Annotated in this window: 57 protein-coding genes and 1 pseudogene (1 of these 58 running past the window's edge); 30 read left to right on the forward strand and 28 right to left on the reverse strand. The window is 71.0% G+C overall.

Annotated elements, in window-relative coordinates:
- Positions 1 to 2,098, reverse strand: partial view of an ATP-dependent Clp protease ATP-binding subunit ClpA gene (gene clpA / locus BUE30_RS04030; RefSeq protein ID WP_073326592.1) — the 5' portion only. The gene continues 242 nt to the left of window position 1, outside the view; only the first 2,098 of its 2,340 coding nucleotides appear in the window; it begins with the start codon at positions 2,096 to 2,098; the stop codon falls past the left edge of the window.
- A gap of 159 nt (positions 2,099 to 2,257) precedes the next feature.
- The gene (gene gloB / locus BUE30_RS04035; RefSeq protein ID WP_073326593.1) at positions 2,258 to 3,028 is read right to left on the reverse strand and encodes a hydroxyacylglutathione hydrolase; all 771 of its coding nucleotides are present in this window, start codon (positions 3,026 to 3,028) and stop codon (positions 2,258 to 2,260) included.
- Positions 3,029 to 3,160: 132 nt separating this feature from the next.
- On the opposite strand from gloB, the gene BUE30_RS04040 reads away from it, so the two are divergent.
- From BUE30_RS04040 to BUE30_RS04070, 7 genes are all read left to right on the forward strand, one after another.
- A complete protein-coding gene (locus BUE30_RS04040; RefSeq protein WP_139300503.1) occupies positions 3,161 to 4,045 on the forward strand; it encodes a class I SAM-dependent methyltransferase in 885 nt (294 codons plus the stop codon).
- A gap of 133 nt (positions 4,046 to 4,178) precedes the next feature.
- The gene (locus BUE30_RS04045; RefSeq protein ID WP_073326594.1) at positions 4,179 to 4,739 is read left to right on the forward strand and encodes a F0F1 ATP synthase subunit delta; all 561 of its coding nucleotides are present in this window, start codon (positions 4,179 to 4,181) and stop codon (positions 4,737 to 4,739) included.
- 1 nt (position 4,740) lies between these two features.
- Positions 4,741 to 6,279, forward strand: a complete 1,539-nt coding sequence (atpA, locus tag BUE30_RS04050) for a F0F1 ATP synthase subunit alpha (RefSeq protein ID WP_073326595.1) — start codon at positions 4,741 to 4,743, stop codon at positions 6,277 to 6,279.
- A gap of 26 nt (positions 6,280 to 6,305) precedes the next feature.
- Positions 6,306 to 7,181 (forward strand): F0F1 ATP synthase subunit gamma, encoded by an 876-nt coding sequence (locus BUE30_RS04055; protein WP_073326596.1) that lies wholly within the window; start codon positions 6,306 to 6,308, stop codon positions 7,179 to 7,181.
- A gap of 18 nt (positions 7,182 to 7,199) precedes the next feature.
- Positions 7,200 to 8,618, forward strand: a complete 1,419-nt coding sequence (gene atpD / locus BUE30_RS04060) for a F0F1 ATP synthase subunit beta (RefSeq protein WP_073326597.1) — start codon at positions 7,200 to 7,202, stop codon at positions 8,616 to 8,618.
- Between the two features lie 5 nt (positions 8,619 to 8,623).
- On the forward strand, positions 8,624 to 9,058 hold the full coding sequence (locus tag BUE30_RS04065) for a F0F1 ATP synthase subunit epsilon (protein WP_073326598.1): 435 nt from the start codon (positions 8,624 to 8,626) through the stop codon (positions 9,056 to 9,058).
- Between the two features lie 136 nt (positions 9,059 to 9,194).
- Complete coding sequence (locus BUE30_RS04070; protein ID WP_073326599.1) at positions 9,195 to 9,545, forward strand: H-type lectin domain-containing protein; 351 nt, start codon at positions 9,195 to 9,197, stop codon at positions 9,543 to 9,545.
- Positions 9,546 to 9,605: 60 nt separating this feature from the next.
- Here the strand turns inward: BUE30_RS04070 and BUE30_RS04075 are convergent, their stop codons facing one another.
- The 4 genes from BUE30_RS04075 to BUE30_RS04090 form a co-directional block, all read right to left on the reverse strand.
- The gene (locus tag BUE30_RS04075; protein ID WP_073326600.1) at positions 9,606 to 10,841 is read right to left on the reverse strand and encodes a DUF3619 family protein; all 1,236 of its coding nucleotides are present in this window, start codon (positions 10,839 to 10,841) and stop codon (positions 9,606 to 9,608) included.
- Complete coding sequence (locus BUE30_RS04080) at positions 10,834 to 11,235, reverse strand: phage holin family protein (protein ID WP_073326601.1); 402 nt, start codon at positions 11,233 to 11,235, stop codon at positions 10,834 to 10,836. Before BUE30_RS04080 ends, BUE30_RS04075 begins: the two co-directional genes overlap by 8 nt.
- 3 nt (positions 11,236 to 11,238) lie before the next feature.
- On the reverse strand, positions 11,239 to 11,811 hold the full coding sequence (locus tag BUE30_RS04085; RefSeq protein ID WP_073326602.1) for a F0F1 ATP synthase subunit B family protein: 573 nt from the start codon (positions 11,809 to 11,811) through the stop codon (positions 11,239 to 11,241).
- A 149-nt stretch (positions 11,812 to 11,960) separates the two neighbouring features.
- Positions 11,961 to 12,983 (reverse strand): ribose-phosphate pyrophosphokinase, encoded by a 1,023-nt coding sequence (locus BUE30_RS04090; RefSeq protein WP_073326603.1) that lies wholly within the window; start codon positions 12,981 to 12,983, stop codon positions 11,961 to 11,963.
- Between the two features lie 119 nt (positions 12,984 to 13,102).
- On the opposite strand from BUE30_RS04090, the gene BUE30_RS04095 reads away from it, so the two are divergent.
- A complete protein-coding gene (locus BUE30_RS04095; RefSeq protein ID WP_073326604.1) occupies positions 13,103 to 13,702 on the forward strand; it encodes a 2-hydroxychromene-2-carboxylate isomerase in 600 nt (199 codons plus the stop codon).
- A gap of 375 nt (positions 13,703 to 14,077) precedes the next feature.
- On the opposite strand, the gene BUE30_RS04100 is transcribed toward BUE30_RS04095, so the two are convergent.
- Genes BUE30_RS04100 through BUE30_RS04115 form a run of 4 tightly spaced genes read right to left on the reverse strand, consistent with a single transcriptional unit; the run spans position 14,078 to position 17,433 of the window.
- Positions 14,078 to 15,121, reverse strand: a complete 1,044-nt coding sequence (locus BUE30_RS04100) for a threonine aldolase family protein (protein ID WP_073326605.1) — start codon at positions 15,119 to 15,121, stop codon at positions 14,078 to 14,080.
- Complete coding sequence (locus BUE30_RS04105) at positions 15,121 to 15,585, reverse strand: YcgN family cysteine cluster protein (RefSeq protein ID WP_073326606.1); 465 nt, start codon at positions 15,583 to 15,585, stop codon at positions 15,121 to 15,123. The genes BUE30_RS04100 and BUE30_RS04105 overlap by 1 nt, the downstream gene beginning before the upstream one ends.
- Positions 15,578 to 16,510: a bifunctional riboflavin kinase/FAD synthetase gene (locus tag BUE30_RS04110; protein WP_073326607.1), complete on the reverse strand. Its 933-nt coding sequence runs from the start codon at positions 16,508 to 16,510 to the stop codon at positions 15,578 to 15,580. Before BUE30_RS04110 ends, BUE30_RS04105 begins: the two co-directional genes overlap by 8 nt.
- A gap of 44 nt (positions 16,511 to 16,554) precedes the next feature.
- Positions 16,555 to 17,433, reverse strand: coding sequence for a TIGR01459 family HAD-type hydrolase (locus BUE30_RS04115; RefSeq protein WP_073326608.1), 879 nt, complete (start codon positions 17,431 to 17,433; stop codon positions 16,555 to 16,557).
- A gap of 170 nt (positions 17,434 to 17,603) precedes the next feature.
- Here BUE30_RS04115 and BUE30_RS04120 point away from each other — a divergent pair, with 170 nt between their 5' ends.
- Complete coding sequence (locus BUE30_RS04120; RefSeq protein WP_073326609.1) at positions 17,604 to 18,089, forward strand: fasciclin domain-containing protein; 486 nt, start codon at positions 17,604 to 17,606, stop codon at positions 18,087 to 18,089.
- Positions 18,090 to 18,139: 50 nt separating this feature from the next.
- Here BUE30_RS04120 and BUE30_RS04125 read toward each other — a convergent pair whose 3' ends face one another.
- Positions 18,140 to 19,060: a manganese-dependent inorganic pyrophosphatase gene (locus tag BUE30_RS04125; protein ID WP_073326610.1), complete on the reverse strand. Its 921-nt coding sequence runs from the start codon at positions 19,058 to 19,060 to the stop codon at positions 18,140 to 18,142.
- 330 nt (positions 19,061 to 19,390) lie between these two features.
- On the opposite strand from BUE30_RS04125, the gene BUE30_RS17720 reads away from it, so the two are divergent.
- A complete protein-coding gene (locus tag BUE30_RS17720) occupies positions 19,391 to 19,558 on the forward strand; it encodes a hypothetical protein (protein WP_170865608.1) in 168 nt (55 codons plus the stop codon).
- Between the two features lie 3 nt (positions 19,559 to 19,561).
- Here the strand turns inward: BUE30_RS17720 and BUE30_RS04130 are convergent, their stop codons facing one another.
- Together BUE30_RS04130 and BUE30_RS04135 are read right to left on the reverse strand one after the other, a co-directional pair.
- Entirely contained in the window at positions 19,562 to 20,557 is a 996-nt protein-coding gene (locus BUE30_RS04130) for a TraB/GumN family protein (RefSeq protein ID WP_073326611.1), read from the reverse strand.
- A 159-nt stretch (positions 20,558 to 20,716) separates the two neighbouring features.
- Entirely contained in the window at positions 20,717 to 20,980 is a 264-nt protein-coding gene (locus BUE30_RS04135) for a hypothetical protein (RefSeq protein WP_073326612.1), read from the reverse strand.
- A gap of 598 nt (positions 20,981 to 21,578) precedes the next feature.
- On the opposite strand from BUE30_RS04135, the gene BUE30_RS04140 reads away from it, so the two are divergent.
- From BUE30_RS04140 to BUE30_RS04155, 4 genes are all read left to right on the forward strand, one after another.
- Entirely contained in the window at positions 21,579 to 21,872 is a 294-nt protein-coding gene (locus BUE30_RS04140; protein ID WP_073326613.1) for a co-chaperone GroES, read from the forward strand.
- 47 nt (positions 21,873 to 21,919) lie between these two features.
- The gene (gene groL, locus BUE30_RS04145; protein ID WP_073326614.1) at positions 21,920 to 23,557 is read left to right on the forward strand and encodes a chaperonin GroEL; all 1,638 of its coding nucleotides are present in this window, start codon (positions 21,920 to 21,922) and stop codon (positions 23,555 to 23,557) included.
- 254 nt (positions 23,558 to 23,811) lie between these two features.
- A complete protein-coding gene (locus tag BUE30_RS04150; protein ID WP_073326615.1) occupies positions 23,812 to 24,657 on the forward strand; it encodes an EamA family transporter in 846 nt (281 codons plus the stop codon).
- 28 nt (positions 24,658 to 24,685) lie between these two features.
- Positions 24,686 to 25,717: a zinc-binding metallopeptidase family protein gene (locus BUE30_RS04155; protein ID WP_073326616.1), complete on the forward strand. Its 1,032-nt coding sequence runs from the start codon at positions 24,686 to 24,688 to the stop codon at positions 25,715 to 25,717.
- Positions 25,718 to 25,798: 81 nt separating this feature from the next.
- Here BUE30_RS04155 and BUE30_RS04160 read toward each other — a convergent pair whose 3' ends face one another.
- Together BUE30_RS04160 and BUE30_RS04165 are read right to left on the reverse strand one after the other, a co-directional pair.
- Positions 25,799 to 26,023, reverse strand: coding sequence for a DUF1150 family protein (locus BUE30_RS04160; protein WP_073326617.1), 225 nt, complete (start codon positions 26,021 to 26,023; stop codon positions 25,799 to 25,801).
- Positions 26,024 to 26,025: 2 nt separating this feature from the next.
- Positions 26,026 to 26,439 carry an Hsp20 family protein gene (locus BUE30_RS04165; RefSeq protein WP_073326618.1) on the reverse strand — a complete coding sequence of 138 codons (414 nt, stop codon included), beginning with the start codon at positions 26,437 to 26,439 and terminating at the stop codon, positions 26,026 to 26,028.
- A gap of 181 nt (positions 26,440 to 26,620) precedes the next feature.
- Here BUE30_RS04165 and BUE30_RS04170 point away from each other — a divergent pair, with 181 nt between their 5' ends.
- The 3 genes from BUE30_RS04170 (at position 26,621) to BUE30_RS04180 (ending at position 28,562) form a co-directional block, all read left to right on the forward strand.
- Entirely contained in the window at positions 26,621 to 26,842 is a 222-nt protein-coding gene (locus tag BUE30_RS04170; protein ID WP_073327626.1) for a YdcH family protein, read from the forward strand.
- 153 nt (positions 26,843 to 26,995) lie between these two features.
- Positions 26,996 to 27,496, forward strand: coding sequence for a 5-(carboxyamino)imidazole ribonucleotide mutase (purE, locus tag BUE30_RS04175; RefSeq protein WP_073326619.1), 501 nt, complete (start codon positions 26,996 to 26,998; stop codon positions 27,494 to 27,496).
- Complete coding sequence (locus tag BUE30_RS04180) at positions 27,486 to 28,562, forward strand: 5-(carboxyamino)imidazole ribonucleotide synthase (RefSeq protein ID WP_073326620.1); 1,077 nt, start codon at positions 27,486 to 27,488, stop codon at positions 28,560 to 28,562. Before purE ends, BUE30_RS04180 begins: the two co-directional genes overlap by 11 nt.
- A 176-nt stretch (positions 28,563 to 28,738) precedes the next feature.
- Here BUE30_RS04180 and BUE30_RS04185 read toward each other — a convergent pair whose 3' ends face one another.
- On the reverse strand, positions 28,739 to 29,509 hold the full coding sequence (locus BUE30_RS04185) for an esterase/lipase family protein (protein ID WP_073326621.1): 771 nt from the start codon (positions 29,507 to 29,509) through the stop codon (positions 28,739 to 28,741).
- 165 nt (positions 29,510 to 29,674) lie between these two features.
- Between BUE30_RS04185 and BUE30_RS04190 the strand changes: the two genes are divergently transcribed.
- From BUE30_RS04190 to BUE30_RS04210, 5 genes are all read left to right on the forward strand, one after another.
- Entirely contained in the window at positions 29,675 to 30,118 is a 444-nt protein-coding gene (locus BUE30_RS04190; protein ID WP_073326622.1) for an NUDIX domain-containing protein, read from the forward strand.
- A gap of 73 nt (positions 30,119 to 30,191) precedes the next feature.
- Positions 30,192 to 30,734 carry a sigma-70 family RNA polymerase sigma factor gene (locus tag BUE30_RS04195; protein ID WP_073326623.1) on the forward strand — a complete coding sequence of 181 codons (543 nt, stop codon included), beginning with the start codon at positions 30,192 to 30,194 and terminating at the stop codon, positions 30,732 to 30,734.
- Positions 30,731 to 31,435, forward strand: a complete 705-nt coding sequence (locus BUE30_RS04200) for an anti-sigma factor (RefSeq protein WP_083601119.1) — start codon at positions 30,731 to 30,733, stop codon at positions 31,433 to 31,435. The genes BUE30_RS04195 and BUE30_RS04200 overlap by 4 nt, the downstream gene beginning before the upstream one ends.
- 231 nt (positions 31,436 to 31,666) lie before the next feature.
- Entirely contained in the window at positions 31,667 to 32,188 is a 522-nt protein-coding gene (locus BUE30_RS04205) for a fasciclin domain-containing protein (RefSeq protein ID WP_073326624.1), read from the forward strand.
- A 317-nt stretch (positions 32,189 to 32,505) separates the two neighbouring features.
- Positions 32,506 to 33,021: a fasciclin domain-containing protein gene (locus BUE30_RS04210; RefSeq protein WP_073326625.1), complete on the forward strand. Its 516-nt coding sequence runs from the start codon at positions 32,506 to 32,508 to the stop codon at positions 33,019 to 33,021.
- Positions 33,022 to 33,199: 178 nt separating this feature from the next.
- Here BUE30_RS04210 and BUE30_RS04215 read toward each other — a convergent pair.
- Both BUE30_RS04215 and trxB read right to left on the reverse strand, forming a co-directional pair.
- Positions 33,200 to 33,610, reverse strand: a pseudogene (locus BUE30_RS04215) (RES family NAD+ phosphorylase); the annotation flags it as partial.
- A gap of 80 nt (positions 33,611 to 33,690) precedes the next feature.
- The gene (gene trxB, locus BUE30_RS04220; protein WP_073326626.1) at positions 33,691 to 34,722 is read right to left on the reverse strand and encodes a thioredoxin-disulfide reductase; all 1,032 of its coding nucleotides are present in this window, start codon (positions 34,720 to 34,722) and stop codon (positions 33,691 to 33,693) included.
- A gap of 246 nt (positions 34,723 to 34,968) precedes the next feature.
- On the opposite strand from trxB, the gene BUE30_RS04225 reads away from it, so the two are divergent.
- A complete protein-coding gene (locus BUE30_RS04225; RefSeq protein WP_073326627.1) occupies positions 34,969 to 35,469 on the forward strand; it encodes an Lrp/AsnC family transcriptional regulator in 501 nt (166 codons plus the stop codon).
- A 122-nt stretch (positions 35,470 to 35,591) separates the two neighbouring features.
- Here BUE30_RS04225 and BUE30_RS04230 read toward each other — a convergent pair whose 3' ends face one another.
- From BUE30_RS04230 to lgt, 5 genes are all read right to left on the reverse strand, one after another.
- Positions 35,592 to 36,278, reverse strand: a complete 687-nt coding sequence (locus BUE30_RS04230; protein ID WP_244526269.1) for a Hint domain-containing protein — start codon at positions 36,276 to 36,278, stop codon at positions 35,592 to 35,594.
- A gap of 364 nt (positions 36,279 to 36,642) precedes the next feature.
- Positions 36,643 to 36,795 (reverse strand): hypothetical protein, encoded by a 153-nt coding sequence (locus tag BUE30_RS17725; protein WP_170865609.1) that lies wholly within the window; start codon positions 36,793 to 36,795, stop codon positions 36,643 to 36,645.
- 139 nt (positions 36,796 to 36,934) lie between these two features.
- Positions 36,935 to 37,690 carry a peptidoglycan editing factor PgeF gene (pgeF, locus tag BUE30_RS04235; protein WP_073326628.1) on the reverse strand — a complete coding sequence of 252 codons (756 nt, stop codon included), beginning with the start codon at positions 37,688 to 37,690 and terminating at the stop codon, positions 36,935 to 36,937.
- Positions 37,687 to 38,763: a class I SAM-dependent methyltransferase gene (locus BUE30_RS04240; protein WP_073326629.1), complete on the reverse strand. Its 1,077-nt coding sequence runs from the start codon at positions 38,761 to 38,763 to the stop codon at positions 37,687 to 37,689. The genes pgeF and BUE30_RS04240 overlap by 4 nt, the downstream gene beginning before the upstream one ends.
- Positions 38,760 to 39,641: a prolipoprotein diacylglyceryl transferase gene (lgt, locus tag BUE30_RS04245; protein ID WP_073326630.1), complete on the reverse strand. Its 882-nt coding sequence runs from the start codon at positions 39,639 to 39,641 to the stop codon at positions 38,760 to 38,762. Before lgt ends, BUE30_RS04240 begins: the two co-directional genes overlap by 4 nt.
- Positions 39,642 to 39,774: 133 nt before the next feature.
- On the opposite strand from lgt, the gene BUE30_RS04250 reads away from it, so the two are divergent.
- Positions 39,775 to 40,023 (forward strand): accessory factor UbiK family protein, encoded by a 249-nt coding sequence (locus BUE30_RS04250; RefSeq protein ID WP_073326631.1) that lies wholly within the window; start codon positions 39,775 to 39,777, stop codon positions 40,021 to 40,023.
- Between the two features lie 240 nt (positions 40,024 to 40,263).
- Positions 40,264 to 40,995 carry a winged helix-turn-helix transcriptional regulator gene (locus tag BUE30_RS04255; RefSeq protein WP_073326632.1) on the forward strand — a complete coding sequence of 244 codons (732 nt, stop codon included), beginning with the start codon at positions 40,264 to 40,266 and terminating at the stop codon, positions 40,993 to 40,995.
- Here the strand turns inward: BUE30_RS04255 and BUE30_RS04260 are convergent.
- Positions 40,950 to 41,984, reverse strand: coding sequence for a M42 family metallopeptidase (locus tag BUE30_RS04260; protein WP_073326633.1), 1,035 nt, complete (start codon positions 41,982 to 41,984; stop codon positions 40,950 to 40,952). The two genes, BUE30_RS04255 and BUE30_RS04260, sit on opposite strands and share 46 nt — an antisense overlap.
- A 221-nt stretch (positions 41,985 to 42,205) precedes the next feature.
- On the opposite strand from BUE30_RS04260, the gene BUE30_RS04265 reads away from it, so the two are divergent.
- The 4 genes from BUE30_RS04265 to BUE30_RS04280 all read left to right on the forward strand — a co-directional run bounded on the left by BUE30_RS04265 (position 42,206) and on the right by BUE30_RS04280 (position 45,052).
- Positions 42,206 to 42,706, forward strand: coding sequence for a type III secretion system chaperone family protein (locus BUE30_RS04265; protein WP_073326634.1), 501 nt, complete (start codon positions 42,206 to 42,208; stop codon positions 42,704 to 42,706).
- A gap of 267 nt (positions 42,707 to 42,973) precedes the next feature.
- Positions 42,974 to 43,774, forward strand: coding sequence for a pyrroline-5-carboxylate reductase (gene proC / locus BUE30_RS04270; RefSeq protein WP_073326635.1), 801 nt, complete (start codon positions 42,974 to 42,976; stop codon positions 43,772 to 43,774).
- On the forward strand, positions 43,767 to 44,105 hold the full coding sequence (locus BUE30_RS04275) for a tRNA-binding protein (RefSeq protein WP_073326636.1): 339 nt from the start codon (positions 43,767 to 43,769) through the stop codon (positions 44,103 to 44,105). The genes proC and BUE30_RS04275 overlap by 8 nt, the downstream gene beginning before the upstream one ends.
- Positions 44,105 to 45,052 (forward strand): 2-hydroxyacid dehydrogenase, encoded by a 948-nt coding sequence (locus BUE30_RS04280; RefSeq protein ID WP_073326637.1) that lies wholly within the window; start codon positions 44,105 to 44,107, stop codon positions 45,050 to 45,052. The genes BUE30_RS04275 and BUE30_RS04280 overlap by 1 nt, the downstream gene beginning before the upstream one ends.
- A 217-nt stretch (positions 45,053 to 45,269) precedes the next feature.
- On the opposite strand, the gene BUE30_RS04285 is transcribed toward BUE30_RS04280, so the two are convergent.
- From BUE30_RS04285 to BUE30_RS04295, 3 genes are all read right to left on the reverse strand, one after another.
- Positions 45,270 to 45,848: a thymidine kinase gene (locus BUE30_RS04285; protein ID WP_073326638.1), complete on the reverse strand. Its 579-nt coding sequence runs from the start codon at positions 45,846 to 45,848 to the stop codon at positions 45,270 to 45,272.
- 409 nt (positions 45,849 to 46,257) lie between these two features.
- Positions 46,258 to 49,632, reverse strand: coding sequence for a carbamoyl-phosphate synthase large subunit (gene carB / locus BUE30_RS04290; RefSeq protein WP_073326639.1), 3,375 nt, complete (start codon positions 49,630 to 49,632; stop codon positions 46,258 to 46,260).
- Positions 49,633 to 49,691: 59 nt separating this feature from the next.
- Positions 49,692 to 50,918, reverse strand: a complete 1,227-nt coding sequence (locus BUE30_RS04295; protein WP_073326640.1) for an SAM-dependent methyltransferase — start codon at positions 50,916 to 50,918, stop codon at positions 49,692 to 49,694.
- 164 nt (positions 50,919 to 51,082) lie between these two features.
- On the opposite strand from BUE30_RS04295, the gene aspS reads away from it, so the two are divergent.
- Positions 51,083 to 52,861 (forward strand): aspartate--tRNA ligase, encoded by a 1,779-nt coding sequence (gene aspS / locus BUE30_RS04300; protein ID WP_073326641.1) that lies wholly within the window; start codon positions 51,083 to 51,085, stop codon positions 52,859 to 52,861.
- A 195-nt stretch (positions 52,862 to 53,056) separates the two neighbouring features.
- Here the strand turns inward: aspS and BUE30_RS04305 are convergent, their stop codons facing one another.
- On the reverse strand, positions 53,057 to 53,731 hold the full coding sequence (locus tag BUE30_RS04305) for a response regulator (RefSeq protein ID WP_073326642.1): 675 nt from the start codon (positions 53,729 to 53,731) through the stop codon (positions 53,057 to 53,059).
- Positions 53,732 to 53,851: the final 120 nt, after the last annotated feature.

The raw sequence follows: 53,851 nt of genomic DNA on the forward strand, positions 1-53,851 counted from the left end.
GCGTGAGCTCGATCGTGACGTTCCGGTCCATCAGCTGCGCCTCGAGCTGGAGGACGAACTTCTCGACCACCGACATGATGACCTCCTGCCCCAGCGGCGCGAAGGAGATCGTGGCATCCAGCCGGTTGCGGAACTCGGGCGTGAAGGTCCGCTCGATCGCGGCGGTATCCTCACCCTCGCGCCGGTCGCGGCCGAAGCCCATCGGGGCCCGCTGCATGTCCGACGCCCCCGCATTCGAGGTCATGATCAGGATCACGTTCCGGAAATCGACCTGCCGGCCGTTGTGGTCGGTCAGCTTGCCGTGATCCATCACCTGCAGGAGGATGTTGAACACGTCCGGATGCGCCTTCTCGATCTCGTCGAGGAGCAGCACGCAGTAGGGATGCTGGTCGACGCCGTCGGTCAGCAGCCCGCCCTGGTCGAACCCGACATAGCCCGGAGGCGCGCCGATCAGGCGGCTGACCGCGTGCTTCTCCATGTATTCCGACATGTCGAAGCGCAGCAGTTCGACCCCCAGCGTCGCCGCCAGCTGCTTGGCCACCTCGGTCTTGCCGACGCCGGTCGGACCCGCGAACAGGTAGTTGCCGATCGGCTTCTCCGGCTCGCGCAGGCCAGCCCGGCTGAGCTTGATGGCCGAGGACAGCGCGTCGATGGCGGCGTCCTGCCCGAAGACCACGCGCTTGAGCGAGCCCTGCAGGTCCTTCAGCACCTCGGCGTCATCCTTGCTGACGTTCTTGGGCGGGATCCGGGCGATCTTGGCCACCACGGCCTCGATCTCCTTGGGGCCCACGGTCTTGCGCCGCTTGCTCTCGGCCACGAGGTGCTGCGCCGCGCCGGCCTCGTCGATCACGTCGATCGCCTTGTCGGGCAGCTTGCGGTCGTTGATGTAACGGGCCGACAGCTCAACCGCGGTCTTGATCGCCTCGGCGGTGTAGCGGATCGCGTGGTGATCCTCGAAATAGGGCTTGAGGCCCTGGAGGATCTTGATCGCGTCCTCGACCGTCGGCTCGTTCACGTCGATCTTCTGGAAGCGCCGCGACAGCGCGCGGTCCTTCTCGAAGTGCTGGCGGAACTCCTTGTAGGTGGTCGAGCCCATGCAGCGCAGCTTGCCGCCCTGCAGCGCGGGCTTGAGCAGGTTCGACGCGTCCATCGCGCCGCCCGAAGTCGCCCCGGCGCCGATCACCGTGTGGATCTCGTCGATGAAGAGGACGGCGTCCGGATGCTCCTCGAGCTCGGTCACGACGGCCTTCAGCCGCTCCTCGAAGTCGCCGCGATAGCGGGTGCCGGCCAGCAGCGCGCCCATGTCGAGGCTGAAGATCGTGGCGCCCGACAGAACGTCCGGCACCTGACCCTCGACGATCTTGAAGGCGAGGCCCTCGGCGATGGCGGTCTTGCCCACGCCGGGATCGCCCACGAGCAGCGGGTTGTTCTTGCGCCGGCGGCAGAGGACCTGCACGCAGCGCTCGACCTCGTGGTCGCGTCCGATCAGCGGGTCCACCTCGCCCTTGCGGGCCTTGGCGTTGAGGTCGACGCAGTACTTGCCGAGCGCGCTCTCCTTCTCGTCCGCGGCCTGCGCCTTCTCGGTCCTGGCGCCGGTCGTGCCCTCCTCGGCGCCGTCGGTGGTGCCGGTGATCGGGCGGCTCTCGCCGAAGGCGGGATCCTTGGCGACGCCGTGGGCGATGAAGTTGACCGCGTCGTAGCGGGTCATGTCCTGCTCCTGCAGGAAATAGGCGGCGTTCGATTCGCGCTCGGCGAAGATCGCGACGATCACGTTCGCGCCCGTCACCTCGGTCCGGCCCGAGGACTGGACGTGGATCGCGGCGCGCTGGATCACCCGCTGGAACGCGGCGGTCGGCACGGCCTCGGACCCCTCGACATCGGTGACGAGGGTGGAGAGGTCGTCCTCGATGAAATCCTCGAGGCTCTTCTTCAGCTCCTCGATGTCGACGGCGCAGGCGCGCATCACGCGCGCCGCGTCGGGTTCGTCGGTGAGGGCCAAGAGGAGATGCTCCAGCGTCGCGAGCTCGTGACGCCGCGAATTTGCGAGCGCGAGGGCGGCGTGGATGGATTGCTCGAGCGTGGAGGAGAATGACGGCACGTTTCGGTGCTCCTCTGGATTGGGAGGTCCGCCGGGCCCGAGGACCCGACCGGACCGTGACCTCGTAGGACTGAAGATCGGGTTATTTCCCGGTCCTTCAAGCCAAAATTCGTCACATCCCCTTCACAAATCCGGCCTGTCTCCGAACCGCCCCGCCATTCAGCGGAAGCTGTCCCTGCGGCTGCGGATTTCGGCGAAGACCTCGACGTCGGAGGCGCCTTCCATGCCCATTGCGGCGCGAAGCTCGGGCCGGTCGACACGGAGGAAGGGGTTGGTGGCGATCTCTTCGGCAAGGGATGTCGGCACGGTGGCCCGTCCCTCGGCGCGGGCGGACTTCACCGCCTCGGCCCTCGACTTAAGGTCGGCGTTGCCGGGTTCAATCCCCAGCGCGAAGCGGGTGTTCGTCTCGGTGTATTCGTGGCCCGAGCAGACGATCGTCTCGCGCGGCAGGTCCCGCAGCGGCTTCAGGCTCGCCCACATCATCGCGGCGTCGCCCTCGAACAGGCGGCCGCAGCCGCAGGCCATCAGGCTGTCGGCGCTAAAGAGATACTGCTGTCCCGGCAGCCAGAAGGCGACATGGCCGGTCGTGTGGCCCGGCACGTCCAGGACGTGGACGTCCTCGCCGCAGGTATCCTCCACATCGGAGGCGCTGACGGCGAGGTCGAGCGTCGGCAGCCGGTGCCTGTCCTTCGCCGCGCCGATGACGCGCGGCTTGTAGCGGCGGCGCAGGTCCTCGACCCCGGCGACATGGTCGTCGTGGTGGTGGGTGAGGAAGATGTCCGTCAGCTCCCAGCCCCGGCTCTCGAGCTCGGCCATGATCGGACCGGCCTCGGGCGCGTCGATCAGGGCCGTCTCGCGCGAGAGGTCGTCGTGCAGCAGGTAGGCGTAATTGTCCGTCAGGCAGGGGACGGGGATGACGTGAAAGGACATCGCGGCGGGCTCCTTCTTGGCGCGGGGTCGTGGGGCGGGGTCGCGCGGCCGATCGGCCGATGCCGATGCTTTGCGCCGGCGCATCGGGCCGCTAAGGTATCGCCGGAGCGGAGGTTGACCAGCGGGGCCTGCATGCATCTCGACGCGGTGGACCTGCGGGCCTTCTACTACCGCTCGGCCCTCGGCCGGCAGGCGCAGCGGGTGATCCGCGACGCGCTGGTGCGTCGCTGGCCCGATGTACGGGGGCGGACCGTCGCGGGATTCGGCTTTGCCGTGCCGCTGCTGCGACCCTTCCTGCCGGAGGCGCGCCGGGTCGTGGGACTGATGCCCGGCCCGCAGGGGGTGATGCACTGGCCCGCCGGCCTGCCCAATGTCAGCGTCCTGTGCGAGGAGACGCTCTGGCCGCTGGCCACGGGCAGCGTCGACCGCCTCGTGCTGCTGCACGGTCTCGAGACGTCGGACCATCCCGATGCCCTGCTGGCCGAGGCGGGGCGGGTGCTGGCGCCGGGCGGGCGGGCGGTCTTCATCGTGCCGAACCGGGCCGGGCTCTGGTCGCGGTCGGACGCGACGCCGTTCGGCTACGGCCGGCCCTACTCGACCAGCCAGCTCGAGGCGCAGCTGCGGCGCAACCACTTCCGGGCCGAGCGCACGACCTCCACGCTCTACCAGCCGCCGAGGGACACGCGGTTGTGGCGGCGGATGGCCGGCGTGATGGAAAGCGCGGGCCGCCATATCCCGGTCTTCGCCGCGGGCGGCGTGCTGATCGCCGAGGCGTCCTACAGCCCGCACCGTCCCTCGCGCACAGGCCTGACCGAGGCGGTCCGACGGCCGCTGCGGGTGCTGGAGGGAATCGCGCAGCCGGTGCCCGAGCCGGCCCGCCGGACGGCCCGGGCGGGGCAGGGGGACGCGGCCGGACCGGGGCCATGCAGGGCAGGGCGATCCGCCCCGCGCGGCAGGGTGTCCGGGGCGTCTCCGGAAGGTTGCGGGTCCGTTACCGCTCTGCTAGAGGGACGCTGATTTTACAGCCCCGTGCCATGTGGACGGGCCGCGACAGCGGCTCCGCCCCGCGGCGCGGGTCTATCTGCAAGACGGGACCCCGCCGCCCCGCCGGGCGGTGCCAGGATCCCCGAGACACGCGAAAGGGTGGACCTTGTCCGAACCAGCTTCGATCGCGACGGGTATCGCGGGACGATATGCCAGCGCCGTCTTCGACCTCGCGCGCGAGGAAAACCAGATGGACGCGCTCGAGCGGGACGTGGACACGCTGCAGCAGGCCCTGGCGGAAAGCGGGGACCTGCGCGACCTGATCCATTCGCCGATCTACTCGCGCGAGCAGCAGCAGGCCGCGATCGGCGCCGTCGCCGACAAGGCCGGCCTTTCGGCCACGATGGGCAACGTTCTGCGCCTGATGGCCTCGAAGCGCCGGCTCTTCGTGCTGCCGCAGATGCTGACCGCCCTGCGCGCCCGCATCGCGGACGAGAAGGGCGAGATCACGGCCGACGTGACCACCGCCCGCCCGCTCTCGTCCGAGCAGTCCGAGCGGCTGGGCCGCACCCTGGCCGAGAAGCTCGGCCACGAGGTGAAGATCAATTCCGCCGTCGATGAGAGCCTCATCGGCGGACTCGTCGTGAAAGTGGGCAGCCGGATGATCGACACGTCGATCCGCACCAAGCTCGCCCAGCTCCAGAACACCATGAAAGAGGCCCGGTAAGATGGCGATCCAAGCGGCGGAAATTTCCGCGATCCTGAAGGACCAGATCAAGAATTTCGGCCAGGATGCCGAGGTCGCCGAAGTCGGCCGGGTGCTGTCCGTCGGTGACGGGATCGCGCGCGTCTACGGCCTCGACTCGATCCAGGCCGGCGAGATGGTCGAATTCCCGGGCGGCATCCAGGGCATGGCCCTGAACCTCGAGCGCGACAATGTCGGCGTCGTGATCTTCGGCTCCGACCGCGACATCAAGGAAGGCGACACCGTCAAGCGCACGAATTCCATCGTGTCGGTGCCCGCGGGCGATGCCCTGCTGGGCCGCGTGGTGGACGGCCTCGGCAATCCGCTGGACGGCAAGGGCCCGATCGAGGCGGCCGAACAGCGCGTCGCCGACGTGAAGGCGCCGGGCATCATCCCCCGCAAGTCGGTGCACGAGCCGATGGCCACGGGCCTGAAGTCCGTCGACGCCATGATCCCGATCGGCCGCGGCCAGCGCGAGCTGATCATCGGCGACCGCCAGACCGGCAAGTCGGCCATCGCCGTCGACGCCGTGCTGAACCAGAAGTCCTACAACGACGCCGCCGGAGACGACGAGAGCAAGAAGCTCTACTGCGTCTACGTCGCCATCGGCCAGAAGCGGTCGACCGTCGCCCAGCTGGTCAAGCGCCTCGAGGAGAACGGCGCGATGGAATATTCCATCGTCGTCGCCGCGACCGCCTCGGACCCCGCGCCGATGCAGTTCCTCGCGCCCTATGCCGCAACCGCCATGGCCGAGTTCTTCCGCGACAACGGCCGTCACGCCCTCATCATCTACGACGACCTGTCGAAGCAGGCCGTCGCCTACCGCCAGATGTCGCTGCTGCTGCGCCGTCCGCCGGGCCGCGAAGCCTATCCGGGCGACGTGTTCTACCTGCACTCCCGCCTGCTGGAGCGCTCGGCCAAGCTCAACGAGGAGCATGGCTCCGGCTCGCTCACCGCGCTGCCGATCATCGAGACGCAGGGCGGCGACGTGTCGGCCTTCATCCCGACCAACGTGATCTCGATCACCGACGGCCAGATCTTCCTCGAGACCGAACTGTTCTACCAGGGCATCCGTCCGGCGGTGAACACCGGCCTTTCCGTGTCCCGCGTCGGCTCCGCCGCGCAGACCAACGCGATGAAGTCGGTCGCCGGCCCGGTGAAGCTGGAGCTCGCGCAGTACCGCGAGATGGCCGCCTTCGCGCAGTTCGGCTCGGACCTCGACGCCGCGACCCAGCGCCAGCTGAACCGCGGCGCGCGCCTGACCGAGCTGATGAAGCAGCCGCAATACGCGCCGCTCACCAATGCCGAGATCGTCTGCGTCATCTACGCCGGCACCCACGGCTATCTCGACAAGCTGCCCGTGAACCGGGTGGGCGAGTTCGAGGCGGGCCTGCTCAAGCACCTGCGGAGCAACCGCCGCGACGTCCTCGACTTCATCACCAACGAGGATCCCAAGGTGAAAGGCGACGCCGAGGAGAAGATCAAGGGCGCGCTGGACGAGTTCGCCCGGGACTTCGGCTGATCCGGATCAAGGAGGGAAGCGGCTAGATGCCCAATCTCAAGGACCTCAGGAACCGGATCGCGTCGGTCAAGTCGACCCGCAAGATCACCAAGGCGATGCAGATGGTCGCCGCGGCGAAGCTGCGCCGCGCCGAAGAGGCGGCGCAGAACGCCCGGCCCTATGCCGAGCGGTTCAACGCGGTGATGTCCGGCCTCGCCGGCGGCATGTCGGGGGATAACGGCCCCCGGCTGCTCGCCGGGACCGGCAAGGACGACGTGCACATGCTCGTCGTCATGACGGCCGAGCGCGGCCTCTGCGGCGGCTTCAACTCGTCCATCGTGCGGCTTGCCCGCGCGCGGATCGAGAAGCTGCGCGGCGAGGGCAAGACGGTGAAGATCATCACCGTCGGCAAGAAGGGCCGCGAGCAGCTGCGCCGCGACTTCGGCGACCTGTTCGTCGAGCATGTCGACCTTTCCGGCGTCCAGCGTGTCGGCTACGGCGACGCGCAGGGGATCGCCAAGAAGCTTCTCGACCGGTTCGACGCCGGCGAGTTCGACGTGGCCACGATCTTCTACGCGCGGTTCGAGAACGTCGTTGCGCAGGTGCCGACCGCGACCCAGGTCATCCCCGCCTCCTTCGAGGAGAGCGAGGGCGATGCTGGAACGGGCGCGCTCTACGATTACGAGCCGGGCGAGGAAGAGATCCTGGCCGAGCTGCTGCCGCAGGGCGTGGCCGTCCAGATCTTCGCCGCGCTGCTCGAGAACGGCGCGTCCGAGCAGGGCGCGCGGATGTCGGCGATGGACAACGCCACGCGCAACGCGGGCGAGATGATCGACAAGCTCACGATCGAGTACAACCGCTCGCGCCAGGCCGTCATCACCAACGAACTGATCGAAATCATCTCGGGCGCCGAGGCGCTCTAAGGAACCGGAGACACCAGCATGGCAGACGCAACCGGCAAAGTGACCCAGGTCATCGGCGCCGTCGTGGACGTGCAGTTCGACGATCACCTTCCGGCGATCCTCAACGCGCTCACGACTGACAACAACGGCAAGCGCCTCGTCCTCGAGGTCGCACAGCATCTCGGCGAGAACTCGGTCCGCGCCATCGCCATGGACGCGACCGAGGGCCTCGTCCGGGGCCAGGCGGTGACGGATACGGGCGCGCCGATCTCGGTTCCCGTGGGCACCGCGACGCTCGGCCGGATCCTCAACGTCATCGGCGAGCCGGTGGACGAGAAGGGCCCGATCGAGGCGGACGAGCATCGCCCGATCCACGCCGCCGCCCCCGACTTCGCGGAGCAGGCGACCGGCGCCGAGATCCTCGTCACCGGCATCAAGGTCATCGACCTGCTGGCCCCCTATTCCAAGGGCGGCAAGATCGGCCTGTTCGGCGGCGCCGGCGTGGGCAAGACCGTGCTCATCCAGGAGCTGATCAACAACATCGCCAAGGTGCATTCCGGCTTGTCCGTCTTCGCCGGCGTGGGTGAGCGGACCCGCGAGGGGAACGACCTTTACCACGAGATGATCGAATCCGGCGTTCTGACGCCCGACAACCTGACGGATTCGAAGATCGCGCTGGTCTACGGCCAGATGAACGAGCCGCCGGGCGCCCGCGCCCGCGTCGCGCTGACCGGCCTGACCCTGGCCGAGAAGTTCCGCGACTCGACCGGGACGGACGTCCTGTTCTTCGTCGACAACATCTTCCGCTTCACCCAGGCCGGCTCCGAGATGTCGGCCCTTCTGGGCCGCATCCCCTCGGCCGTGGGCTACCAGCCGACGCTGGCGACCGACATGGGCGCCATGCAGGAGCGGATCACCTCGACGCGGAATGGTTCGATCACGTCGATCCAGGCCGTCTACGTCCCCGCCGACGACCTCACCGACCCGGCGCCGGCGACGACCTTCGCGCACCTCGACGCGACGACGGTTCTCAACCGCGCGATCTCGGAACTCGGCATCTACCCGGCCGTGGACCCGCTCGATTCCACGTCGCGCCTGATGGATCCGCTCGTTCTCGGCGAGGAGCACTACAAGGTCGCCCGCGACGTGCAGGGGATCCTCCAGCGCTACAAGTCGCTGCAGGACATCATCGCCATTCTCGGGATGGACGAGCTCAGTGAAGAGGACAAGCTGACGGTGGCCCGCGCCCGGAAGATCCAGCGCTTCCTCAGCCAGCCCTTCGACGTGGCGAAGGTCTTCACCGGCTCCGACGGCGTGCAGGTCCCGCTCGAGGACACGATCGCCTCATTCAAGGCGGTGGTCGCGGGTGAATACGATCACCTGCCCGAGGCGGCCTTCTACATGGTCGGCGGCATCGAGGACGTGAAGGCCAAGGCCGAGCGTCTGGCGGCGGCCTGATCCAGATGGCTGACACCTTCAAGTTCGACCTCGTCAGCCCGGAACGCCGGCTCGCCTCGACCGAGGCGAGCGAGGTGTCGATCCCGGGCACGGACGGCGATCTCACGGCGATGGCCGGCCACACGCCGACCATCACCACGCTGCGTCCCGGCATCCTGCGGGTCACCCGCGACGGCAAGGCCGAGGAATACGTCGTCTCGGGGGGGTTCGCCGAGATCGGCGCCGACTCGGTCTCCGTCCTCGCCGAGCAGGCCATCCCGCGCGCCGAGATGACCGAGGAGAAGATGCAGGGCCTCATCGACGAGGCGCGCCGCGCGCACGAGAAGGCGCAGGAGCAGTTCGTCAACGAGCCGGGCATGGTCGACGACGCGGCCAAGCTGCTCGCCGACATGGTCGCCGTCGGCGATCACATCCGGATTGGCGGCGGTCTCGCCCCCTGAGTGCAGCGACACGCGATGCATGAAAGGCCCCGGTGCGGCGACGCCCCGGGGCCTTTCCTTTTGCGTCCCGCCCGCGGGTACTGGTCAAGTTCCCCCCGGGTCGGGCAATCTGGGGGACAGCGGCTCGGGGGGACGGATGCGGAAGATCGACAGCGGCGCAGTCGGCATCGCGCGGGGCGAGATCGTCCTCTTCAGCGATTTCGCCGATGACGGTGCGATGTGGGCCGGCAGCGGGGACCGCGAGATCCGCCGGAGGATCTCGTTCGACGAGCCTTTCGCGGGCGCGCCGGTCGTCAGCGCCTGGATCACGATGCAGGACGTGGCCAGCGACCGGAACACCCGCCTCGACCTCGCCGCAGAGGACGAGGATCCCGAGGGGTTCACGATCGTCTTCCGCACCTGGGGCGACAGTCGCATCGCCCGGATCCGCGTCGGCTGGATGGCGATCGGGACGGTGCGAAGCGACGACATGTGGGACATCGACTGATCCCACGGAAAAGGGCCGCCCCGGCAAGGGGACGGCCCTGTGCCCGTTCCGGCGGGACGGTCAGCCCTTGCGGTCGTCCTTGACATCGCCGAGCTTGCGCTCCTCGGCCGATTTCTGCGCCGTCGCCGCGACGTCCTGCGCGTTCGACTTCGCCTCGCGGCCGAGATCGCGGGCCGCATCCTCGGCATCGCCGCGCGTCTCGTGCAGCTTGTCGGAGGCGGCGTCCAGCGTATCGGAGACGACGCCCTCGGCCTTCTTCATCTCCTCGCGGAAGATCGCCTCGGCGCGGTGATAGAGCTCGTCGCTGCGGGCCCCGAGGTAATCGTCCTCCATCCGTGTGCGCGGCAGCATCGCACCGACGGCCGCGCCGATGGCGAAGGCGATCGCGCCGCCGACCAGCGGCTGCCGGTCGTAGCTCTCCTGCACCTCGCGCGACCGGCGCTTGAACGCGTCGGAGGCGTCTCGGCGGGCGACGACGGCGCGCTCGCGGGCGGCGATCACGCGATTGCGGGCATCCTCGGACAGGTGCTCGGTGCCCTCGGACAGACGACTGCGCATCCGCTTGGCGGCGTCGCTCGTCATCCGGGTCCGGTGCCGCAGCCCCGCCCGGGCGCGGTCGCTGCGATCCGACACGCCGTGGGCGGCGTCATGCACACCGTGGCGCACGCTGTCGGCCAGCTCGCCCGCCTTGTCCTTCGCGCCTTCCACGGCCGACCAGATCCGCTCGCGGAAGGTCGGGCTGGCATCGGTATCCTCGTGGGTCGCCTCGAAATCGGTATCGGCCCAGTTCCGGTCGTCGGCCCAGGCGCCCGCGCTGCTTCGGCCGCTGACATAGGCACCGGTCTCCGAGGGCCGCGCCGCGATGCGGGTCCGGGTGATGGTGCGCCCGGTATAGGGGTCGCGGGCCGTGTAGGTCTCGCGCGTGGTGTAGCCGCCGGTATAGCTGCTCGAATAGCCTGTCCGGCTGCTGGGCGCGGGGACCGGCGCGGCGGCGGGATACTCGTCGGCATCGTCGGAGTGCCGCAGGTCGTGGACCTTTGCCTTGGCCTGGTCACCGAAGATCAGCCACGCGATCCCGATACCCGTCAGAGCCACGCCGACGGGGTTCTCGCGCACGACGCGCGAGACGGAGGTGCCGAGGTCGGAGGCGTAGCCCGAGACCTGGTGGCCGATATCGCCGGCCAGGTTGTCGAAGGAGAGCCGGTCGTTCAGGTCGTGGAGCGTGGAGCTGAGCCCAGAGCGCTCGCGCTCGATGTCGCGCTCGATCTCTTCGGGGGTGCGGTAGTGGTTAGTCATGGAGGGACTCCTTGATGGTCCGCGCGTCCGCCTCGACGTTGCGGGCGGTGCGGCGCGGCGTGATGTTCTTAAAGTTCGCCCGGGCGATCGCGACGAGGATCGCAACGACGACGAGGTAGCCGATGCCGACGATGAGCGAGGCCCAGCCGACGGACAGGTCCAGCCCGGCCGCGAGGGCGGCGACGAGGGCGCCGGTCAGCACGTTCAGCGCGCAGACCGCGACGACGATCGAGGCGACCAGAAGGCCGATGCCGGTGGCCGCCTTGGTCAGCGCCTCGCGCGCTTCGGCCTTGGCGAGGTCCACCTCGTTCCGGACCAGCGCTTGCAGGTGCTCGAACATGTCCTGCAGCAGCGCCGTCACCGAGCGGGGACCGGTTTCAGGCACATCGCGCATGGCTCAGACCTGCGTCCTGGGCGCGTGGACCGCGCCGCCGCGGGTCGTCGCGGCGGCCGGGCTGCCCGCCGGGCTGGCCGAGGCGAAGCCGGGGGTCTGCTGCGGTTGCGCCGTGGCCGGACGGTCGGTGCCGTAGCCGGCCTCGTAGGGCGTGCTGCGCGACGTGGCCTTGCCGAAGCGCGTGACGGCGAAACCGAGCAGCGCCGCGCCACCGAGGAAGAGCACCGGGTTGCGACGGGCGTAGTAGGTCAGATCCTCGACGATCTCGCCGATATCCTTGCTCTCCACCCGGTCCGACATGTCGGCGAGGTTGTTCGCCAGGTAGCCGAAGGTCTTCTCCTGGTACGAACCGTCCTGCAGGTCGTCGGCCGCCTTGCGCAGCGCCTCGGCCACCGTGCGGATCTCGCCAGCGGTAGCGGACTTCGCCTCGTTGCCGCGGCGGGTCGCCTCTGCGGTGGCGCTGTCGACGGCCTCGCGACCGGTGCGCTTGGCCGCGTCGACCACGTCATGGGCAGTCGCCTTCGCCTTGTCGCCGATATCGTCGGCGGTCTTCTTGATGTCGTCGCTGGTCGACATGGTTCTCTCCTTCGTCCGGGTCCGCGGCGACCGGCTGGACGCCGCGCCGCCGGACCTGATGAACTTCAGGCGGAGAACGCACACTTTCGTGCGAGGGTTCCGGCCCCCCCCGAAGAGGAGGGCCGCCGAAGGGAGGGCGCGGACCGGGGTCAGGCGGCCGAGGTGTACATTCCCTCGTAGATCGGACCCAGCGTCTCGTGCTCGAACAGGGACGACACGGAGGTGCCGTTCCAGATGTTGAGGATCGCCTGGGCGAAGACCGGGGCGGTCGGCACGATCCGGATGTTCGGGCAGGCCTTGACCGCCTCCGACGGCTCGATGCTGTCGGTGATGACGAGCGATTTCATGACCGACTTCGTGATCCGCTCCACCGCAGGCCCCGACAGGACGCCGTGGGTGATGTAGGAGTGGACCTCGGTCGCGCCGTGCTCGATCAGGATCTCGGCCGCCTTGCAGAGCGTGCCGGCCGTGTCGCAGATGTCGTCGACGATCAGGCAGGTCTTGCCCGCCACGTCGCCGATCACCGTCATCTCGGCGATCTCGCCCGCCTTTTCGCGGCGCTTGTCGACGATGGCGAGCGGAGCGCCGATCCGCTTGGCCAGCTCGCGCGCCCGGCCGACGCCGCCCACATCGGGCGAGACGACCATCATGTCGTCCAGCCGCCCCCGGAAATGGTGCATGATGTCGAGACTGAAGACCGGCGAGGCGTAGAGGTTGTCGACCGGCAGGTCGAAGAAGCCCTGGATCTGCGCCGCGTGCAGGTCCATCGTCAGCACCCGCTCGATCCCCGCCTCGGCGATCATGTTGGCGACCAGCTTCGCCGTGATCGGGGTCCGCGCCTTGGTGCGGCGGTCCTGCCGCGCATAGCCGAAATAGGGGATGACGGCGGTGATCCGCCCCGCGCTGGACCGGCGCAGCGCGTCCGAGATGATCAGCAGCTCCATCAGGTTGTCGTTGGCCGGGTTCGAGGTCGGCTGAATGATGAACATGTCCTCGCCGCGCACGTTCTCGTACACTTCGACGAAGATCTCCTGATCGTTGAACCGTTCGACCCGCGCGTCGACCAGCCCGACCGACATCCCCCGGTGCATCGACATCCGCCGGGCGATGCCCCGCGCGAGCCCGGGATTGGCGTTGCCGGCGATGAGCTTGGGTTCGGTCACGGTGACCATGGGCGGCGTTCCCCTAGATAGGCTGGGCAGCAAGGGGACGGCGGCCCCGAGTCGCGGCGTTGACTTCGCCTAGCACAAGCCTAGCCTGACGGGAAACCGCACCGAAGGGCAGGGGACCAATGGGCCGGATCGACTATTACTGCTCGCCACTCTCGCCCTATACCTACCTCGCGGGGGGCCGGCCCGAGGAGATCGCCGCGCGCCACGGCCATTCGCTGAGCTACAAGCCGCTCGACGTGATCGCGCTGTTTTCGCGCACGGGGGGCACCGCGCCCAAGGACCGCCACCCCTCGCGCCAGGAATACCGCGCGCAGGAGCTGCGGCGGCAGGCGGTCAAGGCGGACATGACGCTGAACCTGCGCCCCGCGCACTGGCCCACCAACGGCGCGCCCGCCTGCTACGCGATCATCGCCGCGCAGGAGGACGGGTCGGGCGATACCGGCATGCTGCTGCAATCGCTGGCCCTCGCCTGCTGGGCCGAGGAGAAGGACATCGCCCGCGACGAAGTGATCCGCGCGGCGCTGGAAGGGGCCGGCTTCGATCCCGGCCTCGCCGACCGGGGCCTGATGACCGGGGCGGAGGTCTATGCCCGCAACCTCGAGGACGCGGTCAATGCCGGCGTGTTCGGCCTGCCCTTCTGGGTGACCGAGACCGACGAACGCTTCTGGGGCCAGGATCGCCTGGACGATCTCGACGCGCATCTGGCCGGGCGGTTGTAGACGACAGTTGCGGGCCGGGCGGCGGGTGCCGCCCGGGGGTGGTCGAGACCGGGCCGACGTGCCGGGGGGTGGGTGCGACCCACCCTACATGCAGGGTGCGAGCGACCCCGAACGTGGGAACGCCGCCCCGCGCCGCCATCCAGCCTACCGGGCGGAACACATACCGTTCAGAGGGAACGGCCACCCGTAGGGTGGGTCGCACCCACCCCCAAAGGCCCGGCCACCGGGTGAATCACGTTCCGATCGACGCGACGGCTCCGTAGGGAGGGTCGCACCCACCCCCGGAGGTCCATCCACCGGGTGAATCACGTACTGATCGACGCGACGGCCCCATAGGGTGGGTTGCATCCACCCGCCCCCGCACCCGGCCCGACCTCAGAGCAGCGCGAGGAACCGGTCCACGCCCGCCGCGCCGATCGACCAGTCGCAGACCAGCCGCCCGGTCAGGCGCTCGTCCGCCGCCCCCGCCGCCGGATCGCCGTCCATCACGTAGTAGCGCGCGCCGCCCTCCTGCAGCCGGCGGTGCAGCGACCGGGGCGCGGTGAAGAAGATCATGTTCGCCTCGGCGCCCCAGGGCATGTCGACCTCCGGCACCTCGGCGAGGCCGGCGGTCAGCAGCGCGCAGGCCGAATTGGCCGCCGCCGCCAGCTCCAGCCAGAGATCCCCCGCCAGATAGCCCTGCATCTGCGCCGAGAGCAGGCGGTGCTTGCTGAAGAGATGCGCCCCGCGCTTGCGCCGCAGCTCGAACTCCGCCCCGTGGGCGGGGTCGAAGAAGATGCAGGCCTCGACTCCGAGGCAGCCGTTCTTGGTGCCGCCGAAACTGACCGCGTCGATTCCGGCCTTCCAGGTCATCTCGGCCGCGCTGCAGCCCAGCGCCACCTGAGCGTTGGCGAAGCGCGCCCCGTCGAGATGGACCGGCAGGCCGAACGCCTTCGCCGTGTCGGTCAGGGCGGCGATCTCGTCCAGCGTGTGGACGGTGCCCTTCTCCGTCACCTGCGTGATCGAGACGGGGCCGCGCTGCGCGCCGTGCACCCCCCGCCGCTCGTGCTCGAGGATCGCGGCGCGCAGGGCCTCGGGCCTCATCTTGGCGCGCTCGTCCGGCACGGTAACCAGCTTGGCGCCGCCCGAGTAGAATTCGGGCGCGTTGCATTCGTCCTCGTTGATATGGGCCATCGCGGTGCAGAAGATCGCGTCCCAGGGATTGCCCAGCGTGGCGAGGATCAGCGCGTTCGCGGCCGTGCCCGTGGGCACCAGGTAGACCGCCGCCTCCGGCGCCTCGAAGATGCGGCGCAGCTCGCCGCGCACCTCCTCGGCCAGCGCCTCGGCGCCGTAGCCGGAGGTATAGCCGTCATTGGCCGCGATCAGCGCCTCCATCACCCGGGGATGGGCGGGGCCGCCATTGTCGGAGGCAAAGAACATCAGGTCGGCTCCTCGATGATGTGATCCTCCCAGTCGTCGTCGGCGACCTCGAGCTCGCTCTCGGTGCGGCCGGCCATCGACACGCCCGCGCGGTGGACCGCGCCGGGATCGCCCGAGACGAGGTGGTGCCAGTCGAAGAGCGGCCGCCCCTCCCAGAGCAGTCGGTAGGCGCAGGTGACGGGCAGCCAGTAGAGGTTCTTCTTCAGGGTCTTCGGCGTCAGCACGATGCATTCGGGCACGAAGTCGTGCCGCGTCTCGTAGCGCGAGCAGCGGCAGGTCGCCCCGTCGAGCAGTCGGCAGGCGACGTTGGTCAGCGCGACCTCGCCGCTCTCCTCGTCCTCGAGCTTGTTGAGGCAGCACTTGCCGCAGCCGTCGCAGAGCGCCTCCCATTCGGGGCGGGTCATCTGCCGGAGGGGGACGGTCTCCCAGAACCTCTCGCGCAGGGGCGGGGCGGGATCAGCCACGGGCCAGCACCTCCCGCGCGCGGAGGCAATCGGCGTCCATCTGGTCGATAAGCGCCGGCAGGCCGTCGAACCTCATCTCGGGGCGCAGGTATTCGACCAGCGCGACCGACAGCTCGGCCCCGTAGAGATCGCCCGAGAAGTCGAAGAGGAAGGTCTCGCAGTTCGGGCTCTCGCCGTCGAACATCGGACGCACCCCGATCGAGGCGGCGCCGTCGTAGCTGCCCCTGTAAGGGCCGTCCAGCACGTCGACCCGCACGGCGTAGACCCCGAATTTCGGCGGATGCAGCCCGTCGATGGACATGTTCGCCGTGGGGTAGCCCAGCTCGCGCCCGCGCTGGAAGCCGCGGATCACCGGCCCCTCCATCCGGTGCCAGTGGCCCAGCATGCCGGCCGCGTCGCGGGGGCGGCCCTCGGTCAGGGCGGTACGGATCGCGGTGGAGCTGATGCGCCCCTCCGCCCCCTCGCGGACCGGGGCCACGGTCACGCCGAAGCCCAGCTCGGCCCCGAGCGCCTGCAGCGCGGCGGCGTCCCCGTCCCGGCCCTTGCCGAACTGGAAGTCCGGTCCGACGACGACATGGGTCAGGCCCAGCCGCCGGTGCAGGATCTCGGCCGCGAAGTCGCGGGCCGGCAGGCCGGCCAGCGCGGCGTTGAAGGGCAGCTCGTAGAGCCGCGCCACCCCCAGCTTGGCCAGCCGGTTGGCCCGCGCCTCGGCGTTCATCAGGCGGAAGGGCGGGGCGCCGGGGGCGAAGAACTCGCGCGGGTGCGGCTCGAAGGTCACGACGCCGAGCGGCGCGGTCCCGGCCGCGCCCCGCGTCACGTCCAGCACCGCCTGGTGGCCCAGATGCACGCCGTCGAAATTGCCGATCGCGGCGGCGGCACCCCGGTCCTCGGGGCGGACGAACTGGCTGTCGCGGATGATGCGCATGCCTCGCGGGGTAGCCCCGCCCGCGCCGCTCCGCAAGGCGGGGCTCAGCGCAGGAAGCCGATGGAATAGGTCGGCGTCACCTGCTCGCCCGTCAGGAACGCGTCCAGCCGGCCGGCATCGGGCTGGCCGCCCGGGGCGGTCGCGGTCTCGGCCGCGGCCAGTCCGCCGGTGATGAAGAGCGAATCCAGCCCCTCGCCCTGCGCGCCGAGGATGTCGGTGCGGATGCCGTCGCCGATGCACAGGATGCGGCTGTCCTCCACCCGCGCGCCGGTGTCGCGCAGCCGGGCCCGCGCGAGGTCGTAGACCGGCGGATGCGGCTTGCCGAAATAGAGCGCCTCGCCCCCCATCTCCTCGTAGAGCTGCGCCAGCGCGCCGGCGCACCATTCCCGCGCCTCGCCCCGGTCCACGACGATGTCGGGGTTGGCGCAGAGCAGCTTCAGGCCGCGCTCCCGCGCGGCGAGGAACTGCGGCCGCAGCGCGTCCGGCGCCGCGAAGCGGTCGAAGGGGCCGCAGCAGACGATGCCCTCGGCCTCCTCCAGCGGGACGCGTTCGATGGCGACGGGATCGTGGACGATCTTCAGCGGCTCGAAGAAGGACATGTCCGTCTGTTCGCCGACGAACCAGACCTTGCGCCCGACGACGCCCTGGAACATCGCCGCCCGCGCCGCGTCGCCCGACGTGGCGATCGTGTCGTAGCACTCCTCGGGGATGCCGAGGCCGGCGATCTGCGTCGCCACGGGCCCGCGCGCCCGGGGGGCGTTGGTCAGCAGGACCACCGTGCCGCCGCCCCGCCGGAAGCCGCGCATCGCGGCCACCGCCTCGGGGAAGGCGTGCAGGCCGTTATGCATGCAGCCCCAGAGATCGACGAAGGCGGCGTCGTACTCCGCCGCGATCTCGGCGATGCTGTCGATGATGCGGGTCATGGCGGTCTCTCCATCGGCCGGATGCGGGTGCGGTGATGGACCAAAGACGCGGCCGGGACCAGTGCCCGCGAGATGGCGGCGAGGGGGCGCGGGCCGGCCGGCCGCATTGATCGCCCGCGCGGGCCGTCTAGCTGAACGGGTCGACTCCCTTTCCGAACCCGGAGCGACCGATGCTGAAAGCGACCCTCCTGACCGCCGGCCTGATGGCCGGTTCCGCCGCCCTCGCGCAGGACATGAGCCCCGACCGCGTCGACGTGATCGAGGTGATGGGGGCGAGCGAACGATACGGCACCCTGATCGAGGCCGCCCTCGCCGCCGGACTGGCCGAGCCCGTGGCCACGATGGAGGAGGTGACCGTCTTCGCCCCCATAGACGCCGCCTTCGAGAGCATTGGCGATCTCGATGCCCTTCTGCAGGATCCCGAGCGGCTGGCGGGGATCCTGGAGCTGCACGTCGTCGAGGGCGAGATCCTGTCGGACGATCTCGAGCCCGGGGCCGAGCTGGAGACCCTGGCCGGCGATGTGCTGACCGTCTCGATGGAGAACGGCCAGATTATGCTGACCGCGCCCTCGGGGTCGCAGGCCAGCGTGGTCGAGGCGGACATGGTGGCCGATAACGGCGTCGCCCACGGGATCGGCGCCGTCCTGACGCCCTGAGGCGAAGGGGGGCGGGACCGGCCCGCCCCCGCCGTTCCGGGGTCCAGTCCTCAGGCCTTGAGGACGGGGATGATCTGCTTCTTGCGGCTCATCACGCCGGGCAGGACCACGCTGTCGCCGGTCACGGTCACGCCGAAGCTGGCCTCGGCGATCGCCTTCACCCGTTCGTTCGGGACCAGCAGGGTCGCCTCCTCGTTCAGGATGTCGACGACGAAGAGCAGCACCTCGTGCGCGCCGTCCTCGGCCGCGACGCCGGGCATCGCCGCCATCAGCGCGTCCTTGCGGTCGAGCACCATCTTCGGCGCCGTCGTCTCGAGGACAGAGACGCGCAGTTCGGTCCCGCCGACGGCGTATTCCTTGCTGTCCATGCGCAGCAGCTCGGCCTCCGAGAAGGAGGAGACATCGGATTTCGCCGCGAACATCTCGGCCGCGAAGGAGGGGATGTCGACGCCCAGCTCGCCGGCCAGCTGCTCGGCCAGGCCCCGGTCCATCGGCGTCGTGGTGGGCGAACGGAATTCCAGCGTGTCGGACAGGATGCAGGACAGGATCAGCCCCTTGATCCCCTCGGGCATGTGCGACGCCTCGGCCCCCATCAGGTCGAACAGGATCGTGGCCGTGCAGGCCAGCGGGCGCACGGTGATGTCGATCGGCGTCTTTGTCTCGATCCCGCCGGTCAGCTTGTGGTGATCCACGATGCCGCGGATGTCGGCCGCGTTGATCGAGGGCGGCAGCTCGGCCGGGTTGTTCGTGTCGACGATCCAGACCGGCTGGCCGGCCTCCACGTCCTCGATCACCGGCGGCAGGTCGAAGCCCCAGCGCTCGGCCACGAACCTGGCTTCGGTATTGGGCTCGCCCAGAAGGCGGGCCTCGGCCGGCGTGCCGGTATGGCTGAGATACCAGGCCCAGATCAGGGGGGAGCCGGTGGAATCGGTGTCGGGGGATTTGTGGCCGAAGACGAGCGTGGTGGTCATGGGGTCTTTCCGTCGTTGCGCCGGGAAAATTCGCCGCGCTTGTAGCGACGGGCCGGCCGGGTGTCACCCCGCGATTCCTTGCCCGGGCGGGCCGCATATGCTACGATCGCCTTCGTCCACGAGGAGGATACCGGCCATGGATCAGGCCCCGAAGGTCTGGACCCCGTCCGACCGCATCCGCGCCGCCGCCTGAGGGCGCGGCCACCGACCAGCTTCCCCTCGAGGAGGATTCCGACGATGGACCAGCGCGCCTGACCGGCCCCTGAACCGGGGCCGCGAGACGCCGTGCCGCGTGGCGCGGCCCATGACCTCTCGCCGAAAGGCCCATCCATGCCGACATCGAAGAAACGCCCCGCCAAGGCGGCGGGCAAGGCGCAGACGCGCAAGCACGACCTGCAGCAGGTCAGCCGGGTGCCGCCCGGTCTGAACCTGTCGGGCAAGGGCGCGAAGGGCGGCATCAAGCCGCTGCCGCTGCCCGGCAAGTCCCGCGGTCGCTAGACCTCAGTCGAGGGGGCGGACGGTCCAGCCGTCCGCCTCCATCAACGCCAGAAGCCCCGCCTCGCCCGGCAGATGCGCCGCCCCGACCGCCACGAAGAGGGCGTCGGCCCCGTCGGTCTCGGCGTCCAGCCGTGCGCTCCAGGCGATGTTGCGGCGGTCCAGCATCAGTTCCTCGAACAGGGCGTTCGCCGCCTCCGCCTCCGGCCCGCCGAGATCGGGGACGAAATCCAGTGCCGCCTCGCCGACCCGCAGGACGAGGGCCGTGTTCCCGGCGAAGTATTCCTCGACCGTCGCGACATACATCTCCTCCTGGATGACGGGATCCACCAGCGCGGTACGCAGAAGGGCGATCTCGGCCTCGATCCCCGCCTCGTCGAACAGGTCGACCAGGGTGCGGCGCGACTCGATCGAGGCGACGGGCACGCCGGCCTCGGCCGCCGCCGCCATCACCCTGTGATCGAGGCCGAGGCCGCCCGACATCACCCCCTCCATCGCGCAGGTCGGGATGGCGAGCGCGGTCATCAGCGCCCAGGGACGGAACTTCGCGCCCATGAAGACCGGGATCTGCCGGGCGCGCAGCACGACCTGCACGTCCTCCCACAGGTCGGCGGGCAGCAGGTCGGGCAGGGCGGGCCCGTCGGACAGGTACATGATCGACGGATCTGCCGCGATCTCCTCGATCATCAGCGCCTCGTCCTCGCGCGAGATCTCGACGAGCACGCGCTCGGCCGATGCGATCTCGTCCGCGACGCGGGCGAGCAGCGCCTCGTGGCGCGGATCAGGGACATGCAGCGTGCCGAGGATCACGGCGCGGTCCTCGCCCCGCACCGCTTCCCAGACGAGGCCCGCGCCATAGGGCGTCGCGGCGGCCTCCGCCTCCAGCGCGGCACGCCGCTCGTCGGGCAGCCGGTCGAGCAGCGAGGTCGCGCCGCAATGCGCGGCGGCGAGACCGGGCAGCAGCGCGCCGATCAGCGCGAGGGCGAGGGGGGCGAGGCGCATCGGGGCAGCTCCGGTCGGACCAGGGGAGGGGCGGCGGCGCCGAAGGGGCGCCGCCGCGGCCGGAGTGTAGAGAGCGCCGGACCGGCCGCAACCGGCCCGGCGCAGTTCCGCCGGGGACAGACCCGGCGGGGGCGTCCGGCTCATGCGGGACGGGTCCGCTCAGGCGGGGGCGGGGCTCGTCCGCCGGCGCAGCAGCGCCAGCAGCCCGCCCCCGCCGGCAGGCCGGGGCGCGGCCTCGGGCGGGTCCGGCGGCGCCCGGGTGGCCGGGATCGGCGCCGGCAGGGCGGCGACGGGCAGGGTGAGCCTCAGCTCTTCGGGTTGTGCCCGGCGGACCGCCCGGCGGCCCTCCCAGGGCAGATCGCCCTGGATGTCCCGGCGGTATTGGGCCCCGTGGTGGCGGGGGTCGTGCGTCAGGGTGAACATCTCGTTCGTCCTCTCGGGGTGACGGCCCGGGCACCAGCGCCCGGACCTGGGGTCGACCGGCCGGGCGGGACGCACGCCCGAAGGGGCGGCGGCCCGGTCCGGGCGCGGAAGTCGCGGATGGCATGGGGTCCGAGGGACGCGCGGGTCACGGGAGGCGACGCTGGGCGTGCGGGCAGCCGGCCGGGCCCGCCGGGGCGGGTCGGATGCTGGCCTGCCGGGGACACGCGGCGGCGATCGGACGGTTGTGGAATCGGGCGACGATGCGGGGCAGGGTCGCGCCGAAGGCTGCGGCCTGCCCTAGCAGGTGATGGAGATGATCCAGGTCATGTGCAGCCCTCCGTCAGTGACGTCACGTTCGCGTGTGGCCCCCGCATAGGACATTTCGTCGCGTCTGGCTAGCCCTTCATTTCGCGGTTCCGGTGCCGATGTGGGAGAGGGCGCGGACGCGATACTTTTCCCGATCACGACCCGTTGACAGGGCGCGAGCTCCTCCCTAATTCGGCGCCGTTAGCACTCGCCCCAGGTGAGTGCCAACCGCCTCGGCCCCGGTCAGGGACCGGGCGAGGGAGAAACGAAGATTCTGCAAGGAGCGTGACAGATGGCGTTCAAACCGCTGCATGACCGAGTGCTCGTCCGCCGCGTCGAGAGCGAAGAGAAGACCAAGGGCGGTCTGATCATCCCCGACAGCGCCAAGGAAAAGCCCGCCGAAGGCGAGGTGATCTCCTGCGGCGATGGCGCGCGCAAGGATTCGGGCGAGCTGATCGAGATGGGCGTGAAGCCCGGCGACCGCGTCCTGTTCGGCAAGTGGTCCGGCACGGAAGTCCAGATCGATGGGGAAGACCTCCTCATCATGAAGGAATCCGACATCCTCGGCATCGTCGCCGCCGCCTGAGCGCGCCGCACGGTTCCGATCCCCACCTGATTTGAAGGAGTAGCACCATGGCGAAAGACGTCCGGTTCGACACCGACGCCCGCAACCGCATGCTCAAGGGCGTGAACACGCTCGCGAACGCGGTGAAGGTCACCCTCGGCCCCAAGGGCCGCAACGTCGTCATCGAGAAGAGCTTCGGCGCCCCCCGCATCACCAAGGACGGTGTGTCGGTCGCCAAGGAGATCGAACTCGAGGACAAGTTCGAGAACATGGGCGCGCAGATGGTCAAGGAAGTGGCCAGCCGCACCAATGACGAGGCCGGCGACGGCACCACCACCGCGACCGTGCTCGCCCAGGCGATCGTCGTCGAGGGCATGAAGTCGGTGGCCGCCGGCATGAATCCGATGGACCTCAAGCGCGGCATCGACCTCGCCACGTCCAAGGTCGTCGAGGCGATCAAGGCCGCGGCCCGCACCGTCGAGAATTCCGACGAGGTCGCCCAGGTCGGCACCATCTCCGCCAACGGCGAGAAGGAGATCGGCCGCCAGATCGCCGACGCGATGCAGAAGGTCGGCAATGACGGCGTGATCACCGTCGAGGAGAACAAGGGCCTCGAGACCGAGACCGAAGTGGTCGAGGGCATGCAGTTCGACCGCGGCTACCTCTCCCCCTACTTCGTGACCAACGCCGACAAGATGACGGCCGATCTCGAGGACTGCCTGATCCTGCTGCACGAGAAGAAGCTCTCGTCGCTGCAGCCGATGGTCCCCCTGCTCGAGCAGGTGATCCAGTCGGGCAAGCCGCTCCTGATCATCGCGGAAGACGTCGAAGGCGAAGCGCTGGCGACCCTCGTGGTCAACAAGCTGCGCGGCGGCCTGAAGATCGCCGCCGTGAAGGCCCCCGGCTTCGGCGACCGCCGCAAGGCCATGCTGCAGGACATCGCGATCCTGACCGGCGGCCAGGTGATCTCCGAGGATCTCGGCATGAAGCTCGAGAATGTCGGCATGGACATGCTGGGCACCGCCAAGCGCATCTCGATCACCAAGGACGAGACCACGATCGTCGACGGTCACGGTGACAAGGCCGAGATCGAGGCCCGCGTCGCGCAGATCCGTCAGCAGATCGAGGACACGACCTCCGACTACGACCGCGAGAAGCTGCAGGAGCGGGTCGCCAAGCTCGCCGGCGGCGTCGCCGTCATCCGCGTCGGCGGCATGACCGAGGTCGAGGTGAAGGAGCGCAAGGACCGCGTCGATGACGCGCTCAACGCGACCCGCGCCGCGGTCCAGGAAGGCGTCGTGGTCGGTGGCGGTGTCGCCCTGATCCAGGCCGCCAAGGCGCTCGACGGTGTCACCGGCGACAACTCGGACCAGAACGTCGGCATCTCGATCGTGCGCAAGGCCCTCGAGGCCCCGCTGCGCCAGATCGCGTCGAATTCGGGCGTCGACGGCTCGGTCGTCGTGGGCAAGATCAAGGAATCGACGGACAAGTCCTTCGGTTTCAACGCCCAGACCGAAGAGTACGGCGACATGTTCAAGTTCGGCGTCATCGACCCGGCCAAGGTGGTGCGTCACGCGCTGCAGGACGCCGCGTCCGTCGCCGGCCTGCTGATCACCACCGAGGCGATGGTGGCCGACAAGCCGAAGAAGGAAGATGCCGGTGCCCCCGATATGGGCGGCATGGGCGGCATGGGCGGCATGATGTAAGTCACGCCTTCCTGCACGGAAGATCGCGGGGTCGCCTTCGGGCGGCCCCGTTTCCGTTTCGGGGGTGGCCCGGATCGCCGGACCTCCTCCGGCGGGTGCCCGCCGCGCTAGTCCCGATGCGCGGCCGCGACCGCTAGGTTCCCCCGCGGCCCCGCTTCCGCATGGTACCGCGACGCGGAACCCCCCGCGCCTCCCGCCGCCTGCCGAACGGGTCCGCCCTTGCCGCCTGCCGGTCCGCGGGGCAGGGAGGCGGCATGCGCCTCCTCCTGCTCACCGCCCTCGCCATGGTCGCCTTCGCCGCGAACTCGGTGCTGAACCGCGCCGCCGTGGCGGGCGGGATGGATCCGGTGAGCTTCGCGGTGGTGCGGACCGTGACCGGGGCCGGGATGCTGGGCGCTCTCGCCCTCGTCCGGCGGGGCGATGCCCCCGGGCGGGGCAGCTGGGGCGGGGCCGCCTCGCTCGCGCTCTATCTCGGCGGGTTCTCCCTCGCCTATCTCGCGCTCGATGCCGGGACCGGGGCGCTGATCCTGTTCGGCGGCGTCCAGGTCGTCATGTTCGCCGCCGCCCTCGGACGCGAGGCGGTGCCGCCGCGCCGCTGGATCGGCGCCGGCATCGCGCTGGCCGGGCTGGTCGTGCTGCTGCTTCCGGGCGGGGGCGGGGCGCCGGACCCGCTCGGCGCGCTCGCGATGGGGGCCGCGGCGCTGGGTTGGGGGATCTACTCGCTGCTGGGACGGGCCGCGCGCGATCCGCTGGGGCAGAGCGCGGGCAATTTCCTGTGCGCCGTGCCGCTGGTCCTGCCGCTGCTGCTGATCGCGCCGGATCTCAGGGCGCCGCAAGCGGGGCTGATTCTGGCCGCGCTGTCGGGGGCCGTGACCTCCGGCCTCGGCTACGCCCTGTGGTATGCCGTGGTCCCGCGCCTCGGCGCGAGTCGGGCGGCGGTGGCCCAGCTCTGCGTTCCGGTGATCGCGGCGGCGGGGGGCGCCGCCCTGCTGGGAGAGGCGCCGGATGCCCGCTTCGCCGCCGCGGCGGCCCTGACGCTGGGGGGAATCGCGCTCTCGCTCGCGCCGCTTCGTGGCACCGGGACGCCCCCTCGCGCGTAGTCCGGGGGAACGCCACCCGGGACCGATCATGCAGCTCTTCCATTGCCCTGCCTGCGGGCAGACCCTCCATTTCGAGAACACGCGCTGCCTGAATTGCGGGCGTGACGTCGGATACGATCCCGACAGCGCCCGGATGGAGGCGGTGGAGCCCGACGGCCCGGTCTGGCGTCGCCCCGACGGCAGCGGCGGGCCCTGGCGGTTCTGCGAGAACTGGGAGCTGTCGGCCTGCAACTGGCTCGTCCCGGCCGGCGACAGCGCGATGTGCCGGGCCTGCCGCCACAACCGGACGATCCCCGGCCTGGCCGATCCGGGCAACCTGCTGCTCTGGCAGAAGATGGAAGGCGCGAAGCGGCGCCTGATCTACGCGCTGCTGCGGCTTGGGCAGGGGCCCGAACTGCCGGGGCCGCACGCGACCGAGCCGGTGATCTTCGACTTCCCCGCCGATCTGGGGGGGCAGGCGGCGATGACCGGCCACGCGGACGGCGTCATCACCATCGCGCTGGCCGAGGCCGACGATGCCGAGCGAGAGAGGCGCCGCACCCAGATGCACGAGCCCTACCGCACGCTTCTCGGCCATTTCCGGCACGAGATCGGGCACTGGTACTGGGATCGGCTGATCCGCGACGGCGGCCGGCTGGAGGCGTTCCGCGCCCTGTTCGGCGACGACCGAGCCGATTACGCCGAGGCGCTGCGGCGGAACTACGAGGTCGGCCCGCCCGCGGACTGGCAGGCGCGCCACGTCAGCACCTATGCCGCCTCGCATCCGTGGGAGGACTGGGCCGAGACCTTCGCCCATTACCTGCACATCGTCGACGCGATGGAGATGGCGCAGGCGATGCAGATCTCGGTCGGGGGCAGCATGCTGGGCCGCGACCCCTATCGAGGCGTCGCCACCTCGGACCTTCTCTCGGCCTGGATGCCGCTCTCGCTGGCGCTGAACGGGCTGAACCGCACGGTCGGCCTGAACGATCCCTATCCGTTCGTGCTGAGCGACGAGGTGCGGCGCAAGCTGGCCTTCGTGGCCGAGACGCTGGGCAACGAGGCGCAGCCGGCCGCCTGAGCTCCGGCCCCGGGGCCGGACGAGAAAGCCGCGCCCGGGCGGGCGCGGCTCGATCGTCTCGACGGGCCGGGCCGGGCGGGCCTAGTGCACCGTCATCGGCACCATGTCGTGCTGCCGGGCGAGGGTGAAGGCGAGCTTGCGGTCGGCGACCAGCGCGAGCTGCGCGCCCTTGCTGTCGTGGACGGCGAAGAGCTGGGTCAGCTCCCCGGCCTGCTCCTGCACCTCTTCGGGCAGGTCGGCCACGTCGACGGGCTTGACGTAGACGATGTTCTCGCCCGTCTCCTTGAGATCGCGGGGGGTCTTCATGTCTACACGCTCCTCTTGATGCGAATCGTCTGAACCACGGTGTCGGGTCGCTTGCGCGCGAGATCGACGTGGAGAAGGCCGCTCTCCAGCCGCGCCTCCCCCACCTCAACGCCGTCGGCCAGCACGAAGCTCCGCTGAAACTGCCGCGCGGCGATTCCGCGATGCAGGAAGACGCGTCCTTCGGTGTCGTCGGTCTGACGGCCCCGGATCACGAGCTGGTTGTCCTCGACCGTGATGGCGAGGTCGTCCTCGGCGAAGCCGGCGACGGCCAGGGTGATGCGGTAGCTCTCGGCCGAGGTCTGCTCGATGTTGAACGGGGGATAGCCCTCCGCGTGCTTCGCCGTGCGCTCGAGCAGGCGTTCCAGGTCCTCGAAGCCGAGGAGATGGGGATAGGCCCCGAGGGTGAGTTTCGTCATGGTCCGAGCCCTTGCGGTGAAGCGACATCGTGGGGCGCCCGTCCCGCTTCGCGGCGGCGGGGCCTGACCCGAATATGGGTGCCCCGCCGGAATCGTGCAAGGTGCGGGCGCCGCCGCGCATCCGCCCGCGAGGCGCGCGAAAATCCTTTGGATGGCGGCCACCTGCCGCTATGACCGGGTCATGAACATGTCCGCCGCCATGACCGAGACCGAGGTCCTCCGCGTGAAGCTGGAGGTGCTGCGCCGTGAGCACCGGGATCTCGACGAGGCGATCCACGCGCTCGAGGCGCGGGGCCCGGCCGCCGACGTGCTGACGATCCGCCGGCTCAAGAAGCAGAAGCTGGGGCTGAAGGATCGGATCGCGCAGCTCGAGGACCGGCTGACGCCCGACATCATCGCCTGACCGCCCCGCCCGGCCCGGGATGCCCCCGCCCCGCGGCGGGCCTCGTGCCGGGATGGTCGTGCGGGGCAGGCCGTCTTGATGCCGGGGGCGCCGGTCCGCTAGGACGGCCGCGGGGTCGCCGCGCCGCTGCGCCCTTCCGCCAAGGAGTGCCCGATGCCCGATCCCTCCCCCGATCCGCTGGTCGGCCTCGTCATGGGCAGCCAGTCCGACTGGCCGACCATGTCCGAAGCCGGCCGCATCCTGGACGAGCTCGGCGTGCCCTACGAGGCACGGATCGTCTCGGCCCATCGGACGCCGGACAGGCTCTGGTCCTACGGCACCGAGGCGGCGGGACGGGGGCTGAGGGCCATCGTGGCCGGCGCGGGCGGGGCGGCTCATCTGCCCGGCATGCTGGCCTCGAAGACGATCGTCCCGGTGATCGGCGTGCCGATCGAGACGCGCGCGCTGGGCGGGATCGATTCGCTCTATTCCATCGTGCAGATGCCGCGCGGCTTTCCCGTCGCCACGATGGCGATCGGGCAGGCGGGCGCGATCAATGCCGGGCTGATGGCGGCGGCGATCTGCGCCACCGCCGATCCCGCGCTGGCCGCCCGGCTGGAGGCCTGGCGTGCGGCGCTCGCCGCGTCGATCCCGGAGGTGCCGCGTGACGCATGATCCGCTCCGCCCCGGCGCCGTGATCGGCATCCTCGGCGGCGGCCAGCTCGGCCGCATGCTGTCGGTCGCCGCCGCGCGGCTGGGCTTTCGCTGCCACGTCTTCGAGCCGGGCGCCGAGCCGCCGGCGGGCGACGTCGCCTGGCGCACGACCACCGCCCCCTACGAGGACGAGATCGCGCTGCGCGCCTTCGCCGCCTCGGTCGATGTCGTGACCTACGAGTTCGAGAACGTGCCCGCCCGGGCGCTCGACCTGATCGAGAGTCTGGTGCCGATCCGTCCCGGGCGCCGCGCGCTCGCCACCTCGCAGGACCGGCTGACGGAGAAGACCTTCCTGCGGAATCTCGGCCTGGCCGTCGCCCCCTTCGCGCCCGTGGACGATCCGGCCTCGCTGCGGGCGGCGCTGGAGGAGATCGGCACGCCCGCGATCCTCAAGACCCGGCGGCTCGGCTACGACGGAAAGGGCCAGGCCCGCCTGTCGGGTCCGCAGGACGTGGAGGCCGCGCTCGCCGCCATGGCCGGCGCACCGGCGATCCTGGAAGGGTTCGTCGACTTCACGGCCGAGGTCTCGGTCATCGCGGCGCGGGGCGTGTCGGGCGAGGTCGCGGCCTACGACCCGGGCGAGAACGTGCACGAGGGCGGGATCCTGCGGACGACGACGGTTCCGTCCTCGCTCGATGCCGGACGGCGAACAGACGCGGTTCTGCTGGCGGCGCGGATCCTCAACGCGCTCGACCATGTCGGGGTGCTCGGGGTGGAGCTCTTCGTGACGCCGGGGGGGCTCGTGGTGAACGAGATCGCGCCCCGGGTGCACAATTCCGGGCACTGGACCCAGACCGGCTGCGTCATCGACCAGTTCGAGCAGCATGTCCGCGCGGTTGCGGGCTGGCCGCTGGGCGACGGGACGCGCCATTCCGACGTGGTGATGGAGAACCTGATCGGCGACGACATGGACCGGGTGCCGGACCTCGCGGCCTCGGGTGCGGCGCTGCATCTCTACGGCAAGGCCGAGGCGCGGCCCGGCCGCAAGATGGGCCACGCGAACCGGGTCACGGGGCCGGCGGGCTAGGCCGCCGGACGGCGCTCGGCTGGCGCCGTCGCCCCGCCCGCCATCCCGCCGGGCGCCCCGCCCCCGGCGTCGCGCGGGCCCTGTCGGGGCGCCGAGGTATTTGCGACCCTGCGAAGGAGGATGACGGCGCGCCCCCCAGGGCGGCCGCATCGACCCCGGCGATACGGGGGGGCGGCCTAGTCGCCGGGGCCGAACAGCGCCTCGCCCATGGTGAGGTCGGGATCGAAGGCGCCGGTGCGCAGGAAGCTCAGCACCTCGCCGATCACCAGCGGGTTGTTCATCATGAAGGTATGGCTGACCGGCAGGGTGATGTGGTCGGTCATCCCGTCGAGAAAGGTCGACGCGACCGAGACCTTGCCGTCGTCGGCGCCCGGGATCAGCGCGGAATAGACCGGGTTGAGCGAAGCGGTGCCGGCGATGATCCCGACCTCGTAATCGGGCAGGTCCGGCAGTTCGTTCGGCAGGCTGTCCGGACCGGTGCCGAGGGCGAGGCCCGCCGGGCCGTTGACCCATTCGAAGGGCTCGAACTCGCCGAAGACGTCGACCAGCTCGGAGCCCTGATTCGGCGGGGCGAGCATCACGACCCGGCCCATCCTCTCGGGCCGGTTCGCGCCGAGCCAGGCGCGGGCAAGGATTCCACCCATCGAATGGGTGACGAAGTTGACGCGCCGGCCGCCGCAGGCGGCGACGTCGCGCGCGACGTTCCTGGCGACCAGCGTCTCGATCGGGTCCTCGGTCGAGGGATAGCCCTCGTTCACGACGACGTAGCCGGCCTGTTCGAGCACCTCGGCCATCGGGGCGAGGGACAGCTCCCCCCGGGCGAGACCGTGCAGCAGGACGACGCATTCCGCCCCGGCCGGCGGGCCCCCGGTCCCGTCCTGAGCCTGGCTTCCGGGGGCCGCGCTGCAGGCGGCGAGGGCGAGGAGCAGGAGGAGGGCGGCGCGCATGGGGCGGATGTAGCACGGCGCGGGCGCCGGCCCATCCGTGCCGTGGGCCGGGGTCGGGCGGCCCGGATCGGACGCCGGGGCGGGACGCTCGCCAAGGGGGCCGTTCCGACCGGGCGCTGCGCCCCGGGCCTTGCGTCCCGCGCCGGGGCGGCGCATCGACGGGGCATGCGATCCGTCCGCCTCGCCGTGCGCGGCCTTCTGCTGCGCGACGACCGCCTGCTGGTGGTCAATGCCTATCCCGGCCGCGCCGACCTGTGGTGCGCGCCGGGCGGCGGGGCGGAGCCGCATGCCTCGCTTCCCGACAACCTGCGCCGCGAGTTCCACGAGGAGACGGGGCTCGAGGTGTCCGTCGGTGCGCCCTGCCTCGTCAACGAGTTCCACGACCCGGACGGGGCCTTCCACCAGGTCGATCTCTATTTCCGCGTCTCGCTGGTCGCGGGCGATCCGGAGGGCGACTGGGCCGATCCCGAGGGCGTGGTCAGCCTGCGCCGCTGGGCGAGCCGGGCGGAGCTGGCGACGCTGAGGGTCAAGCCGGACAGTCTCGCCGCCGTGGCCTGGCGTGACCCGGACGCCCCGGCCTACGACCCGCTCGAGCCGATCCTGCGCTGAGGGTCGATCCCCCTCTGGCATCCCGGCGCCGGATGCCGTTCTCTGGGGGCGGACAGGCAGGCGGGGGACGGACGTGACCGACAGCTCGGATATCGAGGCGCTGATCTCGCGCTGCGCCCTGCGCGACCGCGCGGCCTTCGCCGCGCTCTACGACGCGACCTCGGCGAAACTCTTCGGCGTCTGCCTCCGTATCCTGAGGGACAGGGGGCGGAGCGAGGATGCGCTGCAGGAGGCCTACGTGAAGATCTGGGCCAATGCCGAGCGCTACAGGCCGGGCGGGGCGCGTCCCATGACCTGGCTGATCACCATCGCCCGCAACGCCGCGATCGACGCGGTGCGGCGGCGGCGCGAGGACAGCGCCGCGGAGGGCGCTGCGGAAAGCCTGGTGGACCAGGCCGCCACGCCCGAGGGCGCGGCGCTGGACCGGGACGAGGCGCGGCGCGTCGTCGCCTGCATGGGCGAGCTGCCCGAGGACCGCCGCGCGGCGGTGCGGGGGGCCTATCTGGGGGGGCAGAGCTACGCCGACCTGGCCGAGGCCGCCGGCGTGCCGATCAACACGATGCGGAGCTGGCTGCGGCGGGCTCTCATCACCTTGCGGGAGTGCATGGCCCGATGACCATGACGGAGATGGACGACGACGACGCGGCCCTGGCCGGGGAATACGCGATCGGTCTGCTCGAGGGCGCCGAGGCCGCGGGGGCGCGGGTGCGCCTGCGCGAGGATCCGCGTTTCGCCGCCGCCGTCGCCGATTGGCGCGAGCGGCTGGTCCAGCTCGACGCCGACACGGCCGAGGTCGCGCCGCCGGCCCGGGTCTACGCCGCGATCGAGCGGCGTCTCTTCGGCGGGGCGGGGCCCGTGGGGGCCGGATCGGGACAGGGGGCGGCCGGCCGCGCGGCGGGCGGCCTCTGGCGCTGGCTCGCCGGGCTCGGCACAGCAGCGGCACTGGCCGTCGCCGTCTTCGTCGTCGTGCTGCCCAGTTCCGGCACGCCGCCGACCCTGCTGGCGAATCTCGCCAGCGAGGACGGCGCGCTGGCGCTGCGGGTGGGCGTGCTCGAGGATTTCTCGGCGATGCATGTCATCCTCGATGCGGGGGACGCGCCGGAGGGGCGGGTGCTGCAGCTCTGGGCCATTGCGGAAGGGCAGGCGCCCGTCTCGCTCGGCGTGGTGGAAAGCCGCGACTACTTCCTGCCCGATTACCCGCGCGACCTGGTGGAGCAGGGCATCACCCTCGCCGTGTCGGAGGAGCCCCCGGGCGGATCGCCGACCGGCCAGCCCACCGGCGCGGTGCTGGCGGCGGGCACGCTCGAGGACGTCTGAGCCGGACGCGCCGCCTCACCACGAACCTCGGGCGAGCAAGATCGAAGCGCGCGGTGCCGAAGCGGGCGGCCCCGAAGGGCGCGGGCCCGAAGCGCGCAGGGCAGGCCCGACCCATCACGGCAGCGTTATCGGCCGTGATGCCCCGTGTCGCAACGAAGGGCCCGCCCCGGGGTTCGTGCCCCGAGGCTGGCGGACTGGCTGCCGGCCAAGGACACGGAACGGAAACACAACATGCTCCGCACTCTCGCGACCTCCGCCACGCTCGCCGTCGTGATCGGCTCTTCCGCCTATGCCCAGGATCTCGACATCGTCCAGACCGCCCAGGCGACGCCGGACCTTTCGACCCTCGTGACCGCGGTCGAGGCCGCCGGCCTGGCCGAGACGCTGTCGGGCGAAGGTCCGTTCACCGTGTTCGCGCCCAGCAACGCCGCCTTCGAGGCGCTGCCCGAGGGCACGCTGGACACGCTGCTGGCCGATCCGGCGACGCTGGGCACGATCCTGCAGTGCCACGTCGTGGCCGGCGAGGTCTATTCCGAGGCGCTGATCGACATGATCCAGGCGCAGAACAACCGGGCGATGATCGAGACGCTGGGTGGCTGCATGCTGGAAGCCGAACTGACCGAGGCCAGCGGCACAGCCGAGGTGATGATCACCGACGAGAACGGCAACACGATCGGTCTCGGCGCGGTCGACATCGCGACCTCGAATGGCGTGGTCCACGTCATCGACGGCGTGATCATGCCCGCCATGTGATCTGCCGCCCCCGAGGGGGCAAGGAGCGCCGTCCCGGTTCGCACCGGGGCGGCGTTGCTGCGTTCGGGGCTGCCGTTAGGGCCGACGCCGCGGGACCCGGGGCCCGTCTCCGGCCCCCGGGGCGGGAGAGGCGTCGGGGCCCCCCAGAGCCCGGGATCGCCCGGGTGTCGATGGGGCGCATGAGGCGCCCGGCAAAGCATCACGCCCGCGTCAGAGATCGTGAAGCCGCGTGTCGAAACGCATCCCGGGAGGTCGGTGTTCGCCATTCGAGATCGACGGAGGGGCCGTCGGTCGTCAACACCGATTGGGAGATACCCATGATCCGCACTTTCGCGACCTCCGCCACGCTCGCCGTCGCTCTCGGTTCCGCCGCCCTCGCGCAGGATTCCGAGATGACCATCGTCGAGACCGCCCAGGCGACGGAAGACCTCTCCACCCTCGTCACCGCCGTCGAGGCTGCCGGCCTCGTCGAGACGTTGAACGGCGAAGGTCCGTTCACCGTGTTCGCGCCGACCAACGCGGCCTTCGACGCGCTGCCCGAGGGCACGCTCGACTCGCTGCTGGCCGATCCCGAAACGCTCGGCACCATCCTGCAATGCCACGTGGTCGAGGGCGAGGTGATGGCCGACGCGCTGGTCGGCATGATCGAGGATGACGGCGGCGAGCATGCCGTTCCGACCCTCGGCGGCTGCGAGCTGACCGCCGCGCTCGACGGCGAGAACGTCACCCTGACCGACGAGAACGGGACCACCGTCACCGTGACCATGGCCGACGTGGCCGCGTCGAACGGCGTCGTCCACGTGATCGACGGCGTGGTGCAGCCGGCGATGTGATCGACGGCCGTACTCGAGCGGACGCCACGTACCGCCCCCGGGGTTCGCCCCGGGCGGTTTTTCGTCGGAGCGGCGCTCGGGGACAGGTGCCGCGGATTCGGAGCCGCGCACAGGGTCGGCCCGCCGGGATGCGCCGGCCCCGTGCCTCCTTGCCCCCCTGCGCCGCCGGCCCCGGCCGTCAGGCCGGCGACCACGGCACGGGGGCGCCGGCGACGCGCAGCTCCGCCCCTTCCGCCCCCCAGGCGAACAGCGTCAGATGCGTCAGTTCGGGCCGCGAGCGCGAGGCGTAGAGCATCCCGTCGAGGCCGAGGGCGCGGATCCGGTCGCTGATGGCCCAGGTCGGCGACGGCTCGCCCCGGGCGCGCCAGTCCTGCCAGGTCGCTGCCCGGTGCGTCGTGTCGATCCCGAGGACGGCGCAGGCACCGGGATCGCGCAGGTCGACGATCCGGTCCGAGGTGACGTGCAGCCGGTAGAGGGCCCTTTCCGGGTCGCCCGGCGCGAGGTAGCGGCGGATCGCGATGCCGCAGCCTTCGGGCGTCTGCGACAGGTAGAGCGCCCTCTGCCCGGAATGATGCGATCGCCCTTCGGCCGCGCGGGCCGGGCCGAGGGGATCCGCCCCCTACGCCGGGAGCAGCCGCCAGTAGGGCCCGTCCACGCGGACGAGGCCGCTCACTCCGCCGCGTCGACGCCCGCGTCGACCACGCCTTCGCCCTCCGGCGCGCCGTAGCCCAGGGGCAGGGTCTCGTCCTTGCCGTCCTGCAGCCCGTGCTCGGCCAGGAACCGCTCGGCGTCGAGCGCGGCCATGCAGCCCATCCCGGCGCTCGTGACGGCCTGGCGGTAGACGTGGTCGGTCAGGTCCCCTGCGGCGAAGACGCCGGGGAACGAGGTGCGCGTGGTCCCGGCCTCGACCTTCACGTAGCCGCCGTTGTGCAGTTCCAGCTGATCCTTCACGAGTTCCGAGGCGGGCGCGTGGCCGATCGCCACGAAGACGCCCTTGGTCGGGATCGTCGTCACCTCGCCGGTCTCGACATGGCGGACCCTCACCGCCTCGACGCCCTTCGGATTGTCCTCGCCCACCACTTCCTCGAGCACGTGGTGCCAGAGGGTCTCGACCTTGGGGTGCTTCATCAGCCGGTCCTGCAGGATCTTCTCTGCCCGCAGCTCGTCGCGGCGATGGATCAGCGTGACCTTGCTGGCGAAGTTGGTCAGGAACAGCGCCTCCTCCACGGCGGTGTTGCCGCCGCCGATCACGACGATCTCCTGCCCGCGGTAGAAGAAGCCGTCGCAGGTCGCGCAAGCCGACACGCCGAAGCCCTTGAACTTCTCCTCGCTCTCCAGTCCCAGCCACTTCGCCCGGGCGCCGGTGGCGAGGATCACGGCCTCGGCATGGTAAACCTGTCCCGAATCGCAGGTCGCCACGAAGGGGCGCCGCGACAGGTCGAGATCGGTGACGAGGTCGGTCACGATCTCGGCCCCCATCGCCCTGGCATGCGCCTCCATCCGGACCATCAGCTCGGGGCCCTGCACCTCGGTATCGCCGGGCCAGTTCTCGACCTCGGTCGTGGTGGTGAGCTGGCCGCCCGGCTCCATCCCTTGAAGGAGCACGGGATTCAGCATCGCGCGGCTGGCATAGACCGCCGCCGTGTAACCGGCCGGGCCGGAGCCGACGATGAGCAGCTTGACGGAACGCGGATCGGACATGGGGGACTCCTCGGCAGGGTCCGGGCGATATAACCCCGGGGGGCCGGACCCGAAAGGGCCGGGGCGCAGCCCCGTCCATCCCGGGCCCGGGATCGGGCGACATCGCGGCCGGGCGCGGGGCCGGCCGAAGGCAGGACGAAGCCGCCACCCCCGCCTTACGATATTGCTCTCTTGTGCAAGATTGTTGCGGCTGGCGAGGCTGCGGGGTAAGAGCCGCAAAGACCCGAGAACGGAACGGAGGGGCCCATGCCCGGTGGCCGGCTGGACGAGATCGATCGCAGGATCCTGGCCGAACTGCAGGCCGACGGTCGGATGACCAATGTCGAGCTGGCGAGCCGCGTCGGGATCTCGGCACCGCCCTGTCTGCGCCGCGTCCGCGGGCTGGAAGAGCAGGGCTACATCCGGGGCTACCACGCCGACGTGGACCCGCACGAGCTGGGATTCGAGGTCCAGGTCTTTGCCATGGTCGGACTGCGCAGCCAGTCCGAGGCCGATCTCTCGGCCTTCGAGGAGAGGGTGCGCGGCTGGCCGCTGGTCCGCGAATGCCACATGCTGAACGGCGAGGTGGACTTCATCCTGAAATGCACCGCGCCCGACCTGCGGACCTTCCAGGCCTTCCTGACCGAGGAACTGACGGCCGCCCCGAACGTCGCCTCGGTCCGCACCAGCCTCGTGATCCGGCAGGGCAAGGACGAGCCGGGCGTTCCCTTCGACGTGCTGGAGGAGCGGGTCGTCCGCAAGGTCTGATCCGGGACACCGCTTGGCCGGCGGCGGCGGGCCCGTCGCGGACCGGGCCCGACACGGACCGGGCCCGACACGGACCGGGCCCGACACGGACCGGGCCTGTCACGGACCCGGCCTGTCACGGATCAGGCCACGTCGAACAGGTCCAGATCGCTGCGGCGCAGGCGCGGCATCATCGCCTCGCCGAAATCCGCAAGCTCGTCGACTTGCGGGAAGCAGGACAGGTAGAGACTGAGCATCTCGTGCCGCAGCCCCAGGAGATGCGCCGGCCCGGGATGGTGGCTCTCGCATTCGATGCCGTGGACGGACAGCCGCACATGCCCCTCGAAGCCCAGATGGAAGGCCTGGACCGGGCTCGCCGGTGAGAGCGCGACCACGTTGGCCCCGTCGATGAAGTCGCTGGCATAGATCAGGGCCCGCTCCGACCCGGTCAGCGTCCGCACCCCCGGGGCGCGGTGGATCAGTCGCGCCCGCGGGCCGAGGACCAGATCGGGCAGCGGGCGGGCCACGCCCAGCGCGTCGGCCGCTATGCGGGTGAGGCGCCCCATCTCGGGCGACTGGCCCTTGGCCCCCGACACGATCAGCGTCGAGCCCTTCCACAGGAGCGGCAGGAAACCGTGATCGACGGTCTTCACCCGGTCGCCGGGCAGCAGGTCCTCGACCGCGACCTGCCCCCGCTCGGTGGCGAAGAGCGTGCCGCGGGCGAAGGCGGCGAAGGCGTCCTCGAAGGCGGGGAGGGCCGGGACCAGCCGGCGCTGGTCGTCGATATCGCCATTCGGCGCGAGCGAGAGCACCTCGACGCGCCGCATCATCGGCGCCGGTCTGTCGGCGGCGGCGCTGCGCCCCGGCACGTGGGGTGCGGGCGTCGGGGCCGGGGCGGCACGAAAGGTCGGGCGCGGGGGCTGTGTCATCGACACCTCGTCGGGTTCGCTCGCCCGGGTCGGCCCCCACCGACAACGTCCGGGCATCGTTTCGCGTGAGTTGTCAGTCTCGTCTCCGGGGCGCCGCCTGTCAAAATCCGGCGTCGATTGGGGCATGCGCGCCGGCAATGCGGGGGCGGCAGGCAGGATCGTTGCCCGAACCCGCGCCGCCGCCACGATCCCGCCACAAAGCGATTCGTCGCGGATGCAGGGGCCGGGGGCCCTGGCCGTCCTGCGGCGCGTCCGGCTGCCGGGATCAGCCGGCGGCGCGCCGCGGCCCGGTCGGCACGGTCGTCCTGCGACGGCGAATGGCGGCCGCGCGCCGCAGGCCGCGTTCCCAGGGCATCCGGGTCTTCGAGGCGGCGGCATTGGCGGCGATGGCGGCGAGCCAGCGGGGCTTGGTCGTCATGGGTCCTGTCCCTCAGGGGGCGGCCCCTCCGGGCCGGTCGCGTCCAACCTTCGTCCCGCTTCGGGGCGGGGCGATGTCCGGGGTCGATCCATTCCGGGGCGCCGCCACGGCGCTGAGAGGGCGTGCCGCGCCCCAGCGCCTAGAGCCGGATGGCGGCGATCAGGCGACCATAATCGGCCTCGTTCCGGTGCGTCGCCCGCCGGTAGGAGAAGAAGCGCTCGGGATCGGCATAGGTGCAGTGGCGCGTCCAGCCGCGCCGCCCGATCCCGGCGCGGTCCAGACGCTGCAGCGCATAGCCCGGCAGATCGAACTGCCAGCGCCCGTCCTCTCCCGCGACGAAGAACCGGGCGCTGGTGGCCTCGTCCGCGAGGAAGGCGTCGCGGAAATCGGGCCCGACCTCGTAGGCGCACTGGCTGATCGTGGGGCCGATGGCGGCGCCGATGGCGGGACGCCGGGCGCCGAGCCGCTCCATCGCGTCGAGTGTCGCCTCGATCACGCCGCCCTTCGCGCCCTTCCACCCCGCATGGGCGGCGCCGATCACCCCGGCCTCCGGGTCCGCGAAGAGGATCGGCGCGCAATCGGCGGTCAGGATGGCCAGGGCCAGCCCCGGCCGGTCGGTCACCAGCGCGTCCGCCTCCGCCCCCGCTTCGCCGGGCGAGCGGATCGTCACCGCACGCGCGGAATGGACCTGCGTCACCCCGACGAGGTCCCCGGGGGCCACGTCCATCGCGGCGGCGACCCGCGCGCGGTTGATCGCCACGAGGTCCGACTGGTCGGACGAGCCGAAGCCGCAGTTCAGCCCCCGGAACACCCCCGAGGACGCGCCGCCCGCCCGGCCGAAGAATCCGTGCGTGACGTCGGCGAGGATAGGGGCGCTGATGATGTCGAGCGTCATCGGACCAGTCCGGGCGGTGGCGGGGCGTCGGGATGGGTCAGCCCCATCACCTTGAAGAGCAGACCCATCTCTTCGGGATGCGTCAACCGCCTGTGGGCCGCGACATGTGCCTCGAGGGCCGGGCCGGACAGCCCCCGGGCGAGGGCCTGCGCCCGCTGCGTGATCCCCAGCCGTTCGAGGAAGACGCCCTGCGGCGTCAGTCGGGTCGGCAGGGCGGGGGCGGCGGCGCGGGCGAGCGCCTCGAAATCGACATGGGCGGTCAGGTCGGATTCGCCGGGCCGGGCAAGCGGGTCGATCCGCGCGCCGCCCGACAGGGCCTGCAGCGTGTCCCCTTCCGACCCCCAGTCGCCGTAATCGACGATCAGCGCGGCGCCCCCCTGCGCCGCCAGCCGCCGACCGATCTCCGCCGCGATGGCGGCGCCCGGCGCGCAGGTCTCGACCAATCCGCCCGTCGCGACCCGGACCCCGGACAGCGCCTCGACCGGCGCGGCGGGGGACAGGCCGAAGGCGAGGGCGTCCCCCTCCAGCCCGACCATGCGCTCGCGCCATGTCCCGCCCTCGCCCTCGCCCTCGCGCACGAACTGCCGGATCGGCAGGGCGTCGAAGAACTCGTTGGCGACCAGGTAGAGCGGCCCCTCGGGCAGGTCCTCGGTCCGGGGATGGATCGCCGCGCCGGGCACCGCGCGCCGCTGCGCCTCCGCCAGGACGGGCGAGGCCTCGACCAGGTGCAGCTCCGCCGCCGCGACGAACCCGGGCACGCGGGCGGCGGCGCGCAGCAGGTCCGCCATCAGCGTCCCGCGCCCGGGGCCGAGCTCGGCCAGGACGATCCGGGGGGGCGATCCCTGGTCGATCCAGGCCTGCGCGAGGGCGAGGCCCAGCAGCTCTCCGAACATCTGGCTGATCTCGGGCGCGGTGACGAAATCGCCGGACGCGCCCAGCGGGTCGCGCGTCGCGTAATAGCCGTGGGCGGGATGCCAGAGGCAGGTCGCCATGAACTCGGCCACCGGGATCGGTCCGGTCGCGGCGATCCTCTCGGCCAGCAGCCGGGCGAGGGGGGGGACCCCGCCGCTCACGCCCGGCGCCGGGCGCGCAGGATCAGCCAGGCACCGACCAGAAGCATCGGCAGCGACAGCAGCTGCCCCATCGTGAGCCCGTAGCCGCCGACATGCAGCGCGAGGCCCAGCGGATTGCCGGGCGTCACGAACTGCGCGTCGGGCTGGCGCACGAATTCCACCGCGAACCGGGCGGCCCCGTAGCCGGCCAGGAACACGCCCGTCAGCAGCCACGGCGCCTTCAGGGCGCCCGCCCGGAAGGCGAGCCACAGCAGCATTGCGCCGAGGATCACCCCTTCCAGCGCCGCCTCGTAGAGCTGCGAGGGGTGCCGCGCGCAGAGCGTCTCGGCCGTGGCGCAGGCCTGCGCGGCCGGCCCGGGAAAGATCACCCCCCAGGGCAGGTCGGTCGGCCGGCCCCAGAGCTCGGCATTCACGAAATTGGCGATCCGCCCCAGCAGCAGCCCCGGCCAGGTGCCGAGCGCGATCACGTCGGCGGTCGAGCCGAGCTTGAGGCCCTGCGCCCTCGCATAGCCCCAGATCGCGGCCACGACGCCGAGGAAGCCGCCATGGAACGACATGCCCCCCTGCCAGACGAAGGGGATCTCCCACGGATGGGAGAGGTAGTAGCCCGGCTGGTAGAACAGGACGTAGCCCAGCCGTCCGCCGGCGATCACGCCGAGGATGATCCAGGTCATCAGGTTCTCGAACTGGGCGCCGGTCATCGGCGGCGCGTCCCGCCACAGGGCCGGCCGGCGCAGCGCGGCCAGCGCGATCCGCCAGCCGATCAGGATGCCGACGATATAGGCCAGCGCGTACCATCGCAGCGTGAACGAGAACGCCCCGAGGCTCAGGGTGAAGACATCGGGAGAGATGTCGGGAAAGGGAAGACCGGTCTGCATCGGCCCGCTTGTTCGGCCCAACCCGCCGCTTGTCAATCGCCGCCGCCCGCCCGCCTTGCCCCCGCCCGGGCCCGCGCCCATATCGGGCGAGGACCATACGCCCCATGACCCCATGCCCCTGAGGAGCCCGCCCATGCAGTCCCGGAACCGGATCTTCGACGACATCTCGCAGCTGATGACCAACGCGATGGGCGTCGCCCAGGGCGCGCGGGACGAGGCGAACAACGCGATGCGCGGCATGATGGACCGCTGGCTCGCCGACCGCGACCTCGTGACGCGCGAGGAATTCGATGCGGTCCGCGCGATGGCCCAGAAGGCGCGCGAGGAGAACGAGGCGCTGAAGGCCCGGATCGCCGCGCTCGAGGCCAGGACCTCGAACTGAGCGGCAGGTCGCCGCCCGGGCCCGCTTCCGGCCCGTTCCCGATCCGGCGCCGCCCGGATCGTGGCGGAACCGGGGCGGGTCTGCCCAGAAATGGCCCCGGCCGTTTACCCTGAACGCGGATGCCCGAAGGCGGCGTTCGGGTTAATGATGGGCCCGAGAGCCGGCAGAAGGCCGCTCCGCTGACGCCCGGACCGCCCCCCGAAGCGGGGGTCCTGGTCCGCGCCGGAACGGAGGGCCGACATGCGATTTCTCGTCACCACGACGACCTGGGCCGGGGAGACCACGGCAAACGCGCTCGAACGGGCGGGCTTTCCGCTCAGCCGGGCCGAGGACGGCGCCGATGCCGCCGATCTCGCCCGGCTGGTGCGGCACGACGCGGCGCTGATCGAGGCGGACCTTCCGGACATGGATGCCGCCGCGCTGATCCGCGCCATCATGCGCGACGCCCCGGACCTGCCGGTCCTCGTCAGCGGCGCACGCTCCGAACGGGCGGCCCCCCTGCTCGCCGCCGGAGCGGCCGCGGCGGTCGCGCCGGAAGGGGCGGGCGCCATCACCGCCCGGCTCGTCGCGGCCGCGCTGCGCGCGCAGGGCCATCCGCCGCCGCGCCTCGCCCTGGCGGGCGCGGTCTTCGACCCGGTCGCGCGCCGCGCGCAGACGAACGGCGAGGTTATCCCGCTTGCCCGGCTCGAATACGAACTACTCGAGCATCTGGCCCTGAACGCGGGCCGCGTCGTGTCGCGGTCCGCCCTCATGGACCAGCTCTACGGGCTGGACGAGGCGCCGAACGACCGCACGCTCGACGTCTACATCTTCGAGATCCGCAAGAAGATCGCCGCCGCGGGCGGCGACCCCGACCGGCTCCGCACGGTGCGCGGCCGGGGCCTGGTCTTCACGCCCCTGCCCGAGACAGAGGGCCCGCGCCGCCGTCAGAAGCGCGAGAGATACGCCGACAGGATGTCCCGCGCGGCCTGAAGGTCGCCCTTGTCGACCATCTCGGTCACGGTGTGGATGTAGCGGGTGCCCACGACGATCCCCACGGCGCGGGCGCCCGCCGCCGCTTGCTGCGCGGCGGCGCCGTCCTGGCCGCCCGCCGCCAGCATGGTGCGCTGGTAGGGGATGCCCTTCTCGACGGCGAGATCCTCGATCTCCTGCACCAGCGCCTTGTCGGCGATGAACGAGCTGTCGCGCACGTGCAGGCCGAAGCCCTTGCCCTGCGTGGTCGTCGCATCCTTGTCGGGAATGCCGGGCGTGTCGCAGGCCAGCGTCGTGTCGACGCCGATCCCGATATCGGGCCGCACCTTGTAGGCGGCCGTCCGCGCGCCGCGCAGGCCCACCTCCTCCTGGCAGGTGAAGGCGACGGTGATCTCGGCGCCGCGCCCGGCCTCCCCGTCCATCGCGCGGATCGCCTCGATCCCCAGCCAGCAGGCGACCCGGTTGTCCAGCGCCTTGGACACGATCTTGTCGCCCATCTCGATCAGCGGCTCGTCCATCACGACGTAATCGCCGACCCGCACCTTGTCCTTCGCGGCCTCGCCGAGGCCGGTATCGACGAAGAAATCGGTGACCTGCGGCACCTTCTTGCGATCCTCGGGCGAGGAGATGTGGATCGGCTTGCCGCCCGGGTTCATCACGCCCTTGAGGTCGCCGTCCCGGGTGCAGACCAGAACCCGGCGCGAGAACAGGTTGCGCGGATCGAAGCCCCCGACGGGCTGGACGTAGAGATAGCCCTTGTCGGTGATGTGGCTGACGAGGAAACCGATCTCGTCCATGTGGCAGAGCAGCATGACCTTGGGCGCGCCCTCGGACGCGGCGTCGCGGCGGCAGATGAGCGTGCCCATCGGGTCGGTCTCGACATGGTCGAACAGCCCCTCGATCTCGGAGGAGATGAGGTCGCGCACCCGCTCCTCGTTGCCGGGCACGCCGGGGGTCTCGCAGAGGCGTTTCAGCAGGTCGATGTTCATCGCTTGGCCTTTCCGGATTGTTCGGCGCGCAGCCTATCCCGCCGTTGCGCCGGCGCAACCATGCCGCCGGGGACGTTTTCCCCAAGAATTGACTTTACAGCCGACTCCCCGGGCCTCACCATATCTCGTGGGGGCGGACAGAAAAACCAACCGTCCCTAGCACAGGCACCCAGCGCTAGGCGGTCACGGATCGGCCCGGCGCACGAGCAGCGAGGCCGAGCATGTCCCTCACCGACTACTACGACGAGGCCGAGGTCGATCCGATCGACCTCGTGGAATCGATCGCCAGCCACAACGCCTGGGATTTCGACCGGGTGGCGCACGACCAGATCGCGATGGCGGTCGAGGGGCAGTGGCGGACCTACTCGATCACCCTGGCCTGGTCGGCCTTCGACCAGACGCTGCGCCTGATCTGCACCTTCGAGATGGAGCCGCCCGAGGAGCGGATGGCCGCGCTCTACGAGATGCTCAACGAGGTCAACGACCAGTGCTGGGCCGGGGGCTTCAGCTGGTGGGGCGAGCAGAAGCTGATGGTCTACCGCTACGGGCTGGTCCTGGCCGGTGACCAGGTCGCCTCGCCCGAGCAGATCGACACGATGATCTCGTCCGCGATCCAGTCCTCCGAGCGGTTCTACCCCGCCTTCCAGCTCGCGACCTGGGGCAACCGCCCGGCCCGCGATGCGATCCAGATCGCCATCGCCGGGGCCTACGGCACCGCCTGAGCGCCCCCGGGGCCGGGAGAGAGCCGGATCGCCGCCTCCCGGTCCGCCGCTTTCCCCGATCGGCAGCGCCCGCCCCCGCCCCGTTGCGGGCGGGATACAGGCCCCCGCCCGCGACGCGCAGCCCCCCTTATCTTGCTCCAAATACTCCGGGGGAGTCGCCGTCAGGCGACGGGGGCAGCGCCCCCTCCCGTACCCCGGCCGTTTCGCGTTGCGGCCGGGCCGGGGCCTTCCTAGGGTCCGGGCGCGACCGCAACGGGAGGGACGCGCATGGACGAGATCGCGACAGCGGGGCTGCTGCTGCTGGGCTGCGGCAGGATGGGCGGGGCGATGCTGGCCGGCTGGCTGGACCGGGGCCTGCCCCGGGCATCGGTCTGGGTGATCGACCCCGACCCGTCGGACTGGCTCTCCGGTCTCGGCGTACATCTGAACGAGGGCGTGCCGGAGGCGCCGGCCGTCGCGCTGATCGCGGTGAAGCCCCAGATGATGGGCGATGCGCTGCCGGCCGTGGCGGCGCTGGGCGGGGGCGGCACGCTGGTGATCTCGGTCGCGGCCGGCACGCCGATCTCCGCCTTCGAGGCGGCGTTCGGGGCGGGCACGCCCATCGTGCGGGCGATGCCGAACACCCCGGCCGCCGTGGGGCGGGGGATCACGGCCATCGTCGGCAATGCCGCCGCCTCCGACACCGATCTCGGCCGCGCCGAGACGCTGCTGAGCGCCGTGGGGCAGGTCGTCCGGCTGGAGGACGAGGGCCAGATGGACGCCGTCACCGGCGTCTCGGGGTCCGGCCCCGCCTACGTGTTCCACATGATCGAGGCGCTGACCGCCGCCGCCGAGGCCGAGGGTCTGCCCCCCGCCCTCGCCGCGCGGCTGGCGCAGGCGACCGTGGCCGGGGCGGGCGCTCTGGCCGAAGGGTCGCAGGACAGCCCCGCGCAGCTGCGCGTCAACGTCACCTCGCCGAACGGCACCACCCAGGCGGGGCTCGAGGTGCTGATGGCTGAATTGCCGGACCTGATGCGCCGGACCGTGTCTGCCGCGTCGCGCAGGAGCCGCGAGCTGCGCAATGGCTGACATCACCTTCGACGACTTCCTGAAGATCGAGATCAGCGTCGGCACGGTGATCCGCGCCGAACCCTTCCCCGAGGCCCGCAGGCCCGCGATCAAGATGTGGATCGATTTCGGCCCCGCGATCGGCGAGCGGAAGACCTCTGCCCAGGTGACGGCGCATTACGATCCCGAGGGGCTGGTGGGAAAGCAGGTGATGGCGGTGACGAATTTCCCGCCGCGCCAGATCGGCAGGTTCATGTCCGAGGTCCTGGTCCTCGGCCTGTCGGACGGGGAAGGGGGGATCGTGCTGATCGGCCCCGACCGGCCCGTCGCCAACGGGGAAAGGATGCATTGATGCGAGTGCTGATCACGCGGCAATTCGACGCGCAGGTCATGGCGCGCGCGGCGGAGGCGTTCGAGACCGTGGCGCTGGAGGGCGGCGCGCTGGACGAGGCCGCGATCGCCGACGCGCTCGTCACCTACGACGCGATCATGGGCACGGTGGGGGATGCCTTCACCGCCGGCGCCTTTGCCGGGGCGGGGGACGACCTGCGCTGCGGGATGATCGCCAACGTGGCGGTGGGCCACAACCATATCGATCTGGACGCGGCCAGGGCGGCCGGGGTGCTTGTGTCGAACACGCCGGACGTGCTGACCGACGCGACCGCCGATATCGGCTGGACGCTGCTTCTGTCCGCCGCGCGCCGCGCGGGCGAGGGGGAGCGGCTGGTCCGGTCCGGCCGCTGGGGCGGCTTCGCGCAGGACATGCTGGGGCTCCAGGTCACCGGCAAGACGCTCGGCATCGTCGGCATGGGCCGGATCGGTCAGGCGGTGGCGAAGCGCGGGCGGCTCGGCTTCGACATGGAGGTGCTGTTCCACAACCGCTCGCGCAAGGAGGTGCCGGGCGCGCGGCAGGTGGAGAGCCTCGAGGCGCTGATGGCTGCCGCGGATTTCGTCGTCGTCACGGTCCCCGGCGGGGCCGGGACACGAGGGCTGATCGGGCCGGAGGCCATCGCGCCGATGAAGCCGACCGGCATCCTCGTCAACATCGCCCGCGGCGAGGTGGTGGACGAGACCGCGCTGATCGAGGCGCTGGAGGAGGGCCGCATCGCCGGGGCCGGCCTCGACGTCTACGAGAACGAACCGGACGTGCCCGAACGGTTGCGGGCGCTGGAGAACGCGGTGCTGCTGCCGCATCTGGGCTCGGCCACGATCGAGACGCGGCGGGCCATGGGGATGATGGCGCTGGACAACCTGATCGCCTACGCCGAGGGGCGCCCGCCGCCTCAGGCGCTGGCCTGAGAACCGGTCCGGGGCTTCTCCCCGGACCCGCCGGCCGACGCTCCCCGCTGCGCGGGATCGCCCCGCCCGCCGTCCCGCATCGGCGCGTCCCCCGGACCGGCATCCCTCCGGCCGGCCGGTCGCCGCGGTATTTGCGACCCTGCGAAGGGGGGAGGTCGGCGCATCGTGCGGGGGGCGCGCATCGTCCGGGGCGCGGAGCGGCCACGGCGGCAGGCGGTCACGCCCCCATCGCGTCCCGCCAGTGCCGGCGGCAGAGCGGGACGTAGCGGTCGTTGCCGCCGATCTCCACCTGGTCGCCGGTCCGCGCGACGCTGCCGTCGGGCAGGCGGCGCACGACCATGGTCGCCTTGCGCCCGCAATGACAGATCGTGCGCACCTCGCGCATCTCGTCCGCCAGCGCCAGCAGGGCGGCCGAGCCGGGGAAGAGCTGGCCGCGGAAATCGGTGCGCAGCCCGTAGGCCATGACCGGGACGCCGAGATCGTCGACCGCGCGGGCGAGCTGCCAGACCTGCGGCTCGGTCAGGAACTGCGCCTCGTCGACGAAGGCGCAGGCGAGGTCGGACCGGTTTTGGCGGGCGGAGATCATCGCGAAGAGATCGTCCTGCGGGCCATAGGTCTGGGCCGGCTGGCCGATGCCGATCCGGCTGGCGATCCGCCCCTCGCCGGCACGGGTGTCGAGCCGGGCTGTCAGCAGCTGCACCCCCATGCCCCGCTCGACATAGTTGTGCGCCGCCTGCAGGAGCAGCGTCGACTTGCCGGCGTTCATCGTCGAGTAGTTGAAGTGCAGCTTGGCCATGATGCGGCTCTATCGCGCCGACATGCCGGAGGCGCAAGGGTCGGGCCCGGGAGGCCGGTGTGCGGGGGCGGTGCGGGACCGGGAATTGGCCGGGAGGGGGGCGGCGAACCCCCCCGCGGCCATGGCCGCGGGGGGGTCACTCGTGACGCCGGGCGCCGCACGCGGCGCCGCCCGCGACGCCATCGCCCGGGGCCCGCCCCGGGTCATTGCTCTGCATCAAGTTCCCGCAACGTCACCCGAAGGAAAACGTGCATTGCCGCAACTCGGCCGGGGGCCGGGCCGTGGGTCCTGTCGACCGGCAGGCGGGGGCGAGGCGCCCCCCGACGCCGAACGCCAACCCGCGGGCGGCCCCGTCCGCGGGGTAACGGGGAGGGGCCGCTTCACTGGACCGGGGCGGCCCCTCTAGTCGTCAGGCCTGCAGGCTGCGGACGCCGATATCGCTCTCGGCCCTGGCCTGGATGGCCAGCGCCGCGGCATGGGCGCCGGCCGCCGTCGTGTAGTAGGGAATCTTGTCGTAGAGCGCGACGGAGCGGATCTCGCGGCTGTCCTCGACCGCTTGGGCGCCCTCGGTGGTGTTGAGCACCAGGGCGACATGGCCGTCCTTGAGCCGGTCGACGATGGTCAGGCCGCCCTCGTAGACCTTGTTCACGATCTCGCAGGGGATGTCCCGGGCGGCCAGCCACTTCGCCGTGCCGCGCGTGGCGAGCAGGGTGAAGCCCAGATCGGTGAGGATGCGCGCGGCCTCCTCCATCTGCGGGCCCTTGTCGCCGTCGCGGAGAGAGACGAAGACGCGGCCCTCCTCCGGCAGGCGGGTGCCGGCGCCGAGCTGCGCCTTGAGGAAGGCGCGGGGGAAGTTGCGGTCCCAGCCCATCACCTCGCCGGTGGAGCGCATCTCCGGGCCGAGGATGGTGTCGACGCCCGGGAAGCGGGCGAAGGGCAGGACGGATTCCTTGACCGAGAACCACGGCATCATCGGGTCGGTCAGCGTCATCGGGTCGGCATAGGGCAGCTCGCTCTCGTAGCCGACGTTCTCGTAAGGAGGCCGCACCGGAAAGCCCGAGAGCTTCTCGCCCGCCATCAGCCGCGCGGCGATCGAGGCGATGGCGCTGTCGGTGGCCTTGGCGACGAAGGGCACGGTGCGGCTGGCGCGGGGGTTCACCTCGATCAGGTAGACCTCGTCCTCGCCGGCCTCGTTCGCCTTGACCGCGAACTGGACGTTCATCAGGCCGACGACGTTCAGCGCCCGGGCCAGCGCCTCGGTCTGGCGGCGGATCTCGGCGATGGTGGCGGGGGCGAGCGAATGGGGCGGCAGGCAGCAGGCGCTGTCGCCGGAATGGACGCCGGCCTCCTCGATATGCTGCATGATGCCCGCGACATGGGTCGCCTTGCCGTCGGAGAGGCAGTCCACGTCCACCTCGGTCGCGCCGGAGAGGTAGCTGTCGAGCAGGACCGGCGACTTGCCCGACACCACCACCGCCTCGGCGATGTAGCGGTCGAGCCCCTCGCGGTCGCGCACGATCTCCATCGCGCGGCCGCCGAGGACGTAGGAGGGGCGGATCACCAGCGGGTAGCCGATCTCCTCGGCGATCTCCTTCGCCTCGGCATCGCTGTGCGCGATGCCGTTGCGCGGCTGTTTCAGGCCGAGATCGGTCACGAGGCGCTGGAACCGCTCGCGGTCCTCGGCGAGGTCGATGGCGTCGGGGGTGGTGCCCAGGATCGGGATGCCCGCCGCCTCGAGGTCGTTCGCCAGCTTCAGCGGGGTCTGGCCGCCGAACTGGACGATGACGCCGTGGAGCGTGCCCGCTTCCTGCTCGACGCGCAGGATCTCCATCACGTGCTCGAAGGTCAGCGGCTCGAAATAGAGGCGGTCCGAGGTGTCGTAATCGGTCGAGACCGTCTCGGGATTGCAGTTGACCATGATGGTCTCGTAGCCCTGCTCGGTCAGCGCGAAGCAGGCATGGCAGCAGCAATAGTCGAACTCGATCCCCTGGCCGATCCGGTTCGGGCCGCCGCCGAGGATCACCACCTTCTTGCGGTCGGAGGGCCGGGCCTCGTCCTCGACCTCGCCCATCGCGGGGCTCTCGTAGGTGGAATACATGTAGGGCGTCTGCGCCTCGAACTCGGCGGCGCAGGTGTCGATGCGCTTGAAAACCGCCGTCACGCCGAGATTGTGGCGGGCGCGGCGGACCTGCCCCTCGTCCCGCCCCGTCAGCGCGGCAAGCCGCGCATCGGTGAAGCCGAGCATCTTGAGCGCGCGCAGCCCCTCCTCGGTCGTGGGCAGGCCGTCCTTGCGGATCCGGGCCTCGGCCTCGACGATCTCGCGGATGCGGGCGAGGAACCAGGGGTCGAACTTCGTCACCGCCTGGATGTCGTCGTCGGAGAGGCCGTGCCGCATCGCCTGGGCGATGACGCGCAGCCGGTCGGGCGTGGCGTGGGACAGCGCCTTGACGATGGCGGCGCGCTCGTCGGCAGAGGGGTCGGAGCCGCCCTTGCCCTTCACCCCCGGGATCGCGATCTCGTCGAAGCCGGTGAGCCCCGTCTCGAGCGAGGCGAGCGCCTTCTGCATCGATTCGTGGAAGGTCCGGCCGATCGCCATGGCCTCGCCGACCGACTTCATCGCGGTGGTCAGCTCGGGCTTCGCGCCCGGGAACTTCTCGAAGGCGAAGCGCGGGATCTTGGTCACGACGTAGTCGATGGTCGGCTCGAAGCTGGCCGGCGTCACCTTGGTGATGTCGTTGTCCAGCTCGTCGAGCGTGTAGCCGACGGCCAGTTTCGCCGCGATCTTGGCGATCGGGAAGCCGGTCGCCTTTGAGGCCAGCGCCGAGGAGCGCGAGACGCGGGGGTTCATCTCGATCACGACCATGCGGCCGTCTTCGGGATTGATCGCCCATTGGACGTTGGACCCGCCGGTCTCGACCCCGATCTCGCGCAGGACGGCGATGCTGCCGTTGCGCATGATCTGGTATTCCTTGTCGGTCAGGGTCAGCGCGGGCGCCACGGTGATGGAATCGCCGGTATGGACGCCCATCGGGTCCACGTTCTCGATCGAGCAGACGATGATGGCGTTGTCCGCGCGGTCGCGGACCACCTCCATCTCGTATTCCTTCCAGCCGAGCAGGCTCTCGTCGACGAGGATCTGCCCGACGGGCGAGGCGTCCATGCCGGACCGGCAGTAATGCTCGTATTCCGCGCGGTTGTAGGCCACGCCCCCGCCGGTCCCGCCGAGGGTGAAGGCGGGGCGGATGATCGCGGGCAAGCCGATCTCCTCCAGCGCCTCGAGCGCGAGGCGGACCCCTTCCTTGAGGTCGCGCTTGCCGTTGGGCAGCTTGGGCGCGGTGACGATCGTGGCCTTGGGGTTCTCGATCCCGAGCCGGTCCATCGCCTCGCGGAAGAGCTTGCGGTCCTCGGCCATCTCGATGGCCTCGCGCTTGGCGCCGATCATCTCGACCCCGAACTTCTCGAGGACGCCCATCTCCTCCAGCGCGAGCGAGGTGTTGAGGCCGGTCTGCCCGCCCATCGTCGGCAGCAGCGCGTCGGGGCGCTCCTTCTCGATGATGCGGGCAACCACTTCGGGGGTGATCGGCTCGATATAGGTGGCGTCGGCCAGTCCGGGATCGGTCATGATCGTCGCGGGGTTCGAGTTGACCAGGATCACCCGGTAGCCCTCCTCCCGCAGCGCCTTGCAGGCCTGCGCGCCGGAATAGTCGAACTCGCAGGCCTGACCGATGATGATGGGGCCCGCCCCGATGATCATGATCGAGCGGATGTCGGTGCGTTTCGGCATCGGGGAACCTCGGGTCAGGGGCGAAAATCCCGCCGCTTATAGACCCGGGAAGGGGGGCTTCAACCCCCGCCGTCGGCCGGGGAGGCGTCCGGCCGGGTGAGGTAGTCCCGCACCTTCGGCACCTGGCCCTTCGACGCCTCCAGCTGGACCTGGAACACGACGTTCCGGCCCCAGAAGAACGACCCGCCCGCCGATTCGAGGTAGTAGCGCCACATCCGCACGAACCGCTCGTCGTACAGGGCGCGCGCCTCGTCCTCGCGTGCGGCGAAACGGTCGGCCCAGCGGCGCAGCGTGTGGCCGTAATGGTCGCGCAGCACCTCGATGTCGGTGATCGGGATGTCGGCCTTCTCGATCGCGGCCACCATCTCGGAGAGCGAGGGCAGGTAGCCGCCGGGGAAGATGTAGCGCCGCACCCATTCGCCCGTGGCCTGCGGCTTGCCCATCACCCCGATCGTGTGGACGAGGGCCACGCCGTCGGGTGCCAGCAGGCGGCGCACCGTGTCGAAATAGGTCCGGTATTGCGGCAGGCCGACATGCTCGAACATGCCGACCGAGACGATGCGGTCGAAGTGGCCCGTCAGCTCGCGGTAATCCATGAGGCGGATGTCGATGCGCCCCGCTAGCCCGGCCTCCCGCGCCCGCTCGGTCGCCATGCGGTGCTGCTCGGTCGAGAGGGTGATGCCCACCACGTCGCAGCCGTACTCCCGGGCCAGCGTCAGCGCCATGCCGCCCCAGCCGCAGCCGATGTCGAGGACGCGCATCCCCGGCCGCAGGCACAGCTTGCGGGCGACGTGGTGCTTCTTCGCCTCCTGCGCGGCGTCGAGGCTCATCCCCTCGTCCGGGAAATAGGCGCAGGAATACTGCCGGTCCGCGTCGAGGAAGAGATCGTAGAGCGCGGAGGACAGGTCGTAGTGATGCGCGACGTTGGACCGGGCGCTGGCGAGGCGGTTGTGGCGCCAGAACTTCTGCGCCGGCGTCAGGACGAGATCCCAGGCCCGCATCACCCGCGGCAGGTGCCCGGCGCGCTGGTTGCGCAGCGCCACGCGGAAGAAATCGGCGAGCGTGCCGCGTTCCACCGTCCAGCCCTCGTCGACATAGCCCTCCCCGAGGGCGAGCTCGGGCTGGGTGAGGATGCGGCGCAGCAGCGCGGGATCGTGGATCGCGATGGCGATGGGGGCGGGCCGCTCGGGGCCGTAGCGGTGCAGCGTTCCGTCCGGATAGCGCACCTCCATCCCCTCGAGATGGATCAGATGCGTCAGGGCACGGTGCAGGAGATCAGCCCACATGATCGTCGTCCGGGTCGTGGTCACGTCTTCGTCAGGAAGGCCACGGTAGGCGGCGCGCGCCGTCTGACCAGCCCCGGGCGTCCCGCCGCTTGACTTCCCGCCCCCTGCGCGATGTATCGGCGGCGCCTTCCGCCCCCTCGCGGAACCCCCGAAGGAGACGCCCGATGCATCGCTACCGCACCCATACCTGCGCCGGGCTCGACGCCTCGAACGTGGGCGAGAGCGTCCGCCTGTCGGGCTGGGTCCACCGCGTGCGCGACCACGGCGGCATCCTCTTCATCGACCTGCGCGACACCTACGGGATGACGCAGGTGCTGTGCGATCCTGACAGCGCCGCCTTCGCCGAGGTCGAGAAGGTGCGCGCCGAATGGTGCATCCGCATCGACGGCGAGGTGAAGGCGCGCGATCCCGAGCTGGTGAACCCCAAGATCCCCACGGGCGAGATCGAGGTCTTCGTCCGCGGCATCGAGGTGCTGGGCCAGGCGAAGGAGCTGCCGCTCCAGGTCTTCGGCGACCAGGAATACCCCGAGGAGACGCGCCTGCGGCACCGCTATCTCGACCTGCGGCGCGAGGCGATGCAGCGCAACATGACCCTGCGCTCGAACGTCGTGCGGTCGATCCGGCAGCGGATGTGGGACCAGGAGTTCCGCGAGTTCCAGACCCCGATCATCACCGCCAGTTCCCCCGAGGGCGCGCGCGACTTCCTCGTCCCGTCGCGCCTGCACCCCGGAAAGTTCTACGCGCTGCCGCAGGCGCCGCAGCAGTTCAAGCAGCTGCTGATGGTGTCGGGCTTCGACCGCTACTTCCAGATCGCGCCCTGCTTCCGCGACGAGGATCCGCGCGCCGACCGCTCGCCCACCGATTTCTACCAGCTTGACATGGAGATGTCCTTCGTCGAGCAGCAGGACGTGTTCGACACGATCCAGCCGGTGATCCAGGGCGTCTTCGAGGAGTTCGGCGGCGGCCGGAGGGTCGATGCCGACTGGCCGCAGATCAGCTACGCGGATGCCGCGCTCTGGTACGGCACCGACAAGCCGGACCTGCGGAACCCGATCAGGATGCAGGACGTGTCCGAGCATTTCCGCGGCTCGGGCTTCGCCATCTTCGCCAGGCTGCTGGAGCAGGAGGGGACGCAGATCCGCGCCATTCCCGCGCCCACGGGGGGCAGCCGCAAGTTCTGCGACCGGATGAACGCCTTCGCCCAGAAGGAAGGGCTGCCGGGGATGGGCTACATCTTCTGGCGCGAGGTCGACGGCGCGATGGAGGCCGCCGGTCCGCTGGCCAAGAACATCGGACCCGAGCGGACCGAGGCGATCCGCCAGCAGCTCGGCCTCGGCGTCGGCGACGCGGCCTTCTTCCTCGGCGGCAAGCCGTCCGCGTTCGAGCGGGTGGCGGGCAAGGCGCGCACGGTGATCGGCGACGAGCTGGGGCTGACCGAGACGGACCGCTTCGCCTTCGCCTGGATCGTCGACTTCCCGATCTACGAGAAGGATCCCGAGACCGGCGAGATCGACTTCGAGCACAACCCCTTCTCGATGCCGCAGGGCGGGATGGAGGCGCTGCAGGGCGACCCGCTGGCGGTGAAGGGCTTCCAGTACGACCTGGCCTGCAACGGCTACGAGCTGGTCTCGGGCGCGATCCGCAACCACAAGCCCGAGGTGATGCTCAAGGCGTTCGAGATCGCGGGCTACGGCGAGGAGGAGGTGAAGAAGCGCTTCGGCGGCCTCTTCACCGCGTTCCAGTACGGCGCCCCGCCGCATGGCGGCTGCGCCGCCGGGATCGACCGGATCGTCATGTTGCTGGCCGACGAGGAGAACATCCGCGAGGTCATCCTCTTCCCGATGAACCAGCGGGCCGAGGACCTGATGATGGGTGCCCCGTCCGAGCCGACCAATGCCCAGCTGCGCGAGCTCAGCCTGCGCGTCCTGCCGGCAGAGAGCTGAGCCGGGACGGCGGCCTGTCCGCCAGCCGGCCGTGATCGCGGGGACGGGGCCCGGGGGAACCGGGGCGCGGCCTCGCGGCGTTGGCCCGGTGAGCCGACCGGGAAAGGACATGTCATGCGCCGACTCATCAAGTATTTCGCGATCTTCAAGCTGATCCGCCGGTTCATGCGGCGCGCCTGACGCGCGGCCCCGCGGTCAGAGCTCGACGCGGTCGTCGAGGCGCCGGGCCACCAGGCGCGCCAGATCCCGGCGGGAGCTGTCGGAGCCGGCGGCGCCCGAAAGCCTGTCGGCCCCGCGCGCCAGCGGGCCGTCCCCCGACGCCCGTGCGAGCGATCCCAGGAACTGCGCGGCATAGGCGACGTTGCCATCCTCCTCCACCAGCAGCATTTCCGCGCGGGCGAGGTCGTCGCGCAGAGACGGTCCCTCGGCCCCGACAGCCAGGGCCGGCCCGTCGGAGGTCGCGCCGGCCCCCAGCAGCGCGACGAAGCCCGCGAAGGTCGGGCCCGGCTTCGTCAGGAACCCGTCCGCCCCTGCCTGCAGAGCAGCCGCCCGGGCGCCGGGATCGGCCGACAGGCCGAGGAGGATGCCGATCCGGGGTCGCGCAGCGTGAAGTTCGGCGATCAATTCGGCCCCCGTCCCGTCGGGCAAGCCCATGTCAACGACGACGGCGCCCGGCCGGTAGACGCAGAGATGCCGCCGCGCCGCGGCCAGGGAATCGGCCCGCCGGATCCGCGCCCCGGCCCGCTGGCAGAAGAGGCGGATGCCGTCCGCGGCGTGTCGACTGTCCTCGACGAGCAGCAGGGTGAGCCCGGCGAGCGGCCTGTCCGGTGCGGCCGGCCGCCCCCCGCCCATGTGATCGATCCCGTTCATCGCGTGCCTCCTGCGTGGTGCCTTCCCCCCCCTGGGCCGATCCTGCGCCGGGTCCGCTGAACGGGGCCTTAACGTCGCACCCGATTGATCGTCGGCGCGTCAGGCGGGATAAGCGGCCCG

This window comes from Wenxinia saemankumensis (assembly GCF_900141735.1).
Classification (GTDB): Bacteria; Pseudomonadota; Alphaproteobacteria; order Rhodobacterales; family Rhodobacteraceae; genus Wenxinia; species Wenxinia saemankumensis.

Excerpts from the sequence above, each read along its gene's own strand:
- BUE30_RS04095 (WP_073326604.1), top strand. The coding sequence starts at position 13,103 with ATGGGCCGGATCGACTATTACTGCTCGCCACTCTCGCCCTATACCTAC.
- BUE30_RS04265 (WP_073326634.1), top strand. The coding sequence starts at position 42,206 with ATGTCCCTCACCGACTACTACGACGAGGCCGAGGTCGATCCGATCGAC.
- BUE30_RS04160 (WP_073326617.1), bottom strand. The coding sequence starts at position 26,023 with ATGAAGACCCCCCGCGATCTCAAGGAGACGGGCGAGAACATCGTCTAC.
- BUE30_RS04255 (WP_073326632.1), top strand. The coding sequence starts at position 40,264 with ATGCGATTTCTCGTCACCACGACGACCTGGGCCGGGGAGACCACGGCA.
- BUE30_RS04140 (WP_073326613.1), top strand. The coding sequence starts at position 21,579 with ATGGCGTTCAAACCGCTGCATGACCGAGTGCTCGTCCGCCGCGTCGAG.
- BUE30_RS04090 (WP_073326603.1), bottom strand. The coding sequence starts at position 12,983 with ATGGTCACCGTGACCGAACCCAAGCTCATCGCCGGCAACGCCAATCCC.
- BUE30_RS04185 (WP_073326621.1), bottom strand. The coding sequence starts at position 29,509 with ATGCGCGCCGCCCTCCTCCTGCTCCTCGCCCTCGCCGCCTGCAGCGCG.
- BUE30_RS17725 (WP_170865609.1), bottom strand. The coding sequence starts at position 36,795 with ATGACGACCAAGCCCCGCTGGCTCGCCGCCATCGCCGCCAATGCCGCC.
- BUE30_RS04170 (WP_073327626.1), top strand. The coding sequence starts at position 26,621 with ATGAACATGTCCGCCGCCATGACCGAGACCGAGGTCCTCCGCGTGAAG.
- BUE30_RS04065 (WP_073326598.1), top strand. The coding sequence starts at position 8,624 with ATGGCTGACACCTTCAAGTTCGACCTCGTCAGCCCGGAACGCCGGCTC.
- BUE30_RS17720 (WP_170865608.1), top strand. The coding sequence starts at position 19,391 with ATGCCGACATCGAAGAAACGCCCCGCCAAGGCGGCGGGCAAGGCGCAG.
- BUE30_RS04040 (WP_139300503.1), top strand. The coding sequence starts at position 3,161 with ATGCATCTCGACGCGGTGGACCTGCGGGCCTTCTACTACCGCTCGGCC.
- groL (WP_073326614.1), top strand. The coding sequence starts at position 21,920 with ATGGCGAAAGACGTCCGGTTCGACACCGACGCCCGCAACCGCATGCTC.
- BUE30_RS04100 (WP_073326605.1), bottom strand. The coding sequence starts at position 15,121 with ATGTTCTTTGCCTCCGACAATGGCGGCCCCGCCCATCCCCGGGTGATG.
- atpD (WP_073326597.1), top strand. The coding sequence starts at position 7,200 with ATGGCAGACGCAACCGGCAAAGTGACCCAGGTCATCGGCGCCGTCGTG.
- BUE30_RS04295 (WP_073326640.1), bottom strand. The coding sequence starts at position 50,918 with ATGTGGGCTGATCTCCTGCACCGTGCCCTGACGCATCTGATCCATCTC.
- carB (WP_073326639.1), bottom strand. The coding sequence starts at position 49,632 with ATGCCGAAACGCACCGACATCCGCTCGATCATGATCATCGGGGCGGGC.
- pgeF (WP_073326628.1), bottom strand. The coding sequence starts at position 37,690 with ATGACGCTCGACATCATCAGCGCCCCTATCCTCGCCGACGTCACGCAC.
- proC (WP_073326635.1), top strand. The coding sequence starts at position 42,974 with ATGGACGAGATCGCGACAGCGGGGCTGCTGCTGCTGGGCTGCGGCAGG.
- BUE30_RS04115 (WP_073326608.1), bottom strand. The coding sequence starts at position 17,433 with ATGACCCGCATCATCGACAGCATCGCCGAGATCGCGGCGGAGTACGAC.
- trxB (WP_073326626.1), bottom strand. The coding sequence starts at position 34,722 with ATGTCCGATCCGCGTTCCGTCAAGCTGCTCATCGTCGGCTCCGGCCCG.
- BUE30_RS04230 (WP_244526269.1), bottom strand. The coding sequence starts at position 36,278 with ATGATGCGGCGCGTCGAGGTGCTCTCGCTCGCGCCGAATGGCGATATC.
- BUE30_RS04150 (WP_073326615.1), top strand. The coding sequence starts at position 23,812 with ATGCGCCTCCTCCTGCTCACCGCCCTCGCCATGGTCGCCTTCGCCGCG.
- BUE30_RS04120 (WP_073326609.1), top strand. The coding sequence starts at position 17,604 with ATGCTGAAAGCGACCCTCCTGACCGCCGGCCTGATGGCCGGTTCCGCC.
- purE (WP_073326619.1), top strand. The coding sequence starts at position 26,996 with ATGCCCGATCCCTCCCCCGATCCGCTGGTCGGCCTCGTCATGGGCAGC.
- BUE30_RS04280 (WP_073326637.1), top strand. The coding sequence starts at position 44,105 with ATGCGAGTGCTGATCACGCGGCAATTCGACGCGCAGGTCATGGCGCGC.
- BUE30_RS04110 (WP_073326607.1), bottom strand. The coding sequence starts at position 16,510 with ATGCGCATCATCCGCGACAGCCAGTTCGTCCGCCCCGAGGACCGGGGT.
- BUE30_RS04085 (WP_073326602.1), bottom strand. The coding sequence starts at position 11,811 with ATGTCGACCAGCGACGACATCAAGAAGACCGCCGACGATATCGGCGAC.
- BUE30_RS04125 (WP_073326610.1), bottom strand. The coding sequence starts at position 19,060 with ATGACCACCACGCTCGTCTTCGGCCACAAATCCCCCGACACCGATTCC.
- lgt (WP_073326630.1), bottom strand. The coding sequence starts at position 39,641 with ATGCAGACCGGTCTTCCCTTTCCCGACATCTCTCCCGATGTCTTCACC.
- BUE30_RS04200 (WP_083601119.1), top strand. The coding sequence starts at position 30,731 with ATGACCATGACGGAGATGGACGACGACGACGCGGCCCTGGCCGGGGAA.
- BUE30_RS04075 (WP_073326600.1), bottom strand. The coding sequence starts at position 10,841 with ATGACTAACCACTACCGCACCCCCGAAGAGATCGAGCGCGACATCGAG.
- BUE30_RS04080 (WP_073326601.1), bottom strand. The coding sequence starts at position 11,235 with ATGCGCGATGTGCCTGAAACCGGTCCCCGCTCGGTGACGGCGCTGCTG.
- aspS (WP_073326641.1), top strand. The coding sequence starts at position 51,083 with ATGCATCGCTACCGCACCCATACCTGCGCCGGGCTCGACGCCTCGAAC.
- BUE30_RS04155 (WP_073326616.1), top strand. The coding sequence starts at position 24,686 with ATGCAGCTCTTCCATTGCCCTGCCTGCGGGCAGACCCTCCATTTCGAG.
- BUE30_RS04250 (WP_073326631.1), top strand. The coding sequence starts at position 39,775 with ATGCAGTCCCGGAACCGGATCTTCGACGACATCTCGCAGCTGATGACC.
- BUE30_RS04285 (WP_073326638.1), bottom strand. The coding sequence starts at position 45,848 with ATGGCCAAGCTGCACTTCAACTACTCGACGATGAACGCCGGCAAGTCG.
- BUE30_RS04055 (WP_073326596.1), top strand. The coding sequence starts at position 6,306 with ATGCCCAATCTCAAGGACCTCAGGAACCGGATCGCGTCGGTCAAGTCG.
- BUE30_RS04210 (WP_073326625.1), top strand. The coding sequence starts at position 32,506 with ATGATCCGCACTTTCGCGACCTCCGCCACGCTCGCCGTCGCTCTCGGT.
- BUE30_RS04165 (WP_073326618.1), bottom strand. The coding sequence starts at position 26,439 with ATGACGAAACTCACCCTCGGGGCCTATCCCCATCTCCTCGGCTTCGAG.
- BUE30_RS04190 (WP_073326622.1), top strand. The coding sequence starts at position 29,675 with ATGCGATCCGTCCGCCTCGCCGTGCGCGGCCTTCTGCTGCGCGACGAC.
- gloB (WP_073326593.1), bottom strand. The coding sequence starts at position 3,028 with ATGTCCTTTCACGTCATCCCCGTCCCCTGCCTGACGGACAATTACGCC.
- atpA (WP_073326595.1), top strand. The coding sequence starts at position 4,741 with ATGGCGATCCAAGCGGCGGAAATTTCCGCGATCCTGAAGGACCAGATC.
- BUE30_RS04205 (WP_073326624.1), top strand. The coding sequence starts at position 31,667 with ATGCTCCGCACTCTCGCGACCTCCGCCACGCTCGCCGTCGTGATCGGC.
- BUE30_RS04225 (WP_073326627.1), top strand. The coding sequence starts at position 34,969 with ATGCCCGGTGGCCGGCTGGACGAGATCGATCGCAGGATCCTGGCCGAA.
- BUE30_RS04275 (WP_073326636.1), top strand. The coding sequence starts at position 43,767 with ATGGCTGACATCACCTTCGACGACTTCCTGAAGATCGAGATCAGCGTC.
- BUE30_RS04130 (WP_073326611.1), bottom strand. The coding sequence starts at position 20,557 with ATGCGCCTCGCCCCCCTCGCCCTCGCGCTGATCGGCGCGCTGCTGCCC.
- BUE30_RS04070 (WP_073326599.1), top strand. The coding sequence starts at position 9,195 with ATGCGGAAGATCGACAGCGGCGCAGTCGGCATCGCGCGGGGCGAGATC.
- BUE30_RS04260 (WP_073326633.1), bottom strand. The coding sequence starts at position 41,984 with ATGAACATCGACCTGCTGAAACGCCTCTGCGAGACCCCCGGCGTGCCC.
- BUE30_RS04305 (WP_073326642.1), bottom strand. The coding sequence starts at position 53,731 with ATGAACGGGATCGATCACATGGGCGGGGGGCGGCCGGCCGCACCGGAC.
- BUE30_RS04135 (WP_073326612.1), bottom strand. The coding sequence starts at position 20,980 with ATGTTCACCCTGACGCACGACCCCCGCCACCACGGGGCCCAATACCGC.